The organism is Cellvibrio sp. 25HG11W-0 (assembly GCF_057815475.1).
In genome coordinates this window covers 403,699-461,369 of record NZ_CM174230.1, presented here as the reverse complement: position 1 = coordinate 461,369, position 57,671 = coordinate 403,699, and the positions used below count along the sequence as shown (strand labels likewise).

General features: G+C 48.2%; 51 protein-coding genes (2 of these 51 only partly in view). 28 read left to right on the top strand and 23 right to left on the bottom strand.

Annotation, left to right across the window (positions count from 1 at the left end; genetic code table 11):
- Nucleotides 1-316: the 5' portion of a M23 family metallopeptidase gene (locus AC0KUT_RS02030; protein ID WP_488833136.1), read on the bottom strand. It extends 734 nt beyond the left edge of the window; the window shows 316 of its 1,050 coding nt (coding positions 1-316); it begins with the start codon at nucleotides 314-316; its stop codon lies beyond the left edge, outside the window.
- Nucleotides 317-521: 205 nt separating this feature from the next.
- Nucleotides 522-1,424: a LysR family transcriptional regulator gene (locus AC0KUT_RS02025; protein ID WP_488833134.1), complete on the bottom strand. Its 903-nt coding sequence runs from the start codon at nucleotides 1,422-1,424 to the stop codon at nucleotides 522-524.
- 144 nt (nucleotides 1,425-1,568) lie between these two features.
- On the opposite strand from AC0KUT_RS02025, the gene AC0KUT_RS02020 reads away from it, so the two are divergent.
- The 4 genes from AC0KUT_RS02020 (at nucleotide 1,569) to AC0KUT_RS02005 (ending at nucleotide 5,918) form a co-directional block, all read left to right on the top strand.
- Nucleotides 1,569-2,678 carry an S-(hydroxymethyl)glutathione dehydrogenase/class III alcohol dehydrogenase gene (locus tag AC0KUT_RS02020; protein WP_488833133.1) on the top strand — a complete coding sequence of 370 codons (1,110 nt, stop codon included), beginning with the start codon at nucleotides 1,569-1,571 and terminating at the stop codon, nucleotides 2,676-2,678.
- A gap of 35 nt (nucleotides 2,679-2,713) precedes the next feature.
- Nucleotides 2,714-3,121 carry a hypothetical protein gene (locus tag AC0KUT_RS02015; RefSeq protein ID WP_488833131.1) on the top strand — a complete coding sequence of 136 codons (408 nt, stop codon included), beginning with the start codon at nucleotides 2,714-2,716 and terminating at the stop codon, nucleotides 3,119-3,121.
- A 36-nt stretch (nucleotides 3,122-3,157) separates the two neighbouring features.
- A complete protein-coding gene (fghA, locus tag AC0KUT_RS02010; RefSeq protein ID WP_488833129.1) occupies nucleotides 3,158-3,997 on the top strand; it encodes an S-formylglutathione hydrolase in 840 nt (279 codons plus the stop codon).
- Nucleotides 3,998-4,514: 517 nt separating this feature from the next.
- Nucleotides 4,515-5,918, top strand: coding sequence for a cellulase family glycosylhydrolase (locus tag AC0KUT_RS02005; protein ID WP_488833128.1), 1,404 nt, complete (start codon nucleotides 4,515-4,517; stop codon nucleotides 5,916-5,918).
- 497 nt (nucleotides 5,919-6,415) lie between these two features.
- On the opposite strand, the gene AC0KUT_RS02000 is transcribed toward AC0KUT_RS02005, so the two are convergent.
- The 11 genes from AC0KUT_RS02000 to AC0KUT_RS01950 form a co-directional block, all read right to left on the bottom strand.
- Entirely contained in the window at nucleotides 6,416-7,633 is a 1,218-nt protein-coding gene (locus tag AC0KUT_RS02000; RefSeq protein WP_488833126.1) for an MFS transporter, read from the bottom strand.
- A gap of 204 nt (nucleotides 7,634-7,837) precedes the next feature.
- Entirely contained in the window at nucleotides 7,838-8,983 is a 1,146-nt protein-coding gene (locus AC0KUT_RS01995; RefSeq protein WP_488833124.1) for a Gfo/Idh/MocA family protein, read from the bottom strand.
- A 167-nt stretch (nucleotides 8,984-9,150) separates the two neighbouring features.
- Nucleotides 9,151-10,206, bottom strand: coding sequence for a sugar phosphate isomerase/epimerase family protein (locus AC0KUT_RS01990; protein ID WP_488833123.1), 1,056 nt, complete (start codon nucleotides 10,204-10,206; stop codon nucleotides 9,151-9,153).
- 110 nt (nucleotides 10,207-10,316) lie between these two features.
- Nucleotides 10,317-12,242 (bottom strand): RecQ family ATP-dependent DNA helicase, encoded by a 1,926-nt coding sequence (locus AC0KUT_RS01985; RefSeq protein ID WP_488833122.1) that lies wholly within the window; start codon nucleotides 12,240-12,242, stop codon nucleotides 10,317-10,319.
- 204 nt (nucleotides 12,243-12,446) lie between these two features.
- The gene (locus tag AC0KUT_RS01980) at nucleotides 12,447-13,037 is read right to left on the bottom strand and encodes a YceI family protein (protein WP_488833119.1); all 591 of its coding nucleotides are present in this window, start codon (nucleotides 13,035-13,037) and stop codon (nucleotides 12,447-12,449) included.
- A 46-nt stretch (nucleotides 13,038-13,083) separates the two neighbouring features.
- A complete protein-coding gene (locus tag AC0KUT_RS01975; protein ID WP_488833116.1) occupies nucleotides 13,084-13,638 on the bottom strand; it encodes a cytochrome b in 555 nt (184 codons plus the stop codon).
- Nucleotides 13,639-13,923: 285 nt separating this feature from the next.
- Nucleotides 13,924-14,316: an acyl-CoA thioesterase gene (locus tag AC0KUT_RS01970; RefSeq protein ID WP_488833115.1), complete on the bottom strand. Its 393-nt coding sequence runs from the start codon at nucleotides 14,314-14,316 to the stop codon at nucleotides 13,924-13,926.
- Between the two features lie 187 nt (nucleotides 14,317-14,503).
- Nucleotides 14,504-15,997 carry a tryptophan halogenase family protein gene (locus AC0KUT_RS01965; RefSeq protein WP_488833114.1) on the bottom strand — a complete coding sequence of 498 codons (1,494 nt, stop codon included), beginning with the start codon at nucleotides 15,995-15,997 and terminating at the stop codon, nucleotides 14,504-14,506.
- Between the two features lie 50 nt (nucleotides 15,998-16,047).
- Nucleotides 16,048-16,995 carry a LysR family transcriptional regulator gene (locus AC0KUT_RS01960; RefSeq protein WP_488833113.1) on the bottom strand — a complete coding sequence of 316 codons (948 nt, stop codon included), beginning with the start codon at nucleotides 16,993-16,995 and terminating at the stop codon, nucleotides 16,048-16,050.
- 332 nt (nucleotides 16,996-17,327) lie between these two features.
- Nucleotides 17,328-17,780, bottom strand: coding sequence for a putative periplasmic lipoprotein (locus AC0KUT_RS01955; protein ID WP_488833111.1), 453 nt, complete (start codon nucleotides 17,778-17,780; stop codon nucleotides 17,328-17,330).
- Between the two features lie 26 nt (nucleotides 17,781-17,806).
- Nucleotides 17,807-19,021, bottom strand: a complete 1,215-nt coding sequence (locus AC0KUT_RS01950) for a cation:proton antiporter (protein WP_488833109.1) — start codon at nucleotides 19,019-19,021, stop codon at nucleotides 17,807-17,809.
- A 626-nt stretch (nucleotides 19,022-19,647) separates the two neighbouring features.
- On the opposite strand from AC0KUT_RS01950, the gene glnA reads away from it, so the two are divergent.
- The 5 genes from glnA to AC0KUT_RS01925 all read left to right on the top strand — a co-directional run bounded on the left by glnA (nucleotide 19,648) and on the right by AC0KUT_RS01925 (nucleotide 26,342).
- Entirely contained in the window at nucleotides 19,648-21,048 is a 1,401-nt protein-coding gene (gene glnA / locus AC0KUT_RS01945) for a type I glutamate--ammonia ligase (protein WP_488833108.1), read from the top strand.
- 139 nt (nucleotides 21,049-21,187) lie between these two features.
- Complete coding sequence (locus AC0KUT_RS01940; RefSeq protein ID WP_488833106.1) at nucleotides 21,188-21,721, top strand: DUF4124 domain-containing protein; 534 nt, start codon at nucleotides 21,188-21,190, stop codon at nucleotides 21,719-21,721.
- 153 nt (nucleotides 21,722-21,874) lie between these two features.
- Complete coding sequence (gene glnL / locus AC0KUT_RS01935; protein ID WP_488833105.1) at nucleotides 21,875-22,948, top strand: nitrogen regulation protein NR(II); 1,074 nt, start codon at nucleotides 21,875-21,877, stop codon at nucleotides 22,946-22,948.
- On the top strand, nucleotides 22,935-24,371 hold the full coding sequence (gene ntrC / locus AC0KUT_RS01930; RefSeq protein ID WP_488833103.1) for a nitrogen regulation protein NR(I): 1,437 nt from the start codon (nucleotides 22,935-22,937) through the stop codon (nucleotides 24,369-24,371). The genes glnL and ntrC overlap by 14 nt, the downstream gene beginning before the upstream one ends.
- Nucleotides 24,372-24,851: 480 nt before the next feature.
- Entirely contained in the window at nucleotides 24,852-26,342 is a 1,491-nt protein-coding gene (locus AC0KUT_RS01925; protein WP_488833101.1) for a methyl-accepting chemotaxis protein, read from the top strand.
- A 135-nt stretch (nucleotides 26,343-26,477) separates the two neighbouring features.
- Here AC0KUT_RS01925 and AC0KUT_RS01920 read toward each other — a convergent pair whose 3' ends face one another.
- From AC0KUT_RS01920 to AC0KUT_RS01905, 4 genes are all read right to left on the bottom strand, one after another.
- Complete coding sequence (locus AC0KUT_RS01920; protein WP_488833100.1) at nucleotides 26,478-27,410, bottom strand: GNAT family N-acetyltransferase; 933 nt, start codon at nucleotides 27,408-27,410, stop codon at nucleotides 26,478-26,480.
- A 1,187-nt stretch (nucleotides 27,411-28,597) separates the two neighbouring features.
- Nucleotides 28,598-28,798: a HigA family addiction module antitoxin gene (locus AC0KUT_RS01915; RefSeq protein WP_488833098.1), complete on the bottom strand. Its 201-nt coding sequence runs from the start codon at nucleotides 28,796-28,798 to the stop codon at nucleotides 28,598-28,600.
- Nucleotides 28,799-28,965: 167 nt separating this feature from the next.
- A complete protein-coding gene (locus AC0KUT_RS01910) occupies nucleotides 28,966-29,313 on the bottom strand; it encodes a DUF551 domain-containing protein (protein WP_488833096.1) in 348 nt (115 codons plus the stop codon).
- Between the two features lie 248 nt (nucleotides 29,314-29,561).
- Complete coding sequence (locus AC0KUT_RS01905) at nucleotides 29,562-30,896, bottom strand: AAA family ATPase (protein WP_488833094.1); 1,335 nt, start codon at nucleotides 30,894-30,896, stop codon at nucleotides 29,562-29,564.
- Between the two features lie 761 nt (nucleotides 30,897-31,657).
- Here AC0KUT_RS01905 and AC0KUT_RS01900 point away from each other — a divergent pair.
- The 5 genes from AC0KUT_RS01900 to AC0KUT_RS01880 are packed head-to-tail and all read left to right on the top strand — an operon-like array spanning nucleotide 31,658 to nucleotide 36,523.
- On the top strand, nucleotides 31,658-32,140 hold the full coding sequence (locus AC0KUT_RS01900; RefSeq protein WP_488833092.1) for a toll/interleukin-1 receptor domain-containing protein: 483 nt from the start codon (nucleotides 31,658-31,660) through the stop codon (nucleotides 32,138-32,140).
- Nucleotides 32,141-32,156: 16 nt separating this feature from the next.
- Complete coding sequence (locus AC0KUT_RS01895; protein ID WP_488833090.1) at nucleotides 32,157-33,260, top strand: patatin-like phospholipase family protein; 1,104 nt, start codon at nucleotides 32,157-32,159, stop codon at nucleotides 33,258-33,260.
- A gap of 17 nt (nucleotides 33,261-33,277) precedes the next feature.
- Complete coding sequence (locus AC0KUT_RS01890; RefSeq protein ID WP_488833089.1) at nucleotides 33,278-34,321, top strand: cyclic GMP-AMP synthase DncV-like nucleotidyltransferase; 1,044 nt, start codon at nucleotides 33,278-33,280, stop codon at nucleotides 34,319-34,321.
- Nucleotides 34,321-36,021, top strand: a complete 1,701-nt coding sequence (locus tag AC0KUT_RS01885) for a ThiF family adenylyltransferase (protein ID WP_488833088.1) — start codon at nucleotides 34,321-34,323, stop codon at nucleotides 36,019-36,021. Before AC0KUT_RS01890 ends, AC0KUT_RS01885 begins: the two co-directional genes overlap by 1 nt.
- Before the next feature lie 22 nt (nucleotides 36,022-36,043).
- Entirely contained in the window at nucleotides 36,044-36,523 is a 480-nt protein-coding gene (locus AC0KUT_RS01880; RefSeq protein WP_488833087.1) for a Mov34/MPN/PAD-1 family protein, read from the top strand.
- Nucleotides 36,524-36,640: 117 nt separating this feature from the next.
- On the opposite strand, the gene AC0KUT_RS01875 is transcribed toward AC0KUT_RS01880, so the two are convergent.
- The 5 genes from AC0KUT_RS01875 to AC0KUT_RS01855 all read right to left on the bottom strand — a co-directional run bounded on the left by AC0KUT_RS01875 (nucleotide 36,641) and on the right by AC0KUT_RS01855 (nucleotide 40,149).
- Nucleotides 36,641-37,084, bottom strand: a complete 444-nt coding sequence (locus tag AC0KUT_RS01875; RefSeq protein WP_488833085.1) for a hypothetical protein — start codon at nucleotides 37,082-37,084, stop codon at nucleotides 36,641-36,643.
- Nucleotides 37,085-37,213: 129 nt separating this feature from the next.
- Entirely contained in the window at nucleotides 37,214-38,278 is a 1,065-nt protein-coding gene (locus AC0KUT_RS01870; protein WP_488833083.1) for a hypothetical protein, read from the bottom strand.
- 536 nt (nucleotides 38,279-38,814) lie between these two features.
- The gene (locus tag AC0KUT_RS01865) at nucleotides 38,815-39,384 is read right to left on the bottom strand and encodes a hypothetical protein (protein ID WP_488833082.1); all 570 of its coding nucleotides are present in this window, start codon (nucleotides 39,382-39,384) and stop codon (nucleotides 38,815-38,817) included.
- A gap of 69 nt (nucleotides 39,385-39,453) precedes the next feature.
- A complete protein-coding gene (locus AC0KUT_RS01860) occupies nucleotides 39,454-39,705 on the bottom strand; it encodes a DNA-binding protein (RefSeq protein ID WP_488833079.1) in 252 nt (83 codons plus the stop codon).
- A 168-nt stretch (nucleotides 39,706-39,873) separates the two neighbouring features.
- A complete protein-coding gene (locus tag AC0KUT_RS01855) occupies nucleotides 39,874-40,149 on the bottom strand; it encodes a metal/formaldehyde-sensitive transcriptional repressor (protein ID WP_488833078.1) in 276 nt (91 codons plus the stop codon).
- Between the two features lie 75 nt (nucleotides 40,150-40,224).
- On the opposite strand from AC0KUT_RS01855, the gene dmeF reads away from it, so the two are divergent.
- From dmeF to AC0KUT_RS01795, 12 genes are all read left to right on the top strand, one after another.
- Nucleotides 40,225-41,184: a CDF family Co(II)/Ni(II) efflux transporter DmeF gene (gene dmeF, locus AC0KUT_RS01850; protein ID WP_488833076.1), complete on the top strand. Its 960-nt coding sequence runs from the start codon at nucleotides 40,225-40,227 to the stop codon at nucleotides 41,182-41,184.
- Nucleotides 41,185-41,819: 635 nt separating this feature from the next.
- Nucleotides 41,820-42,332 (top strand): DUF411 domain-containing protein, encoded by a 513-nt coding sequence (locus AC0KUT_RS01845; RefSeq protein ID WP_488833074.1) that lies wholly within the window; start codon nucleotides 41,820-41,822, stop codon nucleotides 42,330-42,332.
- Between the two features lie 6 nt (nucleotides 42,333-42,338).
- The gene (locus AC0KUT_RS01840) at nucleotides 42,339-44,414 is read left to right on the top strand and encodes a copper resistance system multicopper oxidase (protein WP_488833073.1); all 2,076 of its coding nucleotides are present in this window, start codon (nucleotides 42,339-42,341) and stop codon (nucleotides 44,412-44,414) included.
- 9 nt (nucleotides 44,415-44,423) lie between these two features.
- Complete coding sequence (locus AC0KUT_RS01835; RefSeq protein WP_488833071.1) at nucleotides 44,424-45,140, top strand: copper resistance protein B; 717 nt, start codon at nucleotides 44,424-44,426, stop codon at nucleotides 45,138-45,140.
- 48 nt (nucleotides 45,141-45,188) lie between these two features.
- The gene (locus AC0KUT_RS01830; protein ID WP_488833069.1) at nucleotides 45,189-45,518 is read left to right on the top strand and encodes a hypothetical protein; all 330 of its coding nucleotides are present in this window, start codon (nucleotides 45,189-45,191) and stop codon (nucleotides 45,516-45,518) included.
- Nucleotides 45,519-45,625: 107 nt separating this feature from the next.
- Nucleotides 45,626-46,180, top strand: coding sequence for a c-type cytochrome (locus AC0KUT_RS01825; RefSeq protein ID WP_488833067.1), 555 nt, complete (start codon nucleotides 45,626-45,628; stop codon nucleotides 46,178-46,180).
- Nucleotides 46,181-46,309: 129 nt separating this feature from the next.
- The gene (locus AC0KUT_RS01820) at nucleotides 46,310-47,041 is read left to right on the top strand and encodes a MauE/DoxX family redox-associated membrane protein (protein WP_488833065.1); all 732 of its coding nucleotides are present in this window, start codon (nucleotides 46,310-46,312) and stop codon (nucleotides 47,039-47,041) included.
- A gap of 44 nt (nucleotides 47,042-47,085) precedes the next feature.
- The gene (locus AC0KUT_RS01815; protein ID WP_488833064.1) at nucleotides 47,086-47,535 is read left to right on the top strand and encodes a DUF305 domain-containing protein; all 450 of its coding nucleotides are present in this window, start codon (nucleotides 47,086-47,088) and stop codon (nucleotides 47,533-47,535) included.
- A 212-nt stretch (nucleotides 47,536-47,747) separates the two neighbouring features.
- Nucleotides 47,748-50,111, top strand: coding sequence for a heavy metal translocating P-type ATPase (locus AC0KUT_RS01810; protein ID WP_488833062.1), 2,364 nt, complete (start codon nucleotides 47,748-47,750; stop codon nucleotides 50,109-50,111).
- Between the two features lie 702 nt (nucleotides 50,112-50,813).
- Nucleotides 50,814-51,170 (top strand): hypothetical protein, encoded by a 357-nt coding sequence (locus AC0KUT_RS01805; RefSeq protein WP_488833060.1) that lies wholly within the window; start codon nucleotides 50,814-50,816, stop codon nucleotides 51,168-51,170.
- Between the two features lie 84 nt (nucleotides 51,171-51,254).
- Nucleotides 51,255-52,517, top strand: coding sequence for an efflux RND transporter periplasmic adaptor subunit (locus AC0KUT_RS01800; protein ID WP_488833058.1), 1,263 nt, complete (start codon nucleotides 51,255-51,257; stop codon nucleotides 52,515-52,517).
- Nucleotides 52,510-55,644: an efflux RND transporter permease subunit gene (locus tag AC0KUT_RS01795; RefSeq protein WP_488833057.1), complete on the top strand. Its 3,135-nt coding sequence runs from the start codon at nucleotides 52,510-52,512 to the stop codon at nucleotides 55,642-55,644. Before AC0KUT_RS01800 ends, AC0KUT_RS01795 begins: the two co-directional genes overlap by 8 nt.
- Here AC0KUT_RS01795 and cadR read toward each other — a convergent pair.
- Entirely contained in the window at nucleotides 55,641-56,048 is a 408-nt protein-coding gene (gene cadR / locus AC0KUT_RS01790) for a Cd(II)/Pb(II)-responsive transcriptional regulator (protein WP_488835811.1), read from the bottom strand. The two genes, AC0KUT_RS01795 and cadR, sit on opposite strands and share 4 nt — an antisense overlap.
- Nucleotides 56,049-56,114: 66 nt before the next feature.
- Here cadR and AC0KUT_RS01785 point away from each other — a divergent pair, with 66 nt between their 5' ends.
- Nucleotides 56,115-56,747 carry a cation efflux transmembrane domain-containing protein gene (locus tag AC0KUT_RS01785; protein WP_488833055.1) on the top strand — a complete coding sequence of 211 codons (633 nt, stop codon included), beginning with the start codon at nucleotides 56,115-56,117 and terminating at the stop codon, nucleotides 56,745-56,747.
- A gap of 57 nt (nucleotides 56,748-56,804) precedes the next feature.
- Nucleotides 56,805-57,671, top strand: partial view of an FTR1 family protein gene (locus AC0KUT_RS01780; RefSeq protein ID WP_488833054.1) — the beginning only. 1,065 nt of this gene lie beyond the right edge of the window; 867 of the gene's 1,932 nt are visible here — the first part of the coding sequence; its start codon is at nucleotides 56,805-56,807; its stop codon lies off the right edge, out of view.

Here is a 57,671-nt window from a genome sequence, read left to right as displayed (position 1 = left end):
TGCGCCAGCAGCCGACAACAGTACCGGCGGCCATAGCGCGAATTTTGGTGCCGTAAACCAAGTAATTGGCATTAACCGTATCGCTCGCACCATCCGTTTTTAAACTGGACCACTTGTCATTGCCGATATAGCGGACAGCGCCTATATCCTTGCCATATAACTGGGTGCCGCCCGAGCTGTGATCGGTGGTGGAGTAACGATGATTAAGATTGAGGTCGTCGCTGCGCAGGGGGAAATCTAAGGCGGCGGCGGAGAAGCTGATAAAGCTAGCTGAAACCAATGCGAGCGCATTGAAAATTTGGCGAGTCTTGTTCATGGTGAAAGTCCTTTCAACGTGGTTTATCCCTAATGCGACGTATATGTCTGTTAGGTGCTCTGCCTCTTCTGAACGTCCTTCCCAGTTCCGTGAGATGGATGGTTTCCTTTTCTAAGGCAGCAAGCTCAAGATACCCGGGCTCGATTCAACAGGAAGTGGCGAAATGCCTGTGAACTTGTGATTTATTCACCCGCTCTCGTTAACGTCAATTCTTTACTACCTTCAGCCCCTCAATACCGCCCGCAAACTGCTCCGCTAAAAAGTCGATAAACAGCCGCACCTTGGGGGCCAAATGCCGCTGCTGCGGATACACCACCCACACACCTGCATCTAAAAAACGATAATCGTTCAGTACCGCAACTAAACGGCCATCGGCTAAATAGGCCTGCACGTAATAGTCTGGCAACTGCGCCAAGCCCATACCTTTTAGTGCGGCATCCAACATGGCTGAGCCGGAGTTGCCGTGCCAGTTGCCGCGCACTTGTAGATCTTTACGCTGGCCGTTATGGCTTAACAGCCAATTGCCGCGCGTGCCCACTAAGCAGTTATGCCGCTCTAAATCGGTAAGGGTTTGCGGCGCCGTAATGCGCGCTAAATATTCGGGCGAACCGACGATGTATTCACGCCGATCACACAGGCGCTTGGCCACCAGCGTCGACTCGCGCAGTACGCCCATGCGCACGCCCAAATCAAAACCTTCATCAATCAATTCCACTTGGCGATTGCTGAAATACATATTCACTTTAAGCTGGGGATAGCGCAGCTGAAAGTCGTTCACCAAGGGGCCAATGTACTGATCGCCAAAGGTCGCGGGGGCGGTGATTTTTAGCAGGCCAGTAGGCTGGCCTTGATGGTGATGGAGCAGCAGCTCTGCCTCGCGCACTCCATCAAACAAATGGCGACAGCTTTCGTAATAAATGAGACCACCGTCGGTTAAACGAATTTGGCGCGTGGTGCGATACAACAACTGCGTCCCCAATTGCTGCTCCAGCTGGCTCACCAAGCGGCTCACATGTGAATTGGACACCTGCAGCTGTTTTGCCGCGGCGGCAAAGCTACCAAAACGCACCACTTCGATAAATGCCTCTACCCTTTCCCAATGTTGCATTGTTGCTCCACAGCAATAATTAAGTGATTTTTAAGCGGCTTATTGCCGACAGCTCAATAGTTTACACTCTCAACACAAGAAAGATGCTTACACCCAATCCTCATTCTCTGGCCCCTCAAGGCCTATTTCAGCAAGGAGTACCCGATGAAATCCCGTGCCGCTATTGCCTTTGGCCCGAACCAACCACTGACCCTAGCCGAAATTGATGTGCAGGAGCCCCAGCGCGGCGAAGTGCTGGTGCGCATTGTTGCCACCAGCGTCTGCCACACAGATGCTTACACCCTTTCTGGCGCCGACCCAGAAGGTTTGTTCCCTTCAGTACTCGGCCATGAAGGCGCTGGCATCGTAGAGGCCATAGGCCCAGGCGTAACCGACCTACAGGTGGGCGACCATGTGATTCCCCTATACACCGCCGAGTGTCGCAAATGTAAGTTCTGCCTCTCGGGCAAAACCAACTTGTGCAGTTCGGTACGCGCCACCCAAGGCAAGGGCGTAATGCCCGATGGCACCAGCCGTTTTTCCCTCGACGGCAAGCCGCTGTTTCACTACATGGGCACCTCCACCTTTTCGGAATACACCGTATTGCCCGAGGTCTCCCTTGCCAAGGTATCCAAAACCGCACCGCTGGATAAAATTTGCCTGCTCGGCTGCGGCGTTACCACTGGCATAGGTGCAGTGATCAACACCGCCAAGGTCACACCCGGCTCGACCGTTGCGGTATTTGGTTTGGGCGCCATCGGCCTCGCCGTGATTCAAGGCGCGCAAATGGCGCGCGCTGCACGCATTATTGCGATTGATGTGAACCCCGATAAATTTGCCCTAGCGCGCGACTTTGGCGCGACTGATTTTGTGAACCCCAAAGACCATACGGGGACAATTCAAGAAGTGATCGTGGACATGACCGACGGCGGTGTTGACTACTCCTTCGAATGTATCGGCAATGTGAATGTAATGCGCTCGGCCCTTGAGTGCTGCCACAAGGGCTGGGGCGAATCCATCATCATCGGCGTGGCCGGTGCTGGGCAGGAAATATCCACTCGCCCCTTTCAATTGGTGACGGGGCGCGTATGGAAAGGCTCGGCTTTCGGCGGCGTAAAAGGCCGCAGCCAGCTGCCGGACTACGTTGAGGGCTATATGAAAGGCGAAATAAAAATTGATGAGTTCATCACTCACAACATGAAGTTCGAACAGATCAACGAGGCGTTTGATTTGCTGCACGAAGGCAAAAGCATTAGAACGGTGCTGCATTTTTAATAATGATCTCAATACGACACAAAGGAGACCGTTCAATGAAATTCTATTTATTTATTGCGTTTATATTTCACGGAAGCAGTGTATTTGCATGTAGCTGCGGTTTTCCCGATGATGATCTTGTGAGAAGTGATAAAAACTCAACCTATATATTCCTAGCAAAACCGGACAGGAAAAACTCTTTCTTGTCCGTTACTAAAAATCGCTATAAGTTTTCTAACATCATGCTATTAAAAGGTGCACACCATGAGAAACTTACAGTATGGAGCGGAAAATTTTTTACCCCTTGCAATCAACCATTTAGTGAAAATAAAGAATATGTCATCTATGCATATGAAGACCGCGGAAAACTAGTAACAGACCGATGCTCTTCTTGGGTAGCCAGTAGCTACAAAACATCCACTAACAAAGTCATTGAGTTTTACAGAAATCAAGAGCAGCCTTAACCATTATTTCTAGCAATATTCCTTATAGGCACAACAATGACTCTCACTGAAATATCCGCCACCAAAAGTTTTGATGGCTGGATCAAACGCTACAAGCACCCATCCACCAGCCTCAACTGCGAAATGATTTTTGCGGTGTATTTGCCGCCGCAGGCAGAAACCCAAAAAGTCCCCGCACTTTGGTGGCTGTCAGGCCTTACTTGCACCGATGAAAATTTTATGCAGAAATCTGGCGCGCAGCGCGTCGCGGCTGAATTAGGCATTGCGATTATTTGCCCAGACACCAGCCCGCGCGGGTTGAATTTACCGGGTGAACACGACAGCTACGACTTCGGTAGCGGCGCAGGCTTTTATCTGAATGCGACCCAGGCGCCTTGGGCCGACCACTACCGCATGTACGACTACATCACCCAAGAATTACCGCAACTCGTCTTTAGCGAACTGCCGCTCAACGGGCGCGAGTCGATAAGCGGGCATTCCATGGGCGGCCACGGTGCGCTGGTGCTGGCGCTGCGTCAGCCTGAGCGCTATGCCTCAGTCTCCGCCTTTGCGCCCATCGTAAACCCCAGCCACTGCCCTTGGGGCATAAAAGCGTTTAGCCATTACTTGGGTTTAGACCACAGTGCATGGGCGCAGTACGACGCCTGCGAATTGATTAAGAACAACCAGGGCAAGAAGCAGAACTTACTGATTGAGCAGGGTGAGGCCGATAACTTTTTAAGCGAGCAGTTGCAGCCTCAAGCCTTAATTGATGCCTGTAACCACCAGCAGCACCCGCTCGACTATCGCAGCCATCCCGGCTACGACCACAGCTACTTTTTTATCGCGAGCTTTATTGAAGATCACCTGCGCTATCACGCCCAGCATCTTAACTAAAACCACTTCCATAACGCTCAATGATCCCTGAATGGCGCCGAGCCAAGCGCGCAACACTTAAATAGCACTGACCGCGCGAAAGAATATTCACCTTCTGCGCGACTCAGCTGTTACCAAGCTACACAATTCTTTACCAAAGACCTCAAGCAACATATCAACCATTACAAAAACTTGCATATCGAACCTTTATGTCATATTTTTGTAATCGGTTACACATTTTTGGCGGCAAAATACTCAAGTTGAAGCCTATTCACCGGTGAAGCCACTCTTAAAACAGAAAAATAAAACCAATCAATTCATTATGTTAGCAACAAAATTCGATCATCAGCTCAAATAAATACTGATATTTTTTGGCTCCATACATGTAATCGGTTACAGCCCTTATAAGGAGAGGATGTCAGGATGAATATTAGGACAACGACGTCAGATACCGGCATAGGCTCTCAGCACCGCTGAACAGCCACCCCAAAAACCAGATGCCCACGATTTCTCACAATAATCATAAAGAGACTTACCTATGCAAAAAACTACATCATTGATTAAAACCCTAGCCGCTTGCAGCTTAGCGTTCTGCAGCCTAAACGCGAGCGCCGGTATTTATGTATCCGGCGACACAGTCTACGAAGGCAATGGCAGCGCGTTTATGATGCGTGGCGTCAATGTCGCCCACGCGTGGTATGCCGATAAAACCAACAGCTCTTTAAGTGACATCGGCAAAACTGGCGCCAATACCGTGCGCGTAGTGCTCGCCAACGGCAAGCTGTGGAATAAAACGCCCGCGTCCGAGGTGAGCAACATCATCACCCAAGCAAAGGCCAATAAACTGATCGCGGTACTCGAAGTACACGACACCACCGGCCTAGGTGAACAAACTGCCGCCACACTGAGCGAAGCCGTAGACTACTGGATCAGTATTAAGAGCACGCTAATAGGCCAAGAAGACTATGTGATTATCAATATTGGCAACGAGCCTATGGGCAATGGCCAAACCGCTGCCGCTTGGACCAACGGCCATAAAGACGCCATCACTCGCTTACGTGCCGCTGGCTTTAAACACGCCATTATGGTGGACGCCGCCAACTGGGGGCAGGATTGGGAAAACATTATGCGCGACAACGCACCCAGCGTTTTAGCTGCAGATCCCAACAAAAATGTGATTTTTAGCGTGCATATGTACCAGGTTTACAACAGCGATAGCATCATCAGCAGCTACATGAGCAAGTTCAAGTCCAACGGTTTAGCACTCGTAGTAGGTGAATTTGCTGCCAACCACTTTAGTGATGACGTTGACGAAGCCTCAATTATGAAACGCGCCCAAGAAAATAAATACGGCTACTTAGGTTGGTCATGGGCGGGCAACGGGTCAGATTTGACAGCACTGGATATTGCAAAAGACTTTAATGCCAGCACTTTAACTAGCTGGGGCAATACTCTTATCAATGGCACCAACGGCATTAAAGCCACCTCCAAGCTAGCCACCATTTACACCGGCGGCGGCACTGCAACCAGCTCAACCCCAACCACCAGCAAAGCAGCCAGCTCTACTGCGACTGCGAACGGCGGCACCTGTAATTGGTATGGGACCAGCTACCCAATTTGCATCAGTACGAGCAACGGCTGGGGCTATGAAAGTAACCAGAGCTGTGTCGGTCGCACCACCTGTGCAGCATTGCCCAGCCCTTATGGCGTTGCAGGCACTACCACACCCCCTAGTTCTGTTGCCGCCTCATCCAAACCTGCTAGCAGCGCACCAGCCAGCAGCAAACCCGCAAGCAGTAAAGCGGCCAGCTCATCGGCAGCAACTGGGGCAACCTGCAATTGGTACGGAACCCCATACCCCATGTGCACCACCACCACCAGCGGCTGGGGTTGGGAGAACGGCAAAAGCTGTTTGTCGCCCAGTACCTGCAGCTCTCAGTAAGTATTTATTGAAGCAAAACTCCAGTATTACCCCAGTGTCATAGCCCCTTTGCGCCGCAGTTTTCTGCGGCGTTTTTTTATTTAAGTCGTATTTCTTAAGAGTGCTGAAATCTGCGATTAACTCATCTAAATCAGACCAATCATTTACTTCATAATGATTGGATTGATCTTCTGGAGCAGCACTAGATTTCTTAGGCGACTGAGGTTGACATCAGAAGACTAAAAATAGAGAAGAGGAATTAGAGGGCAGAACAGGAAGGACCGAAAAAAGAGGGTTGAAGCTCAAATCCTTTTGAGTTCTTAAATACCCACACTGCGGTTACGCACTTTCTTTGTACTCTCACTTGTTTGAAAACACCAAGGATAGACCTGCAAGTGTGACCTAGATCCCTTATTTGTCGTCAAACACTATAGATAACAAATACCAAGCTTTATGCGCAGCAAATGACAACCACAAAAAAAGCGCCCAAGGCGCTTTTTTTGAATCCGTAAAAATACTTATTTGTTGTGCGCAAAATGTTTACGTAAAATAAACAAAACGCCGAAGGCAACAATTAATACGCCGGGAATTATCGCTAAACTCTGCAATGTCGCCTGACCTGCAACCAGCTCAACAGCTTCACCGGTAACACCGCTTTCAATAGCGTCTTTTTTGGCATTGTCTAACCACCCACCGATCACCGGGTTCCAAACGAACACAGAGAACATGCCCGCACCACCCATTAGTGACATCCCCAAGGCACCGGTTTTAGGCATATATTCACTGGTAAAGCCAATCATGGTTGGCCAGAAATAGGTGACACCTAAGGCAAATACTGCTGCCGATAAATAAATCATGTAACCAGAGGCCTGACTCAACAAAATCAAACCAATGGTAGTTACTACAGCCGACATTACCAGCACACCGGCCGGATTAAATGCGTGAACTAATGGACCAGCAAAGAAACGTCCCAGCGCCATCAAACCTGCAGTGAGCGCCAAAACCATCATTGGATGCACATCGGACGATTCGAATATACGACCCACCCACTGCTGCGCGCCAAATTCTGAAATAGCGGTCATAGTCATGCACACCATCATAAAAATAAACAAAGGTGAGATGAGTGCTTTGATATTGGTAGCGGTTGAGGTTTCTGAGTTTACTGATTCGGGGAATGTTTGCCCGAAGATCATCCAGCCATAAATCGCAGTCGGGATGAGCATCACCGCGATTTGCAGCTGCCAACTAAAACCTAATTTGGTCATCAAGGCCGATACCAGCGAGCCAATTACTATACCGCCCGGAAACCACACATGAAATTTGTTGAGCATGGCAGTTTTACGCGTGTGATAAATATCAGCAATCAAAGGATTACACGCGGCTTCCACTGAGCCATTGGCAAAACCGATAAAAAAACTGGACAGCAGTAACGTCCAGAAACCAGATGCGCTAATAGTTAACGCCAAACCTAATAGGTGGCAAATAAATGCAAGATACAGAAGCGTGCGCGCCCCGACATAGTTATAAATAAAACCACCGAATAGCATCGCAATAGGGAAACCAAAAAAAGCCATCCCATTAATCCAGCCAAGCTCAGTATTGTTGAAATTAAAACTGACGCTGAGTTCACTCAAAATGCCGGCGCGAATGGCAAAGGTCATAGCCGTTACAATTAGCGCTACGCAGCATGCGGTAAACAGCCGCTGGGGATTCATAGCCGTTGAGGATGTGGTCATGTTGTTACCCTTTTTATTGGTTATTGATGGTGGTTTTAATTTTTTCTTTTAAAGGTTCCAGGTTAAATCTTTCGTTTTTCTAAGTTTTATTCTTTTCTACACTTTCTACTTTTCTATGCTTTTGTGTAAAAGATTTGGCGTTTTACGGCGTTAAGTTTTTAGGCGCGTTGACTTAACGCGCCCTGATTGCGCCAAACACGCAACTCAGTCCAGCGGCGTCCAGGCACCATCCGCGTGCGATGAGGTTAGCACGGCCTGAATAAAGCGCATACCTTCTACACCTGTGTCGATACTCGGCACCCAATCTTGCAAATAGTGCCGCTCGCCTTGAGCGTGTGCGCCAAGAATGTCGGCAATGTCTTGATAGAGGTTGGCAAACCCTTCGAGGTAACCCTCGGGGTGACCGCCGGGGGTGCGCATGCCGCGCGCGGCTATGTCGCTGCCGATATCGCCGCGGCGAGTAATGCGCTGGCGCGGTTTATTGAGTTCACAAAACCACAACTCGTTCGGGCTTTCCTGCGCCCATTCAATACCCGCTTTATCGCCATAGAGACGAATACGCAAACCATTTTCACAACCCGGCGCGACCTGACTACTCCAGAGCATGCCTTTGGCACCGCCGTCAAAACGCAACATGACATGCACGTTGTCATCCACTGGGCGCCCTTCCACAAAGCTGGTGAGATCGGCACAAACGGCACTTACTTTTTGCTGTGTGATAAAGCGCGCCAACTGAAAGGCGTGAGTGCCAATGTCACCCAAGCAACCACCTGCTCCCGAGCGCGCTGGGTCAGTGCGCCAAGAGGCTTGCTTATTGTCGGCATCCGCCGCTTCGGTAAGCCACTCCTGCGGGTATTCCACTTGTACCACACGCAACTTACCCAGCTTGCCCTGAGCCACTATGTCGCGCGCATAGCGCACTAAGGGGTAGCCACTGTAGTTGTGTGTAAGCGCGAAATAACAGCCGCTTTTTGCGACCAGCTTTTCTAACTCCAAGGCCTCTTCAAGCGTGCGCGTGACCGGCTTGTCGCAAATGACATTGATACCCGCTTCTAGGCAAGCCTTGGCCACAGGAAAGTGCATGTGATTGGGCGTGACTATGACTACAACTTGAATACCATCAGCGCGGGTTTTCTCAACACGCAGCATTTCTTCATAAGAGGTGTAGGCGCGGTCTTCCGCAATATGCAGATCCGCCGCTGAGGCCTTAGCATTTTCTGGATTAGCCGAAAGCGCACCGGCGACCAGCTCAAAGCGATTATCCATACGCGCAGCAATACGATGCACGGCACCTATAAAAGCACCACGGCCACCACCGACCATGGCATAACGAATTTTGGGAGTTGTCATAAAAGGCTCTTTTTTATCATTGAGAGTGCAAGAACATTAAGCGCCGCTAGCACCCTAAGGTGATGCAGGCGCGACCGTCGAAGGCATGGATGCCGACGTTGAGCCTACAGGGATGTACTTGCGGCGTGTCACGCCAGCGTCACCTTAGGTTGCACTCGAAGTAAAAACTATTTCAAACCAAGAATCCGGCGATTAGCCGCATGGTCAGTACCGCCACTGGCGAAGTCGTCAAAGGCGCGCTCGGTGACCTTGATGATGTGTTGCGCGATAAAAGGCGCACCTTCGGCAGCCCCCACTTCGGGGTGCTTCAGGCAACACTCCCATTCCAATACCGCCCATCCGTCATAGTTGTAAGCGGCGAACTTAGAGAAAATTTGCTTGAAATCCACCTGCCCATCGCCCAAGGAGCGGAAGCGGCCTGCGCGATCTACCCAGTTTTCATAACCGCCGTAAACACCCTGCTGCGCGCTGGCGTTAAACTCGGCATCCTTTACATGAAACATTTTAATGCGATCGTGGTAGCGATCGATGAAGCCCAAATAATCTAACTGTTGCAGCACAAAGTGCGAGGGGTCGAATAGAATATGGCAGCGCGGGTGGTTGTCTACCGCCTTCAAAAAGCGCTCAAAGGTGGCGCCATCGTGCAGGTCTTCGCCGGGGTGAATTTCATAGCAAAGATCCACACCCGCCGCATCGAAGGCATCCAAAATTGGCAGCCAACGCTCGGCTAATTCGCTAAAACCCGCCTCCACCAAACCCGCCGGGCGCTGGGGCCAAGGGTACAAATAAGGCCACAAGAGCGCGCCAGAAAAGGTCGCATGAGCCGCAAGGCCAAGGTTTTTACTGGCTTTGGCCGCGAGCATTAACTGCTCAACTGCCCAAGCTTGGCGGGCAGTGGGATTGCCGCGCACTGACTCTGGCGCAAAGCCATCGAACATTTCATCGTAAGCGGGATGCACCGCAACCAGCTGACCCTGTAAATGGGTGGACAACTCAGTTACCACCAAACCACTTTTCGCTAAAGTGGCTTTGAATTTTTCGCAGTAATCAAGACTGTTAGCCGCCTGCTCTAGGTCGAATACACGTTTATCCCAAGTGGGAATCTGCACACCTTTAAAACCTAAACTCGCCACCCAAGGGGCAATATTTTCTAGGGAATTAAACGGCGCTTCATCACCCAAAAACTGGGCTAAAAATATGGCGGGACCTTTGAGGGTTTTCATACTGGGTTCCTTATTGATTATTAAGATTCAACTGCTAAACAGCGCTGAACACTTGGAGCCAAAATATTGGATTGAAGAGCAAGTTACCGCGTTAACGATGTTTTTTGGAGTCAATTTTTGTTAATCGCCGCCAGCACTAGCTGAAAGCCACAATCCGCAAGAGCACCAAAACTAGAATGACTTTTCAAACTGGAGCGACTGGTCGCTGGGCTAGGCAAACCACATAGAAAGCGCGCCAATTGCCGTGGCTGTGTCAGCGCTTGATGCTGCTCAGATTGCAGTTGGCTTATGAGTTTAGTCGCTGCAGGCGATAACGCGACCATTGGCGGGGCGGCCACAGCTTGTGTATTCGGTTGACGACAGTGATTGCAGATACCGCAGGGCGCAGCTCCCATCTCACCAAAATACGCAAGCAATTGCTGACTGAGGCAGGCGGGATTATTGGCAAACGCCAATAGGCTGTTTATACGTTCTATATCGCGCGCTTCGCGCTGGGCAAATAATTCATTGAGGATATGGCAGAGTTCATCCTTCTGCGTCGGTGTGCTAATGGTGTGATTGTGTTGAAATGCGTGGCGCAAATTGGCGACATTTAACTCAATAGCGCCCTGCTCCGCTAAGTAATCCAACGCCTTCACAATACGTTCCTTCGGCTCCTGCAACTGCTCGGCGATGGTGAGCATATCCAAACTTAAATACTTGCGCCCCATGCGCCCGGCGCTAAACAGCCGCTGCAAAAATTCCGCGCGCGCTGGATCAAACTGCGCCAGCACTTGCTCGCGCGGCTGCACAAACTGAATTTTATATTCGGTATAAAACGGACTTAGCGCGCTGATAACACCCTGTAGCTCTAAATAGGTCAGCGCGGTATTTAACACCAGTGGGCGCAAATCAAAACGCTGCGAAAGTTCGTAGGTGGAAATATCAAAGGGCTCGTCAAACGCCAACAAATACTCTACCAGCGCACGCAAACTTTCCGCGCTGGGTGTATCGCCGTAGGTGAAGTTCTCTAACACGCGAATATCTTCGCCTACCGCTAACATTTCGCACAGTGAGGGCAAGCCATCGCGGCCAGCGCGACCAATTTCCTGCACGTAGTTTTCAATCGATTTGGGTAAGTTGAAATGGTAAACCGCACGGATATTACTTTTATCTATACCCATACCAAAGGCGATGGTGGCAACCACTATAGGTACTTCACCGCTCATAAAACGGTTTTGCACCAGCTCGCGCTCATCGTCTTTTAAACCGGCGTGATAAAAAGCTGCACTTAGACCAGCGGCACTAATTGCATCGGCAACTTCCTGTGCAGTTTTTTGCAGGGTGACATAAATAATGGTGCCCGCATCACGCGGATGTTTGTGCAAGCGCGCCAGTAGAAATTCCAAACGCGACTCTGGTGTGCAGGGAGTTACGCGCAACTGCAAATTGGGGCGTGCAAAACTGGTTTGAATATGGTCAGCCGCGGCTATAGCGAACTGTTTGCATATATCCGCTGCCACACTCGGCGTTGCAGTCGCCGTTAACGCAAGCACTCGCTCGGCGCGCAGGTTTTTAGCAATACCTGCAAGGCTTAAATAATCTGGGCGAAAATTGTGACCCCACTCGGAGATACAGTGAGCTTCATCTATCGCCATTAAACTAATGCGCAGATGTTTTAATCGCGCCACGAAGCGTTCATTCTTTAACCGTTCGGGCGACACATACAGCAGTTTTAAACTGCCGTTTTGCAGCGAAGTATAAATATTTTGGGTTTCTTCTTTACTGAGCGACGAATCCAAACGCGCAGCGCTCACCCCCAATTTTTGCAAGGCATCAACCTGATCTTTCATCAACGCAATCAAGGGCGACACTACCAGCGTCACCCCCTCAAGTAAGAGCGCAGGCAACTGATAACAGAGGCTTTTGCCGCCGCCAGTGGGGAATACCGCCAAGGCAGAGTGACCCTGCAGCAAGGCATCAATCACCTGCGTTTGGCCGGGGCGAAAATCAGATAATTTAAAGGTGTTTTGTAAAATAGCGAGCGGCGTAGTCATAAGGTTTCCTTGTTGTGAAAACTTCTTCCGTGAGGTTTTGAGTCATTAAGGGTTATTCACTGAATACGGCAAGTAACGCGAGCAACTGCAGTCTAGCCATAAAAAAATAAGGCAGCAATGCCGCACAAAATAAATCCGCTAAGCCTAAACGAAAAAAGAGAGGCAAATGCCTCTCTTTTTGATGAGCCTATGGGAGCGAAAGAATTACTTTTTCACACCTTCCACATGCAATTCTAATTTAACGGTTTGCGATGCTGGACCTAAGTCCATTTTAATATTGAAATCTTTCATGGTGATTTCGGTTGAACCCGAGAAGCCTGCGCGGTAGCCGCCCCATGGATCTTTACCTTCGCCCACTTTTTCAACATCGATAGTAACGCTTTTGGTCACGCCGTTAAGGGTGAGGTCGCCCACCAAATCAAACGATTCTTTGTTGTCTGCATCCACAACCACTTTCTTGCTCACGAAGGTTGCTTTGGGGAATTTTTCAACGTTTAAAAAATCGGGGCTGCGCAAATGCTTATCGCGCTCGGCGTGGTTGGAGTTCACGCTGTTGGTATCAATGCTGATACTAATGCTGCTCGCTTCTGGCTTAGCGGGGTCGTAGCTAAAATCGCCCGAAAAGGTATCGAAACGACCGGTCAACACACTGTAGCCCAAGTGCTTAACCGCAAAGTTAATAGAGGCGTGTGCGCCTTTGGTGTCTACAACATAATCAGCCGCCAATGCAGGCAAACTCATGATACCGATACTGCTTACCGCTAGCGTAACTAAAGATTTTTTGAGATTTAACATAAAAACTCTCCTTAACAAGGGATTGGGTTAAAACGATGACACAACACTAATCAGATTTTTTGACCGGTTTTAGCATGCGCACCAGGGTGCGGTCGCGCATGACAAAGTGATGTAAAAGTGCCGCGCCTGCATGCAGCGCCGCGAGAATAATAATGGCCCAAGCTAGAATTTCATGCAGCTCGCCGGCAAGGTCTACATTGCTTGCGCTCAATTCAACCAGCGCGGGAATTTTAACGAGATTAAACATATTGGCCGCTACGCCTTCAGCCGTGGTAATCAAATAACCGCTGAGCAGCACTACAAACAACAAACCATAGAGCGCTAGTTTTAACAGTTTCGCTGCAAGGTTAGATGCCTTGTGCGCAGAAAGTTCGACGGGCGTCGCGCTGCTAGCGCGCCAACTGATGCGCACTAAAATAATAAAAAACAACGCTAGGCCCAAGCTGATATGCAGCTCTGGCCCCTTGTGATACCAGTCGTCGTAGTAGCCCAAGCTGCGCATGTAGATGCCAAGACCAAACAGAAAAACAATCAAAACAGCACTGATCCAGTGAATCAAAATGCTAATCAATCCAAAACCTTGGCGGGAATCCTTGAGCATCGCGAGCCTCAGTAGCTAATTAAAATAGGTAACTGGCAGAACCAGTAGGAGCTAGAAGATAGCAGCAATGGTTTTAAATTACAGCAAGAGGGCGTTGGCGCGCTGATGAAACACTAGACGCCAATTTAGAGCAGCAATTGATAAATTGTTGATATTTATCAATAGGATAGAAACCATAGTTGCGGCCGCGCTCAACTGACAGCCGCCATTATGATCGGATTTTTAGTGTGGAATGATTGGATTTACGCAAGTTTTGTGATGCTTTTCGCGTGAATAGACGGCAGTTTAGGCCTTCAACAGCACTGCCCGCTTGTGCCCCAGCTCGTCGAGCGCTACATACACATACTCACCTTGCGTCACTTGTGTGACCTGCTGGGTGAGAAAGTCTTTTACCCACACCTCCACCTTTACACGGATGGAGGTGTTGCCGATTTTAAGGGTGCTGGTGTAGCAGCTAATCACCGCCCCCACTGGCACAGGGCGCATAAATACCATACCGCTCACGGCGACAGTGGTAACGCGGCCATGGGCAATATCGTTGGCGTGAATTGCCCCAGCCATGTCCATTTGCCCCATCACCCAGCCGCCAAATACATCGCCAAACGGATTGGTATCGGCGGGCATGGTTATGGTTTGAAGTGCGAGCGTCCCGCTCGGTGCAGCACCAAATTCAGACATAAGTGATTTCCTCTAGCGGGACTGATGAGTAGGCCAATTTATAGGACCCATTTACAAAACCGATTTGATTTACAGGGCGGATCGGAAATTACGGGCACTTAACTAGCCTAGCAATGAAAATTCACATCAGCGGTAGCAACTAAAACGATCTATCAACGCATAAAGTAAAACAGGGCGTCAGGAATCGCTAGCGATAATTTTTTTGCAAATAGGCATCGTGGCTTGGCAATGCCTGAATCATCTCCGCCAGCGCACGCTTACTTACTTGCAGTTGCTGCACTATAGTATCCAGCTCCAGATTGTCGACCCGTGGGCAATATTTGGCGGGGCGAATTCCCATACCTTCAAATACTGACTGCCAACTCGTGCTACGAAATAACTCATCTGCACCATCACGCAATATGCCATGAGCGCGAAACAGCTCGATGCGCTCCTGCAGTGATTCAGGCAAGGGGCGCGTTTTAAAGCTACGCCAAAACGGACTGTCGTCGCGCTGGGAGCTCCAATAGTGCAACAAAATAAAATCGCGTACTTCAGTGAAATCTGCAGCCATACGCCGGTTGTACTCACGTTGTAAACTCGGGTCGCAGTCGCGATCAGGAAAGTAGCGCAGTAAATATTCCATACCACGCACAATTAAATGAAGAGAGGTGGACTCCAGCGGCTCAATAAAACCTGCAGCTAAACCTAGGGCGACGCAGTTGCTTTTCCAAATAGCGCGTCGCTTACCGCAACTAAAAGGAATCAACTGCGGATCGCTAATACGCGGGCGATCCAACTGGCGCATTAAGGCAGTTTTAGCCTCTGCATCGCTGCAATAACGGCTGGCGTACACATAGCCGTGACCGAGACTCTTGCGCAGCGGTATACGCCAACTCCAACCAAATTTGTGTGCCGTAGCGGTGGTGAATGCGAGAGTTTCCGGCTGTGCCTCAGTGCGCACTACCAGCGCGCGATCACAGGGTAAAAGGTCGGACCAATCATCAAACCCTGCCTGCAGGGCCTGCTCAATTAATTTAGCGCTAAAACCAGAGCAGTCGATAAAGAAATCACCGCCAATGTCACGGCCATCACTCAACCCCAAACTCTCTATGCGCTCCGCATTTTTGCGCACCTGCGCCACTGTACCCTGCGTGTGAATAACACCCCGCGCCACGCTATAGTCGCGCAAATAATTAGCGACTTTTTTAGCATCCAAGTGAATCGCAAAGTTAGCGCTGCCGATAGGACTTTGGCGCAGTTGCGCGGGCGGGAAAAAGCGCTGCTGGCTCGCCATGACAGCCGCGGGCGAAAAATCCTGCAATTCAGATTCATCGCCATATTGTTTGGCTTTAAGCCAGCATTGAAAAAAGTCTTGATTGGCAATGGGCGCACCTATGGCACCAAATGGGTGAAAAAAGCTGTGTTGACGCTGGCGCCAATCGACAAATTTTATTCCCAATTTGAAACAGGCTTGAGTTGCTTGAATAAAATCCTGCTGATCTATACCCAAGCGCTGCAAAAGCTGCACAAAAGGTGGCAGGGTAGATTCGCCCACGCCAATAGTGCTGATATCCGCTGACTCCACCAACTCAATTTGATAGAGGTCGCTACGCAATTGATGAGCCAGCATGGCCGCTGCGATCCAGCCCGCGCTGCCGCCACCAAGAATGACTATTTTTTGTAAGGGGTTGATCGACATAAAGTTCGCAGTAACACCCGCTGAGAATTAATATGAGGTAAGGCTAATAATCACCAGTCGCCATGATCCTGCGCCAAGGGAATTTGTGCACCCTGAATTAGCGAGCTTAATTGCCAACTAACTGCAGCCTGCAAGGCTTGCTGCAAGCGGTCAATGACTTTATGGCGCGGATAGGTTGAGCGCCAGGCCAGCGACCAGTGTCGCTCCGGCAGTGCGGGCAGCAATGGCCGCAACACCAAGCGCGGTGATTGCGTAAGCCAAACGCCAGCAACAAGCGCCGGAACCACGCCCAAACCTCGGCTTGCAAGAACTAGCTGATGCAGGCTCTCTAAGCTGCTGCAGGGCTGTAGCTTGGGCGTTAAAATAGCGGGGAGCACAGTGACTAACGCCGGTTCAGCAGCCACATACAAAAGCTGCTCATGCTGCAGCTGCGCAAGGCTTATCGCGCTGCAAGCAGCAAAGGGATGCTCTACCGTCGCCAAAAGCCCTAAAGGCTCACTAAACAGCGGCAGACTTACCAACTCTTTACTAATAGCTACCGATGAATTCGTTTCCTGCACCAATAATGCCGCATCCAAATCACCATTCATTAACTTTACCCTCAGCTCGGCTTGTGTTGCCTCCACTAAGCTAAAGTCGGCTAGGTTCCAGTAATCGCTTAATTGCATTAACAATTGCGGTAAGAGATAAGGACCAAGAGATGAAGGGGTACCCAATACAATCGGCGCGCGCAACTGTTCCTGATCCTGTTGCGCAAGCACTTGCAACTGCTCAACCTGTGCAAGAATTCGCTCAGCCTGCAGTACCAACGGCGCGCCCGCAGCCGTGAGCCTCGCCCCCTGACGACTGCGCTCAAACAGTGCATAGCCCAAGCTATCCTCCAGCTTACGCAACGCACTGCTTAAGGCTGGTTGGCTAACACCAAGGCGCGCAGCGGCGCGGCCAAAATGACACTCTTCAGCGAGCGCGGTCAAATAGCGAAGTTCGATGAGCGTCATAAACCTTCGCCTTGATAGCGCACCGTGTACGCAGAAAAATTAACACTAATAAACAGTATTGTTGAAAAACCATCAAGCTTGCAGGCTGCTGAAAAACGTTTTCAAGGCAGTGATCTCAGGCAAAAGCAGGCGACTTAAAAGCGGAGTTCATTGAAATAAATCACTCACCGTACCCCCGCAGTTCAGCCTTCAGACTGCTCCCGCAGCTTTTGAGCATTTTTTAACGACACAGCGACAATGCAGATAGTTTTCAACAACCTGCGAGAGAGCCTCTGAAACATTACCTTGTTTGTTCTAGCATCGTTAACATTCTGTAACCTACTTATAAAAGTTTATTGTGACGAAGCACTCGAAGACGGCGGCCCCATGCAAGGGACAGAGCAGCCTAGACCAATCTTATCTACTGAGTTTTTAACGCTTGCCGCAGCCATCACCAACAGAATCCCCGATACCAGAAAGCTATTTTTTACCCAGCTAAAGTGCCGCTGCTCTAATCGCTGAATATCTTTTAACGCAATGATGATATCTGCTGAGACAGATCCATTTTGTCGTTTCGGCCCGTCTAATTTCAAGCTGTCTCCATCAACGCCAAGGAGTTTACCTTTTACCTGCTCGCTTTCATTGAATAGGGTTACCACCAGCCTACTGCCCACATCGAGTTGCGAGAGCGAGGCCGTCGTTATTGGTTGCGTACTGGATGTATCAAGCAGCACGCGATTACTACTGCATGCCGCCAGCGTGGCAACACAAAACAGCAACAATAACCGCTTGATATACAGTTGCATAGAATCTTCTTTATTAAAATAAAAAGCTATTTCGTCCGAAAAATAAGCTCTTTCATGCGCGCTAGTTTTGGCGCCACCATGGGCACTGTCAGCATAGTGCTGAGAACCGCCATAATTAATAGTGCAGTAAAAGTTTCACTGGTAATAATTTGCTTGTCCAACAAGACGTTTGCAAAAATGATCATAATCAGCGCTTTGGTTTGCAGCAACCAGCCAATAATGGACGCTTCGCCTTTTTCCCACTTAAGAATCTTGCCTGCGATATGAATTCCTGCCAGCTTACCTGCCACAGAGGCAACTAACAGTACAGCGGCCGCAATAAACACCGTTACGCCACCCACTTGCCAATTGGTGCGCAGCCCAGTACTCAGGAAGAATACCGGCATAACAATCAGTAACACAAAATAGCGCAGCTTATCCATATCCTCCTGCTTAAACCATTCTGCATCCATCACCGCGCCCGCGAGGAATGCGCCCACCATAAAATGCAATCCAGACCAGTCTGCAAAATAGCCGCATACACCTAACCAAATAAAGATTACATACCAGCGATCATCATCTTTTAATCTGATCATTAGCTTACGAAATAAATAAGCGGCAATAGCAAAGCCCACCAAGAACATACCCTGTCGAGTTACGCGCTCCCAATCGAGCAAGATCAGCGCCAACACACCCCAAATTGCTATATCGTCTAAGCTGGCATAGCGCAAAATACGCTGACCAATGGGCTGCCGTAAAATATTCAATTTTTCCATAAGCAGTATCAGTATAGGCAGCGCGGTTACCGCGCAGGACATACCCACACCGAGAACAAATTGCCAAGGCATGCCTTTGTCACCCATCCAGCCATCGCTAAAATAAAGTAAAAATACGCCGGCACCACAACCAAACAATAGCGGCGTGCCTAGCGCCAAACCTGCAGTAATCCCGCTTTCACGCTTGTACTCCCAGACTTTTTTTAAATCCAACTCAACGCCGGCAATCATCACAAAGATCATCACCGCCCACCAGGCAATTCCATTAAGCGACTGTATCACTGGCTGATTAAAGACAAATTGGTAGTAGTCGGGGAACACGGCTCCTAGCACGCCAGGCCCTAAGACTATGCCCATGATTATCTGAACTACCACCAAAGGTGCCCAATAATCAATACACCCCAAACGCCAGATTAAATAGGGAATGGTGAAAATAATAATCATGGCGATTAAGAAAATTTCTGTCACGTTCATAGTGTGCGTCATCTGACAACCTTAAGTCCTTAGTATGTAAACCCGTCGATAAAACATTAATGGGCCTATAAATTTATACTGCCCTGCAATAAACCACGCTAGCGCCCCGCTTTTTACTGTACAGCACACGACAGCGCAATCAGACTTGGATAATTTTTCACTATGAGCATCTGTTGCAGCCATTAACGGGTGGCATAATCAGTACACCTTAAATATGCAGCGAGTTCCCTTGAAGGGCAAAATTTTATTGTGATCATCACTTAATCCCTAGCCCTGCGCAGGGCTATGGCTTAACATGCCGAGGCCATTTGTGCATCTAAACGAGGCACGCCCGTGAAGGCGCAGAAATAGTGCAATCCGCATTATTAATGCACCAAAAAAGAGCAAAAATATTAACACATGCAGCTTACTTTGGCCGCAACAGCTTATTTTCACACGGCTGCTGCTATTTTTTTTAGATGGCATAAGTTTTGCCCTATTTCTGACACCCTGCTCTCGTCGAACTCCCTTAGAGCGCGAGCCGAGGTAGAACGAGGGAAATAATTCGAATAGTCGCTGGTCTACCAAGCTGTCTACTCATAATGCAATAACTTTCTCAATCCCGTAGCCCTGCGGCTATTACAACCTGGAGGCATTCCATGTCTAAGACTTTAGACTTGATTAAAGAACACGAAGCTCGCTGGATCGACTTGCGCTTCACCGACTTTAAAGGCAAAGAGCAACACGTTACTTTCCCTTCAAACGTTGTAAACGACAGCTTCTTCGTTGACGGTAAAATGTTTGACGGCTCATCTATCGGTGGCTGGAAAGGCATTAACGACTCAGACATGATTCTTATGCCTGATGATGAAACTGCCGTTTTGGATCCTTTCTACGACGAAGCGACCATCAATGTTCGCTGTAACATCGTTGAGCCAGCAACCATGCAAGGCTACGACCGCGACCCACGCTCTATCGGCCTGCGCGCTGAAGAGTACTTGAAGTCTACCGGTTTGGGCGATGTTGCTTTGTTTGGTCCAGAGCCAGAATTCTTTATCTTCGATAGCGTTCATTTCCACAGCTCAATGGGCGGCGCGTTCTACAAAATCAAATCTGAAGAAGCTGCTTGGTCATCAGGCGATGACGTTGAAGGTAAACACGGCCACGCACCACGCGTTAAAGGCGGTTACTTCCCAGTTGCTCCTGTTGACTCATTGCACGACATCCGTGGCGCTATGTGTAATGCCATGGAAGCTATGGGCTTGGAAATTGAAATTCATCACCATGAAGTTGCAAACGCTGGCCAATGTGAAATTGGCGTAGGTGCTAACACTCTGGTTAAGAAAGCCGACGAAGTTCAAATTCTGAAGTACTGCGTACACAACGTTGCGCACCAGTACGGCAAAACTGCGACCTTTATGCCGAAGCCTTTGATTGGCGATAACGGTTCAGGTATGCACGTTCACCAGTCTTTCTCTAAGAACGGTAAAAACCAATTCGCAGGCGACGCTTACGCTGGTTTGTCTGAAACTGCTTTGTTCTACGTGGGCGGTATCATCAAGCACGCTAAAGCATTGAATGCTTTCTGTAATGCGTCTACCAACTCTTACAAGCGTTTGGTTCCAGGCTTTGAAGCTCCAGTAATGTTGGCTTACTCTGCGCGTAACCGCTCTGCTTCAATCCGTATTCCTTACACCGTTGGTGAGAAAGCAAAACGTATTGAAACTCGCTTCCCAGATCCAACTGCTAACCCATACCTGTGCTTCGCAGCCTTGTTGATGGCGGGTATTGACGGTGTTCTGAACAAGATTCATCCGGGTGAAGCAGCGACTAAAGACTTGTATGACTTAGAGCCAGAAGAAGAGGCTTTGATCCCACAAGTGTGCTCATCTTTGGAAGAAGCTTTGGCTTCACTTGAAGCTGACCATGACTTCTTGTTGGCTGGCGGTGTATTCTCTAAAGACTTCATCGACGCTTACGTTGACCTGAAGAAACAAGAGATTCAACGCGTTAACATGACTCCGCACCCAGTAGAATTCGAACTTTACTACAGCGTGTAAGTCATACCCAGGGAGCGGTGACTAGCTGCACGCGCAGCACACCGCACAACCTGACGAAAAAGCCCGCAGCTTAACACTGCGGGCTTTTTCTTTGGTGCCAGCAGGAGTAACCTGCAGCTAACAACATGAGGATAGGCCTATGCGAATAATCTTATTGATAGCGCTATTAATAGCGCAGGGCGCACTCGCGGATATCTATAAAACCCACGACAAGAACGGTAACGTCGTGTACACCGACAGCCCAAAATCCAATGATGCTGAAAAAATTCAGCTAAAAGAAATCAATACCACCCCCAGCATCACCCCAGACGCAAATGCCACCCCCCCACAGCGCCGCAACAATATAGACTCAACCCAGTACGAGATTAGAATCATCAGCCCCAAAAGTGATGTAACCATACCGCCAGGGCAGCGCGACCTTGCCATAGCAGTACAAGTCAACCCAGAGCTTGGCAACGAACACTTGCTTGTGTACTTTATGGACGGCGAGCTATTAGAAGAAAGCCAAATGAACAATATTGTGGTGAAAGATGCACCGCGCGGTAGCCACACGCTTGTCGTTGAAGCCATCAACTCGAATGGTCAATCATTGGGCATATCTACCCCCACCATCGTGAACATTATTCGCCCCACCGTCCAAAAAGCTGCACCAATTAAACCCAAGGCAAATTAGCCGCACCATATTGGCGCAATGATTTCACTGATCCATCACCTTTACCCTCTATAATGCTACTAAAGCCGCGAAGCAAGCTCCTTTTTTGAGTTGGTTTAGTTTTTGCATATTTCAATATGCCCATTGTAGAGGCGCTCAGGAGACGAGTAACCGGTGAGTCCGCGCGACATTTATAAACCTATATTAGACAGCCTCAGCACCGCCATTATTCTGGTGGATAGCGAGCTGCTGCTATGCCATATGAACCCCGCCGCCGAGGCGCTCCTTGCCATGAGCTGTGAGAGCAATACGGGCGAGCCCATTACCTATTTTTTCCACGAAGCGGAAGAGACCGATCGCCAACTCAAAATAGCGGCGGCGCAAGCGAATCACTACACCAAGCGCCACGCAGAGTGGCATCTACTCAGTGGCGGCCACATTACCGTGGATTATACCGTGACACCTTTTGGCGACCATGAAGGCTTGATAATCGAAATACAGCCTATCGACCGCCTGCTGCGCATCAGTCGCGAAGAGATGCTCGCCAGCTCCCATGAAACCACCCGCAACCTCGTGCGCGGCATGGCCCATGAAATCAAAAATCCACTCGGCGGCATACGCGGTGCGGCACAGTTGTTAGCACGCGAATTACCCAACTCCGATTTGACCGAATACACCAGTGTCATCATCGATGAGGCTGACCGCCTGCGCAATTTGGTCGACCGTATGCTCGGCCCGAATCAGTTACCGCAGTGGCAATCGCTCAATATTCACGAAGCATTGGAGCGAGTCACCAGCATTATCAAGGCAGAAAATAGCGATGCACTGAAGATTGTACGCGACTACGACCCTAGCATTCCCAATATGCATGGCGATAAGGAAATGTTAATTCAAGCGCTACTTAACATAGTACGCAATGCCATGCAGGCGCTGCTAGAAGCCCATGTCGTTAATGGCGTAATACAACTGCGTACGCGCATTCACCGCCAGTACACCATTGGCCGCAAGCATCATGCGCTGGTCTGTCGCGTCGATATCATCGACAACGGCCCTGGCATTCCCAGCGAGATGATTGAAAACATTTTTTACCCGATGATCTCCGGGCGCGCCGAAGGCACTGGCTTAGGCCTTACGATTTCGCAACACCTGATACATCAACATCACGGCCTGATCGAGTGCCAAAGCGAACCGGGAAAAACCCGCTTTTCGCTCTTCTTACCCATGGAATCACAATATGCAGAAGTCTAATAAAGTTTGGATTATCGACGATGACCGCTCTATCCGTTGGGTGCTGGAGAAGGCGCTGCAACAAGCGAATATTGAAACACGGGTGTTTGACTCAGGCGACAGCGCCATGGGGCAGCTTAACCGCGATGTACCCGATGCCATCATCAGCGATATTCGCATGCCCGGAACTGATGGCTTGACGCTGCTGAGCAATCTTCACAGCACTCACCCGAATATTCCGATCATTATTATGACCGCCCACTCCGACTTAGACAGCGCGGTAGCCGCCTATCAAGGTGGCGCGTTCGAATATCTCCCCAAGCCTTTTGATGTCGATGATGCCGTTGCTGTAACCCAGCGCGCACTTGCACATGCACTGGAACAACAAAGCGAGCACGGCACCAGTATTGAGCCAGAAACCAACACCGAGATCATCGGTGAAGCGCCTGCTATGCAGGAAGTTTTCCGCGCAATTGGCCGCCTATCGCAATCGAACATTACCGTATTGATTAACGGCCAATCGGGTACCGGTAAAGAGCTAGTCGCACGCGCTTTACACCGCCACAGCCCGCGCCGCAACGAGCCCTTTATCGCACTGAATATGGCAGCCATTCCCAAAGACTTGATGGAGTCCGAACTTTTCGGCCATGAGAAAGGCGCCTTTACCGGCGCCGCTTCGCAGCGCCAAGGCCGCTTTGAACAGGCCAATGGCGGTTCACTCTTTCTAGATGAAATTGGTGACATGCCCGCCGAAACCCAAACCCGCTTGTTGCGAGTGCTGGCAGATGGCGAATTTTATCGCGTAGGCGGCCATACACCGGTCAAGGTAGATGTGCGCATTATCGCAGCCACGCACCAAAATCTCGAAACCTTGGTAGCTGATAACCGCTTCCGTGAAGATTTATTTCACCGTTTAAATGTTATTCGTATTCACATCCCTAAACTAGCCAACCGTCGCGAAGACATTCCTAAGCTGGCGCGCTTCTTTCTACATAAAGCGGCGACTGAATTAAATGTCGACCCCAAAGTATTGCTGACAGAAACTGAAGAATACTTCTGCGGGCTGCAATGGCCAGGCAATGTGCGCCAACTGGAAAACACCTGCCGCTGGATTACCGTAATGGCATCTGGGCGCGAAGTACATATAGAGGACTTGCCGCCAGAGCTGCTTGAACACAAGGACACCAGCACCCCTGCTGATGACTGGGAAAAAGCCCTGCGCCACTGGGCCGACCAAGCCCTCGCACGCGGCCAACACCAGCTACTCAGCGAAGCCGTACCTACCTTTGAACGCGCACTGATCGAAACCGCGCTGAAATACACTGCGGGCCGCAAGCGTGATGCTGCCAATTTGCTGGGCTGGGGCCGCAATACCCTCACCCGCAAACTAAAAGACCTTGGCATGGCATCTGGCTCCGATGCCGATACTGATGGCGACGATTAACGAGACCTGCAGCCGCTGAAACCAGCGGCTGCGCACTCTACTCTCCCCCACTCTATTCCAATCTATTTGCCCCCCTCGTGCAGACCAATTCTCCCGTTTTATTACCTATTATTTAACGAACGCGTGTCGCCTAAATAATTCTTTACCTATCTTTCACCACTTCACCTGCAACATCTAAAAGCAGCGTCTATACTCAAGCTTCAGTGTTAAAAATAGGCTCTGTACAGCTTTAGCGCAGCCATATTAGACAGCTAAAAGTAAAATAACTAACCTGCGTCTAAGCAATAATTTTTAGTTAAAAGATCTGAATTCTCACAGCAGCCAAAAGATGGACTACATTTAAATCATGAAAAGTACTGCATTATTTCGATAACTAGCCGCTATAGATGTAGTTACACGCGTTCACACAAATGCAAACGCACTAAGCGCATAGTGATAACAAGAATATTTGATAGCTAACCGAATTTTTCGGGGGAACACATGGTACAAAAATCCTTACTCACAAAACTCATGCTGGTGCTTACACTGGCCATGGTTATCATTGCCGCGGCAGTTGCTTTTATAAACTACCGCATAGCTGCCAATGGACTGGAGAAAAAGCTAAATGCAGAGATAGCCGCACTTATAGAGCTCACTAACAGCTCATTATTGGAAGCTGTTTTTGCCTATGATTTTCAACAGGTAGAAGCAATTTCAAAATCTCTGGTCAACACTGGCCTCGTCACCTCAATTAATGTGATTGATCACCGCGGCCAAGTACTCGCCAAGGCAACCGACGATAACCGCAGCGAAGGCCAATTGCAGCGCAAAGCCTTACCCATTGTCTATGATGGCAACAACATAGGTAGCTATGACATCAGCTTCACGACTGAAGAGATGCATAAAACACTCTCAGATCAAGTGCAAACTACCTTGTTCACCGTAATCGCACTCTTAGCCGCCAGCTTGATTAGTGTTTATTTGCTTATGCGCAGCCTCGTATTAGCACCGGTTGCAGAAGTAACCCTATCCCTTTCCAGTATTGCCGATGGTGGTGGCGACCTTACTCGCCGCTTGCCCACACACAGCCAAAATGAAATTGCTGCGCTGGCGCACAACTTCAATCGTGTAATGGAGCATATCTCCGGCATTATTCGCAATGTTGTCGATGTGAATGAGAATGTACGCTCTAATGTCAGCACCATGGGTGCTGCCACAGAAAGTACAGTTAGCTCTACTGCACAGCAACTGCGCGAAATTGAATTGGTTGCCACCGCCGTTGAAGAACTTTCGGCATCAGCCAATGAGATTGCGCGCCACGCAGGCGATACCGCCGAACGCACCACCGCCACCAGCGTACTCGCAGAGGAGGGCAATAAAATTGTTAGCCTGTCGCTCGACAATGTTAACCGCCTAACAAGCCAAATCGAATCAACTGCGCAAAAAATCCAAGTATTAAAAGACAGCTCCGTCAATATTGGTTCAGTAATGGAAGTAATCCGTACCATTGCAGAACAAACTAACCTACTTGCACTTAATGCCGCCATTGAGGCAGCACGGGCAGGTGAACAAGGTCGCGGCTTTGCGGTAGTAGCGGATGAAGTTCGCTCACTCGCGCAAAAAACACGCGCCTCCACTGAAGAAATTGAATTGATTATCGTGCAGTTACAACGCGCGGCCGATGAAGCTCACCAAGCCATGAGCACCAGTACTGCAGCGGCACGGGATACTATAGATACCGCCTCTCGTGTTGGTGGTGCCTTGGATAAAATCCGCGCAAACATCAGCACCATTAATGATATGAATCATCAAATCGCCACCGCATCTCATGAACAAAACACCGTCGTGAATGAGGTCAGTAAAAACATTACCGCTATTCACGGGTTGTCTGAACGCGTCGCCGAAAATGCTCAAGTCGTCAACGAAAGTGGCAACCGCCTAAATCGTGAAACGGGCGAACTGAAAAAACAAATCGACAGCTTCAAAGTATAAATCCCCACGCTTAACAACTAGCTACAACATAGCTATTCGAGACATAAAAAAACCCAGCAACGCTTGCTGGGTTTTTTATGTTTTATTATCTATAACTCCCACTAAGTGATCCCGATACGATAACCGAATGAGCCGCTACTCACCCCCATTAGCCTCCGACGACTTAAAGGGCAAGCTCTGCGCAGCCTGTAGGGCATAAGTCTTAATAGTCTCCGCCTCTTCGCGCACAAAGTTACCTATCGCATGATGAAATTGTGATTGATATAGGTAATGTGTTGAATAGGTAATTTGCGGCTCGAAGCCTCGCGCTAACTTATGCTCCCCTTGCGCGCCACCATCAAATCGCTGCAGGCCATTTGCTATAGCATAATCAATTCCCTGGTAGTAGCAGGTTTCAAAATGCAAAAAATTATATTCATCAAAACACCCCCAATAACGACCATAAAGTGTGGTGCTATCACGCAGGTAAAGTGACCCCGCAACAGGTACTTCCAAACCGTCCGAATTAATTTTATAGGCCAGAATTAACAGTAATTGCTCAGCCATATGCGCACGAACCTGCTGAAAGAAAAGTTCAGTCAAATAGCCCTTATGGCCGCTGCGCTTTAAATAGGTGGTGCAATAGAGCTGATAAAACAAAGCCATGTGAGCCTCGGTCAGCATGCTGCCTTCGAGAGTTTTAAAGTGGATGGACTGTTCGCGCACCTGGCGCCGCTCTTTCACAATATTTTTACGCTTGCGCGATTGCATGGTCGCCAAAAAATCATCGAAGTGTGCGTAATGGCGATTAAACCAGTGAAACTGACAACCCAAGCGCAGGTGCATAGACTCAGCTTCCAAGGCCTGCGCCTGCGCCTCTGGCGGAAAAAGGCAATGCCAGCTCGATATCTGTTTGCTAGAAGTCATCGCATTTATAGCCGCCAACACCTCAGCATTATTAATGTCCGCGCCGCTATCTTGTAGCCAGCGCGGCCCAAAACAGGGCGTAAAAGGAATGGCATTAATCCATTTGGGATAGTACTCATAGCCATGGCGCTGATAGGCATCAGCCCAAGACCAATCGAACACTTATATCGACACTGCTAAAATTGACTAAATCTGTCCGAGATGAATTAATGATATTTATTTTCCACAAACGTATCTAATGCAATTAGCCATACATTACAACATAACGCGCTAAAAGAAAAACTCAACTAAGTATTCCCAGATGACGGTTCTTTGTTGATTCCAAATATTCGCTTTGGGTACAAATGGACCCATTTGAATACATTGAAAATTGCTTCAGGATAATCACGTCGCATAACGGTCAAAAGCGGTCTTAAAAATTGAATTTAATGTACGGCATGCTTTTGAACTCACTTGTGCCCAAAGCGCCCCCCTTTTTTTTATGAGTGCCATAGAAGGACTGGACTATAACCGCAAAATCTGTATTAGTTTGCATTGCCATCGCGGCTCTGCTGCTTGACAAGATTAATGACCCACCTTGAGTTTGAACTGTGACCGACTCCAATGCACAAGCTCTTAGAAGGTTGGCCGAGGCCCAAGTCGCAACTATTCTCAAACAATTGCCGAGCGACAACATGAGCCGGTTTGTCTTGTTCATCGAAGTGGTCCGAACGATGGACTATTGGGGCATACATGCCCCGACCCAGTTCGATGACAGTGAAAATGTCGGGCAATCTTTCCACCTGATGTGCTGGGGATGGAACCGGGTTGTCCCCGAACCCTTACACCGCTGAATCAAACTGGCGCATTCTCCCTAATGGAAAGCACTTATGAATCCCGTGGCTACGCCGCTGCACTCATGCAGAAGTTTGGTAAGGTATCTCTTCTGCGCCGCCTTTGCGACATGAGTGAGCGTGGCATTATGAAGATCACCAGAGCGGGAGATGAGTTTCAAATACGCATGACCGACGACGCCCGAGCACAGTTCGCAGATGCGACAGAGTTAGACAGACTCCAGACTGTCGGTTCACCATAAATTGTCACTGAGGTTTAATCATAACTTATCAATTTAATACTCGTTTAGCACTCATAAGATGACGCAATCCGAAAATACTTCACCCGTTTACAGGCATTACTAATTTATTGAATTTTATTGAAAAACTTAGTTTGTGGTTGCGGTTGATGCTGCGTGTCGGCGCTTAGGATGATGATTCCGGCTATAAACCTTGCTTGTTTTGCGAAAGGGTTATGGCTCATGACTAGCGGGCTGTCAGTTTTCGGTTGGGAGCGGACTAATAGAATCCTATGATTTATAACGCTGCAGTTGATTTTTGCTTAACTTTCCACAAATCGTAATTACGCTGCATTGCCATCCAGCTCTCGGGGCTTCGTCCAAAAACCTTCGAGAGTTTAAAGGCCACGATTGACGAAACTGCCGATTTTTCATTAATTAAGTAGCTGAATTTGCTCGAACTAACTTTCAGGTTATTCGCAACGTCAACGGATCTCAAACCATACGGCTCCAGATAGGTACGCTTTATGAACGTCCCCGGATGCGCGGATCAAATTGCAACATTGTTGGGTCTCTATGAATGATATGTTTTAGTGTTAGGCTAAGAGTGGTCTTCCCGTCCTAAAAAAGTTGACGGTTAAATGTCAATGGTTGACTACGTAGCAATTAGTCCTTGTCAGCGCTGTTGCGGTTCCGACCCGTCTGGTTTACCTCTGAATAATGACCTTTAAAAATACATTTTAAAATATCCGGATCACCGGTTTCTGTCCACCCAAGCAATTTTACCGCTCCACTCGATGGATCGGTGTAGCACTCTGCGATCGGTAAATGATTGGTATCGGGTACCGGCATCCATCCAATGATGTTGACCCCTTCCGGAATATTGAACCACTTGCCATCTGCAGCGTAAATGTCAGCAACACCGCTATTCCCCCGACCTGGCCAGTAACCCAGATACAAGGCAATGACGACTTCCATATCCTCGGGCATGCTTTTATTGCAATCAATCCACATGATTATTACTCGTCATTTATAGGAGTTCAACCACTGCCGCTCTTTTGCGGCCGCACAATCTCATAGACCAATTCAATTTATTTTTCTGGCGCTTTGTGCTCAAACCGGCCCTTCACTGAACTCTAAATACCTAACTCTATTAAGCTCTATCAGTACGTACAACCTATTCGAATGAAGGTCGAGCTCCGCCAATCTTTAGTAGATGTTGTAGTGCATTGTTAAAATTGGTTGATCAGAACAATAGAATTTTATAATTCATATTCGTATGAATGACCAGAACCATATTTACCTTCTAGATATTCACGCCTGATGTCTTTATCGTGTCTAGGGTTGAATTTCTTATGCAATGACGATAATTGTGATGCCCCATCGATTTTATGAATAAACCAAATTACATCACGACGCAACAATTTTGTATCAAGTAAATTTGTATCATGCGTAGAAACAATTAACTGAGATTGTGTTTTATTTTTATTTTTGAGAAAGGTATGCAACAGTCTTTTTGTTATCCCAGGATGAAGACTTCTATCCAGCTCATCTATACAGGCAACGGTACTACTGTCAGTTGCCATTAATTCGTAGAATAGAGGTGCTAGCTCAATAATTCTCCTCGTTCCATCAGATTCCTCCTCTAAGTCAAAGGTAACCAAGCCATCACTTCCAGAGCATTTATGCTGGGTGAATATCTTAATTAATTTTGCTTGGCCTTTATTATCTCTGAAAAAAACCATTCTGTTTCCAGTCAGGGGATTACTAATAAATACGCCTTGTTTCTCTTCCAAGTTTTCTTCTATTTCAGCAAGAATTATAGGAGGAATTCCCTGTATGCTCTCAGGATCCAAAAAATCTGTTTTCAAATCGACGACACTAGGATCAAAATGCCTAAGCAGGGTTTTCAGAAACGTTGTAAATTCCTTGTCATCTTGCAACTGAAACTCGACCCCATGGCTAATACTTTGCGGAGTAAAAATTTTCAAACTTTTGTCAAACCAATTATATACAGGTGCAAATTTTGTGAAGTTTCTTTCTACCGATTCAGTTAAAAACAATTGATTTTTTCTGGTTCCTTCAATATTAAACTTGTAAAACATTTGCTCCTCTTTACTAAGAGTTTGAAGAAATGGCCCAAACCTGTATGACCCTCCCTCATTAGAGGAGCGCTCAAACATAAGTTTGGTTGAATTCTTGTTCAGGATGCTCAGCTTTTCATGAAGAACCTGGTCATGAGACAGGCTGAATTCATATTGGTACGTCGTATCGTCAGCCAAAATCTCAAAATGAAAAATCGAGGGTTTCGTTTGATAGGATTCATCAAGTTTGAATATGGTGCTTCCTATTAACTTATTTGGTCTCACGCCTCTAGTCACGAATCGTTTCGCGAATTCTAAAGCCCGAATGAAATTGCTTTTACCGGAAGCATTTTCCCCATAAATAACTGCCGCCCGTAACACTTCGGTCCCTCCGTCCTCGTCAGCGGAATAGACATGCTCGTTTCTATGCATCTTTTCGCGCGTGGGCGCAAGAGAGAGTTCTGCCCTGTCGCGAAACGAGCAAAAATTACTAAATTCAAACTTCAATAACATCGGTGCACATCCAGACTGGGTGAAAAAATCGAGTTTTTGTCAATGATAGACCACCAAAAAACAAAAGAATCAATTGTTTGCGAGATTTTGTCACGCAAAGCTTGATTTGAGACGCGCTTATCATTATTATGACCTTGTTGCGTGAAAATATCTCCCAAAAGTAAATTTTACCACCTTTTTACGAATTTTATTTGCTTATCGGGAGGGGTTTTCACATAAAAGTAGTTAAATAGTTGGGATATGTCTGGCGGCATTTGATGTCGACTGCGCATCACCTAAGTAATTTATATCTATGCCGGAGAAAAGTTATGAGTATTAAGCCAGGTCCAAAAAGAACAGCCAAATCCACTGGGCAGCCAGATAAGCGTCAACGGGATAATAAGGATACACCCGCAAATACACCGTCGCTTAAGCCACACAAGCATAAGAAAGGTGATTAGCTAATAGATCGTGTTTTGAGATAACGGAATGTGAGGTTGAACAATGATAAATGGTCTCTGCCCCACCTATTGCACTTTAACAACTGAAAGGGTTGCAGCGTGGCTAGATGTACAGCACCAGTAGAAGGGCATCGTTCAGCAAGCGCTGCGGCGGCATGCCCAGCATGTCGTGGCCGCTCTGGTCGCTCCAGCGGCTACAGTATGTACGAATCGCCTCGCTATTCGCCCACTGCCTACGCCTCACCAAGCAATGGTGGGGGCGGGCGAAATAGCGGGTCTAGCGGTGGCGGAAGACCACGCTGGTCAAATGCAGGCTCTTCCTTGTCCTACACAGTTGCGGAGGTGCGAGCGCTCAATCCCATTCGCGATACCGTCGAGAGGCGAGCGACCGAGCCTGACCTTCGTGATGTATTTCTTTGTCATGCATGGGATGATCGGCAAGGGGTGGCAAAAGAACTTCATGATTTGCTTGTGTCGTATGGAGTCTCGGTTTGGTTCAGCGAGAAGGATGTTGGACTCGGGGTTGGGCTGATGCGCGCTATCGATAAAGGATTGGCGAACTCACGAATAGGGTTAGTACTGGTGACCCCTGCGCTGTTGCGCCGTCTGCCCTCAGAGGGAATCGCAGATAAAGAGCTTTCGGCACTTCTTGCGAGAGAGCAGCTCGTTCCTATTGTGCACAACACGACCTATGAAGCTCTCCGTAATGTCAGTCCCCTGTTGGCCTCGCGAAGCGGTCTGAGTACCGAGGAAGATTCGATGAGAAATGTCGCAGCCAAGCTAGCCGAGCTAGTTACCCTCTAGCTTTATGAAGGATCAGATGATGACAGAGCAGAAACCTTTTCGAGTCTTATGTTTAGATGGTGGTGGGATGCGTGGGGTGTACCAATCAGCCTATTTGCAGACCTTTGCGACAAGAATAGCTCAGACAGTCGGCAGCGAGAGGTTGCCGGATGTTGGCAAAGCGTTTGATTTAATTGTTGGCACCAGTACTGGGGGGATAGTCGCGTGCGCCCTTGCCGCTGGGACGCCGCTGAACGAAGTACGAGAGCTCTATCATAACGAGGGGAAAAACATCTTCCCGTATCAAACAATCCGGCATATTCCCATCCTCGGAGACCTCCTGATTCGAGGCCTAGGCTTCGGTCTTTATGCGGGTAACCAGGCATTAAAGCGTGCGCTGGAGCGAGCATTTAACAATCAATCTCTTGGCAGCGTTTATAAAGAGCGCGGGATCGCTTTGGCAGTCCCGACGCTAGATATTAATCGACACGCTGCTGTAGTCTTTAAAACACAACATCTCTCGCGCCTAAATGGTCGTGATAATCCCCGAACCTTAGTTGATGTATGCCTCGCGACATCAGCCGCTCCTATTCTACGATCAATGGCTAAGTTAGTGGAGCCCAACGGAATCAACTCAACCACAACCGCTGTTTATGTGGACGGGGGCCTCTGGGCTAACAACCCTAGTACCCTTGGAATGATCGAGGCCACAGAAATTCTGGCTGATCGAAAAGAAACCTCCCGCCCAGTCCACCTATTCATGTTGGGTTCTTTACCTTCGCAAGGGGGAGAAGAAATTTCAGATAAAAATCTGCATCGCAACTCTCTGAAATGGAAACTGGGAATTAAAGCAATTGAAGCCAGTCTCAACGCTCAAGCAGTAGGATACGACTACATATCTAATAAAATCGCATCATTACGAAACGACACAAGTTTCGCCTATCGACTTCCCGCGCAATGCCCTTCAAATGAATTGAGAAATTATTTAAAGAATCTCGATGACGCCCGACCCCAAGCACTGAATGCTTTGGAGCGACAAGCTATATCCGATGTGGATTGGGCTTGGTCGCAAATGAATACAAATAATCCCACGAATCATATGCGGTCATTCAGGGATGCATTGTTGTCAACGCTTAATTAAACTGGAGAACCGACGTAATGACTGATATTGATTGCAATAAAGACCTGCGTGCTTATCACAACGAAAAAATCATATTAAGTAAATCGAATCAGGATGATATGCGAACACACCGAGACGCTGGACGGACTCGGTTGAAAAACGGTTTAACCCGCCTTGAAAAGCCTCATCCTGAAAGAATAGATTCGCAAGGATCTTACAGCATGAAGACGATGGTTCAGGATGACGCGTACGAGTATGACATTGATGACGGCGTTTATTTCAAACCGGAAAATTTAGCTGGCTTTTTCGGTTTTAGTTTATCTCCTCAAGAGGCTCGCGAACGAGTATGTGAAGCACTTTCCGATGATGATCGGTTAACAAGTCCAGCGAAAGTTCATCGAAACTGTGTAAGGCAAACTTACGCGAAGGGATATCACATCGACTATCCTATTTACAGAATTAAGACTGAAAAGGATGAAAAAGGCCAAGATAAAGAATATTACGAATTGGCTAGCGGTGATGATTGGACTCGCTCGGACGCACGAGCAGTAACTAGTTGGTTTAATGCTCAGGTTTCGGAATTGAACTCGGGCGAAATTAATGACGGCAGTCAACTACGACGAGTTGTACGATATACGAAAAAATTTGCGCGCAGTGAAAGTGATTGGAAAGAAAAGACTGCATCGGGAATCACAATTACCAAATTGGTCGTAGACCATTTTAAAGCGAATGAAAGTAGGGACGATCTTTCGATACGAAACACCTGGATAGCAATTAAAAAAGCATTAGATACTTCGACGGAGGTCAAACACCCTGTTTTGGAAAATGTAAATCTTTCCGGTAAAAATGACGAAGCTGTTACGTTTTTTAATAATAATTTGACTTGGGCGGTAGATGAGTTGGTAACGTTGGATGAATCAGACTGTACCCACAAGAACGCACTTGAAACTTGGGATACTATTTTTAATACCACATTTTTCGCGGTTCGAGCACCTAAGGAATCTACTGCGCAAAAGTCTGCATTTGTCGTAACCTCCACAAAAGTCACTGAGAGAAATGATGATGGTGGTCGTTTCGGTTAATGAACAATCATGATTTGTTGATAGAACGCATACAGCACGAATTAAGCCGTCAATTGCAGGGGCGTTGGTCGCAGATATCTTTAACGACTAATGCCCCCGCCAGAAATATGGCGGCTTCATGCATCGCGGTTTGGAAAATTGATTTTGCTGACGGTGACATTGTTTATCCAAACGTTAACTTTGTGTACGTGGGTATCGACAAACAGTTCCCTCGGACCCAGCCAAAGTTATGGATTCCCGGGTATGTGCATGGCAAAAGCAAATCTTGGCCACATATCGATAATAACGGCACGCTTTGTCTTCCTCGAAGCTCAATGAACCATGAACCGGAGCATCGAATCATCCAGCATTTAGCGTGGGCTCAAACACTGCTAAATATGGATCCAGTTACCAGACGCAAGGATTTTATGCGGGAGGCGGCTGCCTACTGGGCTCAATCTCATACTAATTTGGAGAATGTTTACAGCTTACTCTCACTGAAACCTGAAAGCCGGGTAATTGCCTACGCAGGCAATCGTCGTGAATTTTTTGTAGCCGATACTCCTCAGGAACTAGCTAAATACCTAATGCACCTTAAGAGCACGAAACAGTCAGCCACGATTTATCAAGGTTATTTGGTATGGCTGAATCGGCCTTGGTGTCCACATGAATTTCCAGATTTTGCAAATCAACTGTTGACCCTTATTCCTGTGGGAGTGCAAGACCAAATTCTGGTAGCTGGTAGAGACTGTCTTGTTCTGATCGCTGCGAATTCTGAAAATGGTGTGATCTTTTTCTCCGCATTTATAAAGAGCAAGAAGTTAGCAGACGTTCGAAAAGGTTTCAGGAGCGGGTCTGTGTTGCCCGCGTCAGTAGTACGAAGCGCGTTCTTTGGATTTAGAATTCATAAAATGGATGTATCCAGGGTTGATGGTGCTTGGGTACATGGAAGAGACCACGATCCAAATTATAAAAATTTATATAGCAAACGGGTTGTAGTGTGTGGGTGTGGGTCACTCGGAGCATCTATCGCACGGCTTTTGGCTCAGGCAGGAGTTGGCACTCTCCACTTGATCGATAGGGATAAAATGTCTTCGCATAATGCATCGAGACATTTACTCGGAGTTGGCGATACAGGTACAAATAAAGTTTCGTCGCTTCGTACCTTACTTCTCACTGATTTTCCGCACATGAAGGAAGTTACCGCTCATTGCAAGTTTATTGAAGATATGAGCCACGACGAATTAGATATAATTCGCCATGCAGATGTAATCGTCAGTGCGGGCATAACAATTGCCGGCGATTTATTCCTTGATGAGTGGCGAAGAACGAACAGCCTTCATTCTATTCATGTCTGTGCCTGGACAGAAGCGTTCGCTGTAGCCGGGCATTCTGTTGCACTATTTGACAACGATACAATCAGTGACATCTTTGACGAAAACACAGAAGTTAAATTTCGATTATGTGATGTCCCCCTTGAAGCGGGCCATATGGTTGCGATGGCTGGATGTGGGGACACCTTCCAACCACATGGTGTAATTGAGCTACAACCGACCATTAACATCTCCGCGCGAGTCGTCATTGATGCGTTAACCGGAAAAATTTCTAACTCAATCCGGCGGACCTGGTTTGGCAGTCGTCAAGAAGCAGAACGGCTAAAACTGGTACCGAGAGATACCTTTGATAACGAGCTGTGCATAAAAGATTTTGCCTTTGAGTGATTTCAAGGAGTCTTATCCACTTATGAATGAGTTAAGAGCGGTACACGAATCTTTCGAGCAAGAAATTATAATTGAAGGAGATGTAATGCGATATTTAGCAAGGCACCGCCAAAGACATTTTTGGAATTTAGAAGCAGGTGGTCAACTATTTGGTAGCATTTCTCCTCAATCAATTCTGATAAGCAATATTTCCGGGCCTTACCCGAGAGATGACCGCGGCCCACGACACTACCGCTCACATCCACAAAGTGCGCAAACTGAAATTAAACGTCAGCAAAAATTGGGTCACCTCTATCTGGGAGAATGGCACTCCCATGCAGAAAAAAAGCCTAGAGCCTCCGGGGATGACAATGATGCAATGCAGCGTTTGATGCGGAAATCCACGCTCGCTACAAATGGACTGCTTTTAATTATCACCGGTCAACACGAAAGCGGAATGGGTACTAGCGTGTATTCTCATATGGATGGAGCTTTGCGAGAGTGGGATATTGTGATTACATGATATAAAACAACAATTCGATTTTCAGTTAACCATTTACACGGCTCTCTTCTACAGTCGAACCGAGTTTCCGTAATATGCCGCTACTTGAATACAGTTATCTAACTTACGGAATTAAAGTCATTCAGAAAATTCATTGATTGCGCTACTCTTGACCCTTTCGGTTTCTCTGATGTTTTCAGCTCGTGACAGGAAGAATTTCATGAATGCGGAAACGATAAAGTCTCTATCTAATTCAGCACGATTCTTTATGGTTGTGCCTGACGTGTAAGTCGAAGTGCCATTGAGTATGTATGGAAACGAAATACTCTGGTATTTAAAATCGACGCTCACAGCGAAAACCGACCTCTTCGCAATTTGATCTTCGAACGAAATAGTCGCTTTGCTCACGTATTTTTTAATTTTCACACTTTTAGTGTGTTTTTTCATTTCTGCCGCGATTTCTTCAAATGCGGGTACAACTACATCATCGAGAAAGCTATTGATCTCGTCTTTGGAACTAAACACCGGCTTCGACTTTAGTTTTTCATAAAATTGAGTTAGTTCGTTTTCCCAGATCATCATTTAAAACTCACGGGTAATTGTTGATGTTGAAGTTTCAGCGTGCAAGTTTCAGACTCATATCTTATTGATTGACTCATATCCTTCACGCCTACCGCAGTTGGTATGCGCCTCCTGTTCGCGACTGAGACACTAGTAGTCCCTGATCGATAAGGTTTCCCCAGTGATTTCAAACGTGTCCCAGTTTTGAACAAGATGGGGAGTTTTCAACGCTGTCTCATAGAGTGAAACTTTTTCATCCGCGTAAAACGCTTTAACATTTTCCAATTCATTCGCTTCAAGATTCTCATTATTGAGCCACAACAACTGATCGGGATACCACGTTCTTCGATGCGTATCCAAAACTTCTGTAGGAAGAATCTGTCCATTAAAAAGGGAATTCATTTCGTGCTGAGATAAGAGGATTCCCCGGTAAGCTAATCCGCTTCTTTCACAAAACATCATTAACGCTTTCAAATAGTAACGGCATCTCCAATAGTTCCAACGTTCAGCATCTGCAATCTCATAACTGCGAAAAGAAATTCCGTTGACTTCGTTTTCTTTCTCAATAACCACGCCGACATCCACGGCTGGGATTTTGTCGCCGGACTTATAGGCAGAGCACAACTGTTCGTACGTTAGACCTTCTTTTGCAATAAAACTGACTGATACGCGACGACAGGTGCGGCTCAAAATTGCCAATCGTCGGGCAAATCCGTCGAGGTTTTTGTACAAGCAAAAGCCCCCTGTTTCAACAGGATTGCCATTATGTCCTTTGACCCACTGTGGGTTGATTGAAAACATTGTTGCCACATGTTGAATGATTATTTCGTCTAACTTGTTAATCAAATCTTTCTTAGACAGAAGGTCAGATCTGTCCAGGGATCTTTCAGGGAGCATCCGAGTGATGTCCGCTATTGGGATACGGTGCTTCGAGAATACTTCTATGAATCGATCGGCCATCAGATCTATTTCAATTGCTTGAGGTTCCGCGTTGGCTAACATTAGGGCCTTGAAGGTCATTGCCACGAATTCCTGGGCCGAGATCCCTAAATGTTGAGACTGCATCTCGATAAACTCTCGTGTTCTCGCTTCAAACCTAATAGTTGTGGCGACCTTACGGTCGTCGCCAAGCTGCCCCTCACCCGCTGGCGGAGCGCTTGGCGCTAGAGAGATTAAGCGCGAAAGTAAGGAGCTTAAAGAATGTTTTGCGATCATGCTGCACCTATGTGAGTCAAAGATTCAAAATGAATCATATAGGCTTATTTTTGTTTTTGCTAGTGGATATATAACGCTGCGGAGACGGTGGTGAAAGGCCATTGAGAGTGAGCTGCAAGCGGTTGCCGAAACACGCGTCAGGAGGGCACAAACATCAGATTATAATTGCGCCCAACCAATAGCTATATCATAATTAAGATGCGGAGCGACTGACCGGATGAGATTGAGCGCTCCCCAGCGGGGAAACCCGTAGCCGCGCAAGGCGGTTCGAGGCAAAAGCCGAAGTGATTCTGGATACGCGAGAAAAAAGGCACCTTTCGGTGCCTTTTTTATTAGTTGTTGGCTTCCAAAGCTCAAAGAAGTGCAGTTGAACCCCTCGTAACGGTTATCTTTGCGCGATGGGTTGGAACGTGTGCCCAAGTGATCCCAGGAATTGGGTTTTCACGGCCAGCTCAGTTTTAACTGTCACCAATTCAATTTCAATGCTTTTAAAGGCTTTTTCCATCAGCCCCAGTGGTTCGCCAAGATTATCTTTATCACCAATCAGTTGATCGCGCAGCCGTGAGCTGGACGATTTGATAGTTTGCCCTCTCGCTGAAGGTTGATAATTTGGCCTTCGCAGCCTGATGTTGTTGTTCGGAATTATTAAGCGCTTTGCGAAGTTGGCGTACCTCGGCAATCAGCTCTGCGTCGGCGGTGTTGAGGTGCGTTAAATCGGTTTGCTTGATCGACAAGGTCTGGTGGACCTGGCGGAGTTCCGCCTGTAATTGTTGTACTTGGTGTTCATGCCGCCGCAGATCCTGATCGCGCTGGTCTTTGATGGACTGGCGATAGTGCTCCAGGGCTTCACGGGCGTTCTGGTGTTTTTCCTCTAGGGAGCGGATGTGGATTTCCTTGTCTGCGATCAAGGTGCCTTGATCGGTCAGTTGTTGTTCCAGTCGCCCTAGGACAACCTTTTGTGCTTCAGTATCGGCAGTAAGGTCTTTATGAAGCTGTTCATAGGCGTTGAGCTGTATTTTTAACTGTTTGTTTGCGTCACCAGCGCTTGCCAAGGCCTGCTGATGAACTTCTAATTGAGCTCTCAGCGCGTTGGTTGTCGTTTGCACACTGACTTCCCGCTCGGCAATTAAATCTTGAGCTTCCTAGTGTAACTGGGCAGCAAGCTGTTCAACCAGTCACGCCAACGTCTCGCTGATCGCGTGCTTAGTACCCGGATTAAGTGAGTTTTCGTCCCCCAATTCTTTTAGGTATAGATGGATAGTCGCTTTGGAGCCGGTATTGCCGAGTTCAACCCGAACATCATCAATCGAGAGGTTCACACCGTTGGCAACAAGCGCTTCCCGTGCTTTTTTGACCTGATGTTTGTTGATGCCGCTGTGTGCCATTGCCTGTTCGTCCTGATTATTTCGTATTGTAGTACATACCATACGGCGCACAATAAACGGTACAATAAGTAGGCACATCTAGCACCAGATAATGCAGACTTATCTAATGTTAGGCATTTAAATCTCCATAAAAGATTAAAAATTAGTACAGATAGCCTAATCATGGAGTAAATCCAATAGAGGTAAATTGGATGCATCCGCTCACATCTCTCACTTCAAGTAACGGCGCACCACCTCTATCACCTGATCCAAATCCTCCTGTCGTTGTTCTGGGGAGGCGTCATCTGTACCAAGATGCTTACGAATGTGCCCCTCTAATACTTCAGTCATTAACCCATTCACCGCGCCACGAATGGCTGATATCTGCTGAAGGATGGCAGCGCATTCGATTCCTTCGTCAAGTGCCTTTTCCAGCGCTTCAGTTTGGCCCTTAATGCGTCGCACACGGGTCAGCAGTTGTTTTTTGGATTTAGTTGTATGAGCCATGGGACACCATTCTCGCAATGTTGATATACTAGGGGGGAGTATATTAATACCGATTTGACCAAAGGATACCTCTAAATGCAATCTCACGTTAGCGATATAGAAACCCTCCGGCATTCACACGTCTTCAATGAGGGCAATCCATTGGCGGAGCGGAACACCCGCTGGGCAGTGGCATTGACCGTTGTCATGATGGTCGCAGAGATAAGCGGCGGGTGGGTATACAACTCGATGGCGTTGCTAGCCGATGGGTGGCACATGAGCTCTCATGCACTTGCACTGGGGCTATCCGTGCTCGCTTATGCTGCCGCTAGACGCTTTGCTGGGGATGCACGGTTTTCTTTTGGTACCTGGAAAATTGAGGTGCTAGGGGGTTATACCAGTGCGATATTTCTCGTAGGAGTGGCGGGATTAATGCTATATCAGTCGATGGAGCGTCTCATGTCGCCAACGCCCATTCACTACGATCAGGCTATTGCAATTGCCGGTATCGGCTTACTGGTTAACCTTATTTGCGCGTGGCTGCTAAAAGATAGTCATGCCCATCATCACGACCATGATCATCATGCGCACGATAACCACCAGCACCATCATGATTTGAATTTGCGCTCGGCCTATTTGCATGTTTTAGCGGATGCAGCGACCTCAGTGCTGGCTATCGTGGCGCTCATAGGGGGCAAGCTTTGGAGCGCAGATTGGCTTGATCCGCTCATGGGTATTGTAGGTGCCGTGTTGGTTTCAGTGTGGGCTTATGGTTTATTGCGCGATACTGGACGTGTGTTGTTAGATGCGGAAATGGACGCACCGGTTGTGGCTGAAATTCGGGAAGTTATTGAAGCAAGCCCTGTTAAAGCTGACATTATGGACTTACATGTGTGGCGTGTTGCTCAAGGTAAATATGCGTGCATTCTGTCTCTTACAACATCGAGTTTTGTCCAACCCGATTACTTCAAACTACAATTACGTGTACATGAAGAATTAGTGCATATCACTGTGGAAATAAATGCGTACCCCGTAGGCATGGTCTCAGCGCAATGAGCTCTTTAGGGACCGTGACTAAACATGCAAAAATTGTGATTGCACGACCCTAACCCGTTTTAACACTGGACTGGGTGCGATCTATTGGACTATTCTTTCAACAGTATTCTGTATATGTGTCTGCCTTTTATGGTCATTAAACAACGCTGCTCTGCATGGTTTGTCGTGCTGCTTACATTGGTCTTTTTGGGCCAATCCTTAGCGGTTGTGGCCATGCCATGCCAGTTGATGGACGCTGCGCCTATGAGCCATGACATGGAATCCATGGACCATTCGATGATGGGGATGCATCACGACATGAGCCAAATGGATTCCCAAAATAAGACTGTAGACATAAAAACCACACATGACTGTTGTAAAACAATGGGACATTGCTCCTCTAATAGTTGTGCTGCACCTGCATTAGGTTGTAGCGCCGATTTCACGTTCCAATCCGACACATTCGTAATTGCCAACGGGTATCACCAACACCTTCCCAGTACACCCATTTCATCCCTCTACCGCCCACCCATACTCCGCTAATACAGGACAATTACGCCCAAAATTTGGCGTACAGATCCTCAAAATGTATTCGCGGGAGTTAATTAGCTCCCATTTATTGATGTTGAACAACCTTATGTTGTTTTGGAGCTTTTATGGTTTTCCAGCGTTTTATAGGCGCTATTGGTGCCTTAACGGTTACGCTTTTAGTGTTAGCCAATCCGGTACATGCCTCTTCTGTTTCTACAACACCTGTCACTACCGATGAATCTGTGCAGTTAACGGTATACAAGAGCCCTAACTGCGGCTGTTGCGAAGAATGGATTTCCCACCTCCAATCCCATGGGATGAAATCCAGCATTTATCACCCCGATGACCTGAATGCTATCAAAGAGCGCTACCGAATCAGCCCCCAATATCAGTCCTGCCATACCGCCATCTCCCCAGACGGGTATGTTTTTGAAGGGCATATTCCTGCTCCGATAATTACCCGTTTCCTCACCGAAAAGCCTGAAGGCGCGATAGGTTTGGCCGTGCCCGGTATGCCTGTAGGAAGCCCTGGTATGGAAATGGGTGAGCGCTTCACACCCTACGATGTGCTTTTGCTGAAAAGCGATGGCAGCAGCGAAGTGTACGTCCGTATCACTAGCTTGACGCAAACCTTCTAAGGAGAAATGGACATGAAAATTCCCGATACCCGCCCTGCGGGGACACACACAACCATGGTATTGAGTAACGCAATTGATCGCTCTCCAGTGATCACTGACATATTGCCGGCCGACCAATCGCGCCGCCGATTTGTGCTTGGTGCATCTTCATTGGTGGCGCTAAGTACCTTGCCGTTATCCGGCCAAGTATTTGCCGATACACCCCGACCCACTAATGGACCTCAAACTCTAACGGGAAATCAGTTCGACCTTTCGATTGGCTTCCAGAAGGTTAACTTTACCGGCAAGCAACGTATTGCGACTACGGTCAATCAAAGCCTTCCGGCTCCGGTATTACGCTGGAAAGAAGGTGAACGGGTGACGTTGCGGGTGACCAATACGCTTGATCACGACAGTTCAATCCATTGGCACGGCATGATTCTGCCTTCTGAAATGGATGGCGTACCGGGCATGAGTTTTGATGGCATCAAACCGGGCGAAACGTTTGTGTACGAATTTGATGTCCAACAAAGCGGCACTTATTGGTATCACAGCCATTCTGGATTTCAGGAGCAGACGGGGCTAATGGGGGCCATCGTTATTGACCCCAAAGATCCCGACCCTGTGGCGTATGACCGGGACATGGTAGTGCTACTGTCAGACTGGACTGACACGGCCCCAGAAAAAGTTTATGGCACCCTGAAAAAAATGAGCCACTACTACAATTTCCGTGAGCGCACGGTGGGTGATTTGGTGCGCGATCTGAAAACCAAAGGCTTGTCTGCGACATGGAAAGAGCGCGCCATGTGGAACCAAATGCGCATGAGCGAAACCGACATTTCGGACGTGACCGGGTATACCTACACCTATTTGATGAACGGTGTTACTCCAGATCATGGCTGGTTAGGGGTCTGCAAACCCGGTGAAAAGGTGCGCTTGCGTTTTATCAACGGCGCCGCCATGAGCATTTTCGATGTGCGGATTCCCGGCTTGAAGATGACGGTGGTCGCTGCCGATGGCCAAAACATCCAACCAGTAACGGTTGATGAATTCCGCATCGGCGTGGCTGAAACCTACGATGTGATCGTCGAGCCTGCCACTGATAGCGCCTACACCATCTTCGCCCAAAGTAATGACCGCACCGGTTATGCCCGAGGCACCCTGACCACGGATATTGCCTTACGTGCCGTGCTTCCCGCGATGGACCCTGCACCGACCCTAGGTCACCGTGAAATGGGGATGGATATGTCCGGTATGGATCACAGTGGTCACGACATGGGTGGCATGAACCAGGATGGTGGTGATATGTCGGCGATGAAGGGCATGGACCATTCGAGCCATGACATGAAGGCTATGGATCATAGCGGTCACGATATGTCGGGAGGGATGAAGGCCATGGATCACAGCCAACATTCAATGCCTGCAATGGAAGGTATGAATCATTCGGCTCATGACATGAAAACGATGGATTATGGCAGCCACGACATGTCTGCGATGAAAATGGATCACAGCGAGCACAACGGCAAAACGCGGCTGGCCAAAGCGGGTTTCGGCAGCAATTTTGATCCGCTCGCTAAAATCAACCATGCCGATACCGAATTCGGCCCTCATGTGGACAGCCGTTCCGAAGCGCCCCAAAGTGGCCTCACCGATCCCGGTATTGGTCTGCGCGATCACATGAAATTGTACGGTCGCCGGGTATTGACCTATGCCGATATTCGCGGCCTGCACCCCACCCATGACAAACGAGAACCCTCACGGGAAATTGAGCTGCATTTAACCGGCAATATGCGCCGCTATATGTGGTCGATCAACGGCCTCAATTTCGCCGATGCCAAACCCCTGGAGTTGAGCTTTGGCGAGCGTGTGCGCATCATTTTGATTAACGACACCATGATGACTCATCCCATCCATTTGCACGGTATGTGGAGTGAATTGGAAACCGGCGATCCGGAATACATTCCACGCAAACACACCATCATCGTTCAGCCCGGTTCGCGCATCAGTTACCTCGTGACGGCTGATGCCAAAGGTCGATGGGCTTACCACTGCCACTTGCTTTACCACATGCCCGGCATGATGCGTGAAGTTCGGGTCATTTAGGAGATAACAATGAAACCATTATCTGGAAAATTCGCCCTGAGTCTATTCACGGTGGCATTGCTTCACAGTGCCCCCACGCTCGCCCACGAAGGCGATGATCCACTCTTAGCGAGAGTGATGATCGACCAATTGGAATGGCGCGACGCCAACGATGCTGAATCCTACGTGCTTGAGGGGCAAGGTTGGATTGGGAAAGACCTCAATAAGTTATGGATTAAAACCGATGCTGAGCAAGTGGATGGTGCCATTGAAGAGGTAGAAATCCAGGCGTTATACAGCCGCGCTATCGCCCCCTTTTGGGATTTTCAAGTCGGTTTCCGCCAAGACTTAAAGCCAGAACCTGATCGCGAATGGGGCGTCATCGGCATTCAGGGTTTGGCTCCCTATTTTTTCGAAGTCGATGCGGCGCTGTTCATTGGAGCTTCGGGTGACACTGCTGCGCGTTTATCCGCTGAGTACGAGTGGATGTTTACGCAAAAGCTGGTGCTGTCTCCCGAAATTTCCCTGAATTTTTATGGCCAGAATGATATGCACCGGATGACCGGCTCCGGGCTTGCCGATGGCCAGGCTGGGTTGCGGTTGCGCTATGAAATCCGCCGGGAATTTGCGCCTTATATCGGAGTGAATTGGACAAAAAGTTTCGGCAATACCGCCGATTTTATACGCGATCACGGGGAAGCTACCAGCGATACCCAATGGGTTGCAGGCATTCGTGCGTGGTTTTAAACCACGCTTTTCAACTTAGATTTTACCCACAAAAATGAGGAATTCACGATGAAAAAAACATTACTAGGCTGCACTCTGGCGCTCTCCGGTTTATTGATGATTGCACCTGTTTTTGCCCATGACCCAGCAGAACACACCAAAACGGTAGAGGCACCGGATTGTGCAGCGATGAAAAAAATGGATCACTCCAAGATGGATATGGATGATCCGGTAATGCAGGCATTGATGAAAAAGTGCAGTGCCAAATCGGCTGACAACGATCCACATAAAAACATGGAAGGCATGGATCAAGAGAAGATGAAGGGCATGAATCTCGAAGGCATGGATATGGGTAAATCCACCTCTAGTGAAAGCCATGAAGGGCATGGTAATCATTAATAGGTCATGCGCGGTTGCTCATTACACTAAGTGGGTAGCCCGCATCGCTATCGCCAACGGATGGCGGCATTTGCTGTACATCCGTTGTTTAATTGGGAGAGCAACTAATGAAAACTATTAAATGGATCAGCCTACTTGGCGTTGCCGCACTGGTTGTTGCATATGCTTATTTAAACGCAGGGCTATACCCAATCGGTGCCGATACACCTCACAACAAAGTGACTTATTGGCTGCTGGAGACCATGCGTGAGCGCTCTATTGCACGCGCCTCTCGCGATATCCAAGTACCTGATTTAAACGATTCAGATTTACTCTTGACTGGCGGGCCGGATTACAACGATATGTGTTCCCAATGCCATTTAAAACCGGGACGTGCGCAAAGTGATATGAGTATCGGTCTTTATCCCAGCCCGCCCAACTTGTCACTGGCCTCAAGTGATCATGACCATGCCCACGATGTAACAGAAGCAGCCAGCGCGCAGCGCCAGTTCTGGATTATCAAGCACGGCATCAAGGCCAGTGGTATGCCTGCTTGGGGTCCGACTCATGACGACCAACGTATTTGGGCGATGGTGGCGTTTATTCAAAAATTGCCAACTCTGACGCCTGAGCAATACCAAATATTAACGTCCAGATCAGATGAAAAAAATGATTCCCATTGACGAGGAATAAACTGAGTCAATTTTTCTAGCGATTTTTCTCGCTAAATTTTTTGTGCACCAAGTTGAAATGTTATGGTCACAAAATTGAGCTTTATTATCCCTGAACTCACCAAGAGAAGGAGAGCATGAATGTCTAAAATCGCAACGCTATATCGAATGGTCACCCCTGAGCACATTTGTCCATTTGGATTAAAAACAAAACATTTATTGCGATCTAACGGATACGCAATTATTGATAAACAGTTAACTTCACGAGAAGAAACAGACGAATTTAAACGACAGGAGAAAGTAGACACTACACCTCAAACGTTTATTGATGATAAGCGCATAGGCGGCTATCAGGATGTCAGAAAGTATTTTGGCTTGAAAGTTATCGATACCCAAGAAAAAACCTACAAACCCGTTATTGCGATATTCGCTACCTGTTTGATACTGGCAGCTGCTCTTTCGTGGCGCATCCATCACACATTTAATTTAGTTGCAACGGCGGAGTTTTTTGTCGCTATAAGCATGACTGTATTGGCTATTCAAAAGCTGAGGGATCTGTATTCTTTTTCTAATCAATTCATCACTTATGATTTGTTAGGTATGCGTTATATACCTTATGCCTATGTTTACCCTTTTGCTGAAGCCTATGCAGGCATTGCAATGTTAGGCGGATTTTCCGCCTGGGCAGTCTCTCCTATTGCGCTCGTGATTGGCTTAGTAGGAGCCGCGTCCGTGATCAAAGCGGTTTATATTGATAAGCGAGAATTAAAATGCGCCTGTGTGGGTGGTAACAGCCAAGTCCCACTCGGATCTGTATCGCTTACAGAAAATATATTCATGGTTTTGGCTGCGGTGTGGATGTGGGTAAAATAAAGTATTGCCATTAATTTTAATTTAATTACTGAATGGAGAAATCTATGAAAATGTACATAAAATTTATTGTAATGATATTAACGTCCACTGCATTCATGTATGCAGCCACTTATTTAAACAGCTATTCCTTGGATCATGTATTTTGGAGTGAAACTCGATTTTATATGTCCTTAGTGATGGGCTCTATTATGGCCGTTGTCATGTTGCTATTCATGCGGCATATGTACCAAAACAAATCACTTAATCTGTGTGTGCTCGCTGGCAGCCTCCTGCTTTTTTCGGCGTCACTGTATTTGGTGCGAAGTCAGGTTACTGTTGGCGATGTTTCTTACATGAAAGCTATGATTCCGCATCATTCAATTGCAATTTTGACCAGTGAGCGAGCAAAGATCACTGACCCTCGTGTTCGAAAGTTGGCGGATGAAATTATCGAGGCGCAAAAACGGGAAATTAGTGAAATGAAAAATTTGATTCAAGATTTGGAATCCCGGTAACCAATAGATAAATTCATTAATGAGGAGCACTGTAATGAATTTAATAAAACATACTGTCATTTTTTGTGGCATAGGGGGGCTGACAGTAGCTGCCTTCCATTAAGCAAACATGACCAATGCTGATTCCAGATTAATAGACGCGTACAGAAAAATGAATTGAAAGGTATCTTCCGGTAGGCCAACTTGGCAAGCACCACATAGCGAGGCAAAACATGGAACATCAACATACTCACGCTCATCAATCAGATCAGCCAGTTTCAGACGAGCTCAAAGACCCAGTCTGTGGAATGGTGGTAACTGAACGTTCGCCGCATCGGCTTGACCATGAAGGAACAACTTTTTATTTTTGCAGTGAGGCCTGCCAAATAAAATTCAGTAGTACGCCAGCAAAATATTTATCTAAGATAACGGAGCCCCATTGCACTCATCATGCGCACCCAAATAAGGATGCGATGCAACAAGTCGCCCCTGAAACAATTTCCGGTGCGGTTTATACCTGCCCCATGCATCCGGAAATTCGCCAAGACCAACCGGGTACCTGCCCAAAATGTGGCATGGCATTAGAGCCGTTGTTACCCGATCTCGATGACGATGACAATCCAGAACTGCGTGATTTCACTCGTCGTTTTTGGTGGACACTACCGTTCACGGTGATTGTTTTTGTGCTGGCAATGTTTGGTCATCAACTGCATTTGTTTGATACAACCACCCAAACCTGGATTGAGCTTGTTTTGACGTTGCCGGTTGTACTTTGGGCGGGTGCGCCATTTTTTGTGCGCGGATGGCAGTCCATCATCAACCGCAGCCCCAACATGTGGACCTTAATCAGTTTGGGCACCGGTTCGGCTTTTATCTACAGCCTAGCCGCCACCTTAACGCCAAGTATCTTCCCCACGTCGTTCGTCTCTATGGGGCGAGTCTCGGTGTATTTTGAGGCTGCAGTGGTGATTATTTCTCTCACATTGCTAGGCCAACTCTTGGAGTTAAAGGCGCGCTCACAAACATCAGCGGCGATTAAATCCTTACTTGGTCTAGCACCAAAAACGGCGCGGCGCATTCGGGAGGATGGCACTGAAGAAGATGTGCCCCTCACTCACGTTCACGTAGGTGACAAACTGCGTGTGCGTCCTGGCGAAAAAGTCCCTGTCGATGGTGTGGTGATAGATGGCAGCAGTTCAGTTGACGAGTCCATGCTGACCGGTGAACCAGTGCCAGTGACTAAACGAACGGGAGACAAGGTCATTGGGGCAACACTTAATACCAATGGTGCGCTCACCATTCAGTCCGAACGGGTTGGCTCGTCCACTATGTTGGCGCAGATCGTTCAGATGGTTGTAACCGCGCAACGATCCAAAGCGCCGTTACAGCGCATGGCCGATTCAGTCGCCGGTTATTTTGTCGTTGCCGTGGTTACAGTCGCGGTGATTACCTTTTTTGCCTGGGGTCTGTTTGGGCCGGAACCGCGTTGGATATTTGGGTTAATTAACGCAGTGGCGGTACTTATTATTGCTTGCCCTTGTGCGCTCGGATTAGCGACTCCCATGTCGATCATGGTGGCCACTGGGCGTGGTGCTACCCAAGGTGTGTTATTTCGGGATGCTGGCGCGATTGAGAACTTCCGTAAAATCGACACGCTGATTATCGATAAGACCGGAACCCTTACCGAGGGGCGACCTGCATTTGAACGGGTAGTACCGGCACAAGGATTTCACGAGGAGGAAGTATTGCGTCTTGCTGCAAGCCTTGATCAAGGCAGTGAACACCCTCTGGCAGATGCTATTGTCAGAGCCGCGCGCGAACAAAATTTGACACTGGAAAGTGTTGAGCAATTTGAGTCGGGTTCAGGCATTGGTGTTCATGGAACCGTTTCAGGGCGCAAGCTAGCACTAGGAAATACCACGCTGATGGAGCAAGTCGGTGTGGATGTCGCACCGTTGGTGTCGGAGGCTGAAGCGTTACGTGGCAAAGGTGCAAGTGTTATGTATTTGGCCGTAGATGGACAACTCGCTGGTTTGCTGGCTGTGTCTGACCCTATAAAGCCAAGTACCGCTGAAGCCTTATCTACCTTAAAAGCGGCGGGTTTGCGCATCATTATGGCGACCGGTGATGGCCTTACTACAGCTAAAGCGGTGGCGGCGCAATTGGGTATTGATGAAGTCCACGGCGAGGTAAAGCCGGAAGACAAATTGCGTTTGGTTGAGCAGCTGCAAGCGGAGGGCAAGGTGGTTGCCATGGCCGGTGATGGTATTAACGACGCTCCCGCGCTGGCCAAAGCTGATGTGGGTATTGCCATGGGAACGGGAACCGATGTGGCGATGAACAGTGCACAAGTTACTTTGGTAAAAGGTGATTTACGTGGAATCGCAGAAACGCGCTTTTTGTCAGAGGCGACAGTGAGCAATATGAAGCAGAATTTGATGTTTGCATTTTTGTATAACGGGCTGGGAATTCCTATTGCCGCAGGGGTGTTATATCCCTGGACTGGCTGGTTGCTTTCACCAATGATCGCTGCAATAGCGATGAGCCTTAGCTCTGCATCCGTAATTGGAAATGCTTTGAGATTGAAGCGGAAATAGATATCTGTTCAAAACCGCTAATCACGGCGCAGGCTCGGTTTGTTTCTGGCTTCATTGCCATTCAACATGTTTGCCATAGGTCGAACGGATTGGCTTAACGTGTTTATTGAATAATTCGGCGCTACCGAGGATGAAGATACTATCGGCACTGTGGTGGTGTATGTCCGCCACCACGTGTTGATCGCGCTACGCGCATGCACCATTTGGCCACTCAGCAGTGTGGCTACAAGGATTATTGAGTAGAGGTAAACTTTATATCTTTCGGTTCTAGATTTATGCATGGCAATTTCATGGGCTGACCGTGCCTTAAAATACTCAAGTTGTAGTTCGGTAAGCGGTTTGCGGCTCATGGCAGGTTAACCTCTGGTCACTGGTAGTGGAACTAATTGCCCAGCATATAACGTTGAAAATAGCCTCCCGGCGAGAGTTTCCAAAACATTGGAGCACCGGTTAATTGAAATTATTTCATCACGACATCCCTACTGAATGGCTTAATGGGGACTTCTTCGGATACAGGTATTTAATCAATTTGAACGATAGAAGTATTTTTGCGCGCGCAAAAAAACTCTCAGATCACGACGATGAACCGTCAAGATCGAAAGTAGAAAAATGATCGGAGAACAATTGGTTTGGTAGGCACTGTGCGACAGGAAAGTTGGATATGTTATTTTTCTATCATCTATATTGAGTTATGCTGACCCCATGCGTCATTACCCATTACTATTTATTTTAATGCTCAGCTTCGTGATGCCCTTGCAAGTGGCGGCAGAAATTTTGCTGTCTTCGGCGCCGTGCCCTGAAGAAATGACAATGCAGATGAATGAAGCCGCTGCTAGCGAAGCCATGCCATGCTGCCCGGATGCGGATGATGCCGATAAGGTAAATCCGTGTGGAACTGCCAAGTCTTGTCACCTCTGCAAAACACCCGTACAAGTTTTTATTTATAGCCCTACATTTTTTTCCTCTCTTACAAGTTTGTCTGTCCACGTTAAAATTCCCCCATTAATCGTTGCTGTTTTTAATCCGGCCAGTATCTGGCGCCCTCCAAACATCTCCTGAATAAACACGATTTAACTCCGCCTGAATGGTAGCAATGCCGGTATTCAGACGGGACGATTTTTGTCGTTTTTCAGGAGTAATTACATGAATAAGGTATCTGCGCGCGTGCTCATTGTTGCTACGCTGTGCTCGTTGGCACTGGGTGTTGCTATTGGTTTTGGCTGGCAGCACCTGTATGAATCTTCCACTGCAACTCCACCACGTGACGATGGTGTTGGCGAAGTAGAACCCGAACCCAAGGTGCTCTATTGGTATGACCCGATGGTGCCGGATCAGCATTTTGATAAGCCAGGCCCATCGCCATTTATGGATATGGACTTGGTCCCCAAGTACGCCACGCAATCATCACAAGAATCGGGTCTGACGATTGGTGCCGATCTGGTACAAAACCTCGGCATGCGAACCACGAAAGTCCAGCGTATAGCTGCACAGGCAGAGCTGGAAGCAACAGGAACTCTGCAATTTAACGAGCGCAACCAAGCGGTTATCCAACTGCGTGCTGGGGGTTTTGCTGAAAAAGTCTGGCCTTTGGCTGTGGGTGATCGCGTTATCGCAGGTCAGCCAATAGCTGAATTTCAAGTACCGGAATGGCTTGATGTACAAAACGAAATGCTCTCCCAGCCAGTGACTGATAATCCCCGCCTGCTGAAAACATTGCGCACCCGACTGCAATTACTCGGCATGCCGGATGCTTTGATTGCCACGGTGGAGAAAACCCGGCAACCGGAAACACGGGTAACCATCACCGCCCCGATCAATGGTGTAGTGACTATGCTGGGTATTAAACCTGGAATGGCCTTGGCTAGTGGTGACACTTTAGCGCGTATTAACGGCCTCGATAGCTTATGGCTCGACGCTGCCATCCCCGAAGCGCACGCTTCACAACTACAGTCAGGTGATAAAGCAACTTTTTACACGGCGAATCCTGATAACACCATCCTATCCGGCACGCTGGAATATTTCTTGCCCACGGTTGATGACACCTCTCGCACACTGACAGCGCGCGTCTTGCTAGACAACCAAGAGGGATTATTAAAACCCGGCACCAGTGGGCGGGTACATCTGCAAAGTACCTCCCGCAAAACAGGGCTATTTGTTCCTACCGAAGCCATTATTCGCACCGGCAAACGGGTGTTAGTGATGGTGGCGGAACCCGGCGGTAACTTCCGGCCTGTGGAGGTGAGCACCGGCCAAGAAATCGGAAACCAAACACGGATTCAAGAAGGGTTAGAGGCTGATCAGGAGGTGGTAATCAGTGGTCAATTTTTGCTGGACTCCGAAGCCTCGCTACTGGGCATTCCATTGGTGAAGTTAAATTCCCGCACCATGGAGATGAACCATGATTAGCCGTCTCATTCATTGGTCTGTTTCGCATCGGTTACTGGTATTGATGGCATCGTTGCTGCTTACTGGATGGGGCGCTTGGGCAATCAAGACCACACCGATAGATGCCTTGCCCGATTTATCCGATGTGCAGGTGATTATCCGCACCAGCTTCCCTGGACAGGTACCACAAACTGTTGAAGATCAGGTCACCTATCCAATAGCCAGCAAAATGTTGTCCGTACCCGGTGCGAAAACCGTACGCGGTTATTCGATGTTTGGCGATAGCTTTGTCTACATCTTGTTTGAAGACGGTACCGACATGTACTGGGCGCGCTCACGGGTTTTGGAATATCTGAGTCAGATTCAAGCGCAGTTACCCGCAATGGCAAAACCTGCACTTGGGCCAGATGCCACCGGTGTAGGCTGGATTTTCCAATACGCCCTGATCGATAAAACCGGCAAGCACGATCTTGCCCAATTACGCGCGCTGCAAGATTGGTTTTTACGGTTTGAGTTAGCACCGCTGCCCAATGTGGCTGAAGTGGCTGCGATTGGAGGCATGGTCAAGCAATATCAAGTGGTACTCGATCCAGTCCGCCTGGCGGCCTTCAATTTATCCCACGAGGATGTAATCAAAGCACTCCAGCAAGCCAATCAGGAAACAGGTGGTGGCGTGCTAGCCGTGGGGGAAGCGGAGCTGATGATTCGCGCGAGCGGTTATTTGAAAACGCTGGAGGATTTTAAGAGTATCCCGCTGAAGTTGGTTGATGGCATCCCGATCACACTTGCGCAGGTTGCGACCATCCAATTGGGGCCGGAAATGCGCCGGGGGATTGCAGAGCTGAATGGTGAAGGCGAAGTCACCGGCGGCATTGTGGTCATGCGCTCTGGCGGCAACGCGCGCGCAACCATCACGGCCATTAAGAAAAAACTGGATCAGTTAAAAAGCAGTTTGCCCGCCGGAGTTGAGATAGTTACCACCTACGACCGAAGCCAGTTGATTGACCGCGCAGTGGCTAACTTAACCAGCAAGCTTATCGAAGAATTTTTGGTGGTTGCACTGGTGTGCGGTGTGTTCCTCTGGCACTGGCGTTCGTCCATGGTGGCGATTGTCTCGTTGCCGCTTGGGGTACTGATTGCATTTGCCCTGATGCGCTATCAGGGTATCAATGCCAACATCATGTCACTGGGTGGAATCGCTATTGCCATCGGTGCCATGGTGGATGCTGCCATTGTCATGATCGAAAATGCCCATAAGCATCTGGAGCGCTGGCAAGAGCAGCATCCTAACCAAACACTTAGCGGCGAGCCGCGCTGGCAAGTCATTACCCAAGCGGCAACTGAAGTTGGACCTGCGCTGTTTTTCTCGCTGCTGATTATCACTCTCTCGTTTATTCCCGTGTTTACCTTGGAAGCGCAAGAAGGCCGATTATTCGGCCCCTTGGCATTCACCAAAACTTACGCCATGGCCGCTGCCGCTGGGCTATCGGTCACCCTTATTCCAGTATTAATGGGTTATTGGATTCGCGGCAAAATTCCTAACGAACATAAAAATCCACTTAACCGCTGGCTAATTGCCCTTTATCGCCCCGCATTGGCGGGTGTGTTAAAACATCCGAAAACGACACTTGGTTTCGCCTTGGCAATATTGCTGACCAGCGTCTGGCCACTCAGCCAATTGGGTGGTGAGTTTTTACCTCCACTCGATGAAGGCGATGTGCTTTACATGCCCAGTGCCTTACCAGGCTTAACGGTTCAACAGGCTAGCCAATTACTGCAACAAACTGATCGACTGATCAAAACAGTGCCGGAAGTTGCGCAGGTATTCGGCAAAGCTGGCCGTAGCAACAGCGCGACCGATCCCGCACCGCTGGAAATGTTTGAAACTACCATTCAGTTCAAACCGCGTGACCAATGGCGCGAGGGAATGACACCGGAAAAACTCATCGCCGAACTGGATGCACGGGTAAAAATACCGGGGTTATCCAATATTTGGATACCACCCATCCGCAACCGTATCGACATGCTGGCCACCGGAATCAAAAGCCCGATAGGGGTAAAAATCGCGGGAAATTCCCTGGTCGATATCGACCAGGTTGCGCAGCAGATTGAGCAAGTCGCTAAAACGGTAACTGGCATTTCTTCGGCAGTCGCTGAACGCGTTGCAGGTGGGCGTTTTCTCGATATCGATTTCAATCGCGAAGCATTGGCACGTTACGGTTTAAGTATGACCCAGGCGCAGTCTGTCGTTAGCAGTTTGATCGGTGGTGAAAATCTGGGTGAAGTAGTTGAAGGCCGGGCACGCTTTCCTATCAATCTGCGCTACGCCCGCGATTGGCGTGACAGTATCGGCAAGCTGCAGAACTTACCCATCATTACTCCGCTTGGTAGTCAGATTACGTTAAGCACTATTGCCAATATTTCAGTGAGTGATGGCCCTAGTATGTTGAAGAGCGAAAATGCTCGACCAATAAGCATTGTCTATATTGATGTACGTGACCGCGATCTTGCATCCACCGTTAAAGACTTACAGCAGGCTATTGCTGACCAAGTGAAGTTGGTACCGGGAACCAGTGTTAGCTATGCAGGCCAATTTGAATTTATGGAGCGCGCCAACGCGCGTATGCAATGGATAGTCCCGGCAACACTCGCTATTGTCCTGGTATTGTTATTTCTAACATTTTCCCGCTGGGATGAAGCTTTGTTAATTATGGGCACACTACCTTTTGCGCTAACCGGCGGCGTCTGGTTGTTGTACCTGATGGATTATCACTTATCTGTTGCAACTGCCGTGGGTTTTATTGCGCTGGCCGGAGTGTCCGCCGAATTCGGGGTGATTATGTTGCTTTATCTGAAACAGGCATGGCAGCGGCGCATAGAATTGGGCACAACAACACAGCACGATTTACTCGATGCCATTCAGGACGGTGCAGTGTTGCGGATACGTCCCAAGATGATGACCGTAACAGTGATTGTTGCGGGACTAATGCCGATATTTTTAGGCAGTGGTACGGGTTCGGAAATCATGAGCAGAATTGCAGCACCGATGGTGGGCGGGATGCTAACCGCGCCTCTACTATCGTTATTTGTATTGCCTGCTGCTTATCAGTTACTACAACGAAAAATCTTAATGCGGAACAAAAACTAAACCTCGGATAATTCTCGTAAAATGCCACAGTTTTTCGCCGTCTGATGCGAGTGGCATTTGGTGCGCAGCGCTGCCAATTGCTGACGCAATTCGGTCAGCTCTTGGAGACGTGAATCAACTTCCAGAATGTGGGCATCGACGATAGCGTTCACATCATCACATCCCGATTCAGGTGTCGTTTTCATCTCTAACAACATACGCACCTCATCCAGTGCTAACCCTAGGTTACGGCAATGTTTGATGAATAAAAGCTGTCGCTGAGACGCATCGTCGTACACGCGGTAATTGTTGTCCCCTCGCGCGGGCGAGTCTAGCAAACCTTCTTTTTCGTAAAAGCGAATCGTCTGAATTGGGATATCTATTAAGGCGGAAAGCTGGCCAATCTTCATGATAACTTTTCTCATTGACACTATAGTGGCTATAGAGTTTATAGTGCATATATCACGCCCGTTTGGCAAGAGAGCAATGACATGAGTGATTGTGGCTGCGAAGTAGAAATAACCAACAATTCCCAGAAGCAGGTGCTGTATTGGCTTCTGGGGATTAATGCGCTGATGTTTATGGTTGAGTTTGGTGTTGGTTGGGTTGCCCAGTCTACGGCATTGATTGCCGACTCATTGGATATGCTGGCAGATGCCATTGTGTACGGTATTGGTCTTTACGCTGTAGGTCGCGCGATTACGGATAAGGCGCGCGCAGCGACCGTCAGTGGATACTTTCAACTACTACTGGCCCTGTTGATATTGGTCGATATTGTGCGTCGGATAGTTCAAGGGAGCGACCCGGTTTCAGGGCTCATGATGGGTATGGGTTCGTTAGCGCTGATTGCAAACGTGATCTGTTTGCTGCTAATCCAAAAACATAAAAACGGCGAAGTTCACATGCGTGCCAGCTGGATTTTTTCAACCAATGATGTCATCGCCAATGCCGGTGTCATTTTGAGCGGTGCATTGGTGTGGTGGCTGGATATGCGTTGGCCAGATATTGTTATTGGTGGAGTGATTGTTTTGGTGATCTTACGGGGCGCGCGCATGATTCTACGCGAAGCCCAAGAGGAATTAGCCGCTGCGCAAAAACCTTCATGCAGCGACGGTTGCCACTAGTCCTATACAATTAATAATTAAACGTTTTTGTCTACTTATTTTTGAACGAGAAATCTTGTGCTTACTATTCGCTATCTTTTACTTGCTCTAAGCCTATGTCTTCCATCATTCGCCTTTGCTGAAGACCAACCCAATGAAAACAATGTTCGTCAGGTATGGCAAATATTGGATTACCTGTCTGTCGATTACGCTGGCGCAGTAAAGGACGGTGAGATATTAGAAGCTAGTGAATACGCAGAAATGCAGGAATTCTCCACTACGGCGCGCGCGAAAATCGCAGCACTGCCCAGCCATGAACAACAATCGGCGCTACTTGGCGAGGCAGATGCGTTGATTGCCCATATCGCCGCGCGTGACACGCCTGCTGTGGTGGCGAGTTCTGCACGCGGTCTGGCAGCACATATGCTCACGGTTTACCCCGTTAAGAGTCAGCCACCGGCAACAATAGATCTAGCGCGTGCGAAAACCCTGTACCAAGAAAATTGCATGGTTTGCCATGGTCCTACCGGTCGCGGTGATGGCCCAGCTGCCGCCCAATTGGCAGTTCCACCCATTGCCTTTGCCGATGCAACTCGCGCCGCTCAGCGTAGTATGTTTGCACTGCAACAAATTATCACCCAGGGAATTGAAGGGACACCGATGATTAGCTTTCGTGCTTTACCCGAAGCTGATCGCTGGGCGCTGGCATTTTATGTAGGCCAGTTTAGCTATTCCCAAGCGGACCGTGATGCGGGTGAAGCTCTGTGGAAAAAACAGCCTGACTTTATGAATGCTGTCCCCGATATTAATGCACTGGCAAATCTTACCGAGCTGGATCTTGCTAACCGAATTGGTAATGACAATAGCAAACCCGTGCTGGCCTATCTGCGAGCCCGTCCCGAGGCCCTGATTCAAAACACTGGCAACAACCTTTCATTAGCCCGT

Excerpts from the sequence above, each read along its gene's own strand:
- AC0KUT_RS02025 (WP_488833134.1), bottom strand. The coding sequence starts at position 1,424 with ATGCAACATTGGGAAAGGGTAGAGGCATTTATCGAAGTGGTGCGTTTT.
- AC0KUT_RS02020 (WP_488833133.1), top strand. The coding sequence starts at position 1,569 with ATGAAATCCCGTGCCGCTATTGCCTTTGGCCCGAACCAACCACTGACC.
- AC0KUT_RS02015 (WP_488833131.1), top strand. The coding sequence starts at position 2,714 with ATGAAATTCTATTTATTTATTGCGTTTATATTTCACGGAAGCAGTGTA.
- fghA (WP_488833129.1), top strand. The coding sequence starts at position 3,158 with ATGACTCTCACTGAAATATCCGCCACCAAAAGTTTTGATGGCTGGATC.
- AC0KUT_RS02005 (WP_488833128.1), top strand. The coding sequence starts at position 4,515 with ATGCAAAAAACTACATCATTGATTAAAACCCTAGCCGCTTGCAGCTTA.
- AC0KUT_RS02000 (WP_488833126.1), bottom strand. The coding sequence starts at position 7,633 with ATGACCACATCCTCAACGGCTATGAATCCCCAGCGGCTGTTTACCGCA.
- AC0KUT_RS01995 (WP_488833124.1), bottom strand. The coding sequence starts at position 8,983 with ATGACAACTCCCAAAATTCGTTATGCCATGGTCGGTGGTGGCCGTGGT.
- AC0KUT_RS01990 (WP_488833123.1), bottom strand. The coding sequence starts at position 10,206 with ATGAAAACCCTCAAAGGTCCCGCCATATTTTTAGCCCAGTTTTTGGGT.
- AC0KUT_RS01985 (WP_488833122.1), bottom strand. The coding sequence starts at position 12,242 with ATGACTACGCCGCTCGCTATTTTACAAAACACCTTTAAATTATCTGAT.
- AC0KUT_RS01980 (WP_488833119.1), bottom strand. The coding sequence starts at position 13,037 with ATGTTAAATCTCAAAAAATCTTTAGTTACGCTAGCGGTAAGCAGTATC.
- AC0KUT_RS01975 (WP_488833116.1), bottom strand. The coding sequence starts at position 13,638 with ATGCTCAAGGATTCCCGCCAAGGTTTTGGATTGATTAGCATTTTGATT.
- AC0KUT_RS01970 (WP_488833115.1), bottom strand. The coding sequence starts at position 14,316 with ATGTCTGAATTTGGTGCTGCACCGAGCGGGACGCTCGCACTTCAAACC.
- AC0KUT_RS01965 (WP_488833114.1), bottom strand. The coding sequence starts at position 15,997 with ATGTCGATCAACCCCTTACAAAAAATAGTCATTCTTGGTGGCGGCAGC.
- AC0KUT_RS01960 (WP_488833113.1), bottom strand. The coding sequence starts at position 16,995 with ATGACGCTCATCGAACTTCGCTATTTGACCGCGCTCGCTGAAGAGTGT.
- AC0KUT_RS01955 (WP_488833111.1), bottom strand. The coding sequence starts at position 17,780 with ATGCAACTGTATATCAAGCGGTTATTGTTGCTGTTTTGTGTTGCCACG.
- AC0KUT_RS01950 (WP_488833109.1), bottom strand. The coding sequence starts at position 19,021 with ATGACGCACACTATGAACGTGACAGAAATTTTCTTAATCGCCATGATT.
- glnA (WP_488833108.1), top strand. The coding sequence starts at position 19,648 with ATGTCTAAGACTTTAGACTTGATTAAAGAACACGAAGCTCGCTGGATC.
- AC0KUT_RS01940 (WP_488833106.1), top strand. The coding sequence starts at position 21,188 with ATGCGAATAATCTTATTGATAGCGCTATTAATAGCGCAGGGCGCACTC.
- ntrC (WP_488833103.1), top strand. The coding sequence starts at position 22,935 with ATGCAGAAGTCTAATAAAGTTTGGATTATCGACGATGACCGCTCTATC.
- AC0KUT_RS01925 (WP_488833101.1), top strand. The coding sequence starts at position 24,852 with ATGGTACAAAAATCCTTACTCACAAAACTCATGCTGGTGCTTACACTG.
- AC0KUT_RS01910 (WP_488833096.1), bottom strand. The coding sequence starts at position 29,313 with ATGTGGATTGATTGCAATAAAAGCATGCCCGAGGATATGGAAGTCGTC.
- AC0KUT_RS01905 (WP_488833094.1), bottom strand. The coding sequence starts at position 30,896 with ATGTTATTGAAGTTTGAATTTAGTAATTTTTGCTCGTTTCGCGACAGG.
- AC0KUT_RS01895 (WP_488833090.1), top strand. The coding sequence starts at position 32,157 with ATGATGACAGAGCAGAAACCTTTTCGAGTCTTATGTTTAGATGGTGGT.
- AC0KUT_RS01890 (WP_488833089.1), top strand. The coding sequence starts at position 33,278 with ATGACTGATATTGATTGCAATAAAGACCTGCGTGCTTATCACAACGAA.
- AC0KUT_RS01885 (WP_488833088.1), top strand. The coding sequence starts at position 34,321 with ATGAACAATCATGATTTGTTGATAGAACGCATACAGCACGAATTAAGC.
- AC0KUT_RS01880 (WP_488833087.1), top strand. The coding sequence starts at position 36,044 with ATGAATGAGTTAAGAGCGGTACACGAATCTTTCGAGCAAGAAATTATA.
- AC0KUT_RS01875 (WP_488833085.1), bottom strand. The coding sequence starts at position 37,084 with ATGATGATCTGGGAAAACGAACTAACTCAATTTTATGAAAAACTAAAG.
- AC0KUT_RS01870 (WP_488833083.1), bottom strand. The coding sequence starts at position 38,278 with ATGATCGCAAAACATTCTTTAAGCTCCTTACTTTCGCGCTTAATCTCT.
- AC0KUT_RS01860 (WP_488833079.1), bottom strand. The coding sequence starts at position 39,705 with ATGGTATGTACTACAATACGAAATAATCAGGACGAACAGGCAATGGCA.
- AC0KUT_RS01855 (WP_488833078.1), bottom strand. The coding sequence starts at position 40,149 with ATGGCTCATACAACTAAATCCAAAAAACAACTGCTGACCCGTGTGCGA.
- dmeF (WP_488833076.1), top strand. The coding sequence starts at position 40,225 with ATGCAATCTCACGTTAGCGATATAGAAACCCTCCGGCATTCACACGTC.
- AC0KUT_RS01845 (WP_488833074.1), top strand. The coding sequence starts at position 41,820 with ATGGTTTTCCAGCGTTTTATAGGCGCTATTGGTGCCTTAACGGTTACG.
- AC0KUT_RS01840 (WP_488833073.1), top strand. The coding sequence starts at position 42,339 with ATGGACATGAAAATTCCCGATACCCGCCCTGCGGGGACACACACAACC.
- AC0KUT_RS01835 (WP_488833071.1), top strand. The coding sequence starts at position 44,424 with ATGAAACCATTATCTGGAAAATTCGCCCTGAGTCTATTCACGGTGGCA.
- AC0KUT_RS01830 (WP_488833069.1), top strand. The coding sequence starts at position 45,189 with ATGAAAAAAACATTACTAGGCTGCACTCTGGCGCTCTCCGGTTTATTG.
- AC0KUT_RS01825 (WP_488833067.1), top strand. The coding sequence starts at position 45,626 with ATGAAAACTATTAAATGGATCAGCCTACTTGGCGTTGCCGCACTGGTT.
- AC0KUT_RS01820 (WP_488833065.1), top strand. The coding sequence starts at position 46,310 with ATGTCTAAAATCGCAACGCTATATCGAATGGTCACCCCTGAGCACATT.
- AC0KUT_RS01815 (WP_488833064.1), top strand. The coding sequence starts at position 47,086 with ATGAAAATGTACATAAAATTTATTGTAATGATATTAACGTCCACTGCA.
- AC0KUT_RS01810 (WP_488833062.1), top strand. The coding sequence starts at position 47,748 with ATGGAACATCAACATACTCACGCTCATCAATCAGATCAGCCAGTTTCA.
- AC0KUT_RS01805 (WP_488833060.1), top strand. The coding sequence starts at position 50,814 with ATGCGTCATTACCCATTACTATTTATTTTAATGCTCAGCTTCGTGATG.
- AC0KUT_RS01800 (WP_488833058.1), top strand. The coding sequence starts at position 51,255 with ATGAATAAGGTATCTGCGCGCGTGCTCATTGTTGCTACGCTGTGCTCG.
- AC0KUT_RS01795 (WP_488833057.1), top strand. The coding sequence starts at position 52,510 with ATGATTAGCCGTCTCATTCATTGGTCTGTTTCGCATCGGTTACTGGTA.
- cadR (WP_488835811.1), bottom strand. The coding sequence starts at position 56,048 with ATGAGAAAAGTTATCATGAAGATTGGCCAGCTTTCCGCCTTAATAGAT.
- AC0KUT_RS01785 (WP_488833055.1), top strand. The coding sequence starts at position 56,115 with ATGAGTGATTGTGGCTGCGAAGTAGAAATAACCAACAATTCCCAGAAG.